This is a genomic window from Xanthobacter sp. BG11Y11_SDJG, from assembly GCF_057364445.1.
This window is the reverse complement of the sequence record NZ_JBNFNU010000004.1, coordinates 1-46,117: the sequence shown is the minus strand read 5'-3', so window position 1 is coordinate 46,117 and position 46,117 is coordinate 1. Positions and strand designations below refer to the sequence as shown.

General features: G+C 66.4%; 39 protein-coding genes and 5 pseudogenes. 17 read left to right on the top strand and 27 right to left on the bottom strand.

From position 1 onward, the window contains the following. Positions 1-59 precede the first annotated feature (59 nt). Positions 60-2,253, bottom strand: a pseudogene (locus AC2W7M_RS01580) (xanthine dehydrogenase family protein molybdopterin-binding subunit). Positions 2,254-2,263: 10 nt separating this feature from the next. Next, positions 2,264-2,725, bottom strand: a complete 462-nt coding sequence (locus AC2W7M_RS01575) for a (2Fe-2S)-binding protein (RefSeq protein WP_486129524.1) — start codon at positions 2,723-2,725, stop codon at positions 2,264-2,266. A gap of 375 nt (positions 2,726-3,100) precedes the next feature. Between AC2W7M_RS01575 and AC2W7M_RS01570 the strand changes: the two genes are divergently transcribed. The 5 genes from AC2W7M_RS01570 (at position 3,101) to AC2W7M_RS01550 (ending at position 6,388) form a co-directional block, all read left to right on the top strand. Beyond that, positions 3,101-3,898, top strand: a complete 798-nt coding sequence (locus AC2W7M_RS01570) for an ATP-binding protein (RefSeq protein ID WP_486129523.1) — start codon at positions 3,101-3,103, stop codon at positions 3,896-3,898. Next, a complete protein-coding gene (locus AC2W7M_RS01565; protein WP_486129522.1) occupies positions 3,883-4,128 on the top strand; it encodes a hypothetical protein in 246 nt (81 codons plus the stop codon). Before AC2W7M_RS01570 ends, AC2W7M_RS01565 begins: the two co-directional genes overlap by 16 nt. 2 nt (positions 4,129-4,130) lie before the next feature. Continuing rightward, positions 4,131-4,559 (top strand): terminase small subunit, encoded by a 429-nt coding sequence (locus AC2W7M_RS01560; protein ID WP_486129521.1) that lies wholly within the window; start codon positions 4,131-4,133, stop codon positions 4,557-4,559. A gap of 189 nt (positions 4,560-4,748) precedes the next feature. After that, positions 4,749-5,249, top strand: coding sequence for a DUF4365 domain-containing protein (locus AC2W7M_RS01555; protein ID WP_486129520.1), 501 nt, complete (start codon positions 4,749-4,751; stop codon positions 5,247-5,249). Continuing rightward, the gene (locus AC2W7M_RS01550; RefSeq protein WP_486129519.1) at positions 5,246-6,388 is read left to right on the top strand and encodes a hypothetical protein; all 1,143 of its coding nucleotides are present in this window, start codon (positions 5,246-5,248) and stop codon (positions 6,386-6,388) included. The genes AC2W7M_RS01555 and AC2W7M_RS01550 overlap by 4 nt, the downstream gene beginning before the upstream one ends. A gap of 69 nt (positions 6,389-6,457) precedes the next feature. On the opposite strand, the gene AC2W7M_RS01545 is transcribed toward AC2W7M_RS01550, so the two are convergent. The 5 genes from AC2W7M_RS01545 to AC2W7M_RS01525 all read right to left on the bottom strand — a co-directional run bounded on the left by AC2W7M_RS01545 (position 6,458) and on the right by AC2W7M_RS01525 (position 10,973). After that, a complete protein-coding gene (locus AC2W7M_RS01545; protein ID WP_486129518.1) occupies positions 6,458-7,204 on the bottom strand; it encodes a hypothetical protein in 747 nt (248 codons plus the stop codon). 145 nt (positions 7,205-7,349) lie between these two features. After that, complete coding sequence (locus AC2W7M_RS01540; protein WP_486129517.1) at positions 7,350-7,634, bottom strand: GNAT family N-acetyltransferase; 285 nt, start codon at positions 7,632-7,634, stop codon at positions 7,350-7,352. A 153-nt stretch (positions 7,635-7,787) separates the two neighbouring features. Continuing rightward, positions 7,788-8,678, bottom strand: a complete 891-nt coding sequence (locus AC2W7M_RS01535; protein ID WP_486129516.1) for a hypothetical protein — start codon at positions 8,676-8,678, stop codon at positions 7,788-7,790. Between the two features lie 329 nt (positions 8,679-9,007). Then, on the bottom strand, positions 9,008-9,643 hold the full coding sequence (locus AC2W7M_RS01530) for a DsbA family protein (RefSeq protein ID WP_486129515.1): 636 nt from the start codon (positions 9,641-9,643) through the stop codon (positions 9,008-9,010). Positions 9,644-9,692: 49 nt separating this feature from the next. After that, on the bottom strand, positions 9,693-10,973 hold the full coding sequence (locus AC2W7M_RS01525; protein ID WP_486129514.1) for a CaiB/BaiF CoA transferase family protein: 1,281 nt from the start codon (positions 10,971-10,973) through the stop codon (positions 9,693-9,695). 152 nt (positions 10,974-11,125) lie between these two features. Here AC2W7M_RS01525 and AC2W7M_RS01520 point away from each other — a divergent pair, with 152 nt between their 5' ends. After that, on the top strand, positions 11,126-12,046 hold the full coding sequence (locus AC2W7M_RS01520; RefSeq protein WP_486129513.1) for a LysR substrate-binding domain-containing protein: 921 nt from the start codon (positions 11,126-11,128) through the stop codon (positions 12,044-12,046). 4 nt (positions 12,047-12,050) lie between these two features. Here AC2W7M_RS01520 and AC2W7M_RS01515 read toward each other — a convergent pair whose 3' ends face one another. Then, positions 12,051-13,316: a CaiB/BaiF CoA transferase family protein gene (locus AC2W7M_RS01515; RefSeq protein ID WP_486129512.1), complete on the bottom strand. Its 1,266-nt coding sequence runs from the start codon at positions 13,314-13,316 to the stop codon at positions 12,051-12,053. Between the two features lie 222 nt (positions 13,317-13,538). On the opposite strand from AC2W7M_RS01515, the gene AC2W7M_RS01510 reads away from it, so the two are divergent. Together AC2W7M_RS01510 and AC2W7M_RS01505 are read left to right on the top strand one after the other, a co-directional pair. After that, the gene (locus AC2W7M_RS01510; RefSeq protein ID WP_486129511.1) at positions 13,539-14,282 is read left to right on the top strand and encodes a glutathione S-transferase N-terminal domain-containing protein; all 744 of its coding nucleotides are present in this window, start codon (positions 13,539-13,541) and stop codon (positions 14,280-14,282) included. 81 nt (positions 14,283-14,363) lie between these two features. Continuing rightward, positions 14,364-15,344 carry a tripartite tricarboxylate transporter substrate-binding protein gene (locus tag AC2W7M_RS01505; RefSeq protein WP_486129510.1) on the top strand — a complete coding sequence of 327 codons (981 nt, stop codon included), beginning with the start codon at positions 14,364-14,366 and terminating at the stop codon, positions 15,342-15,344. A 315-nt stretch (positions 15,345-15,659) separates the two neighbouring features. On the opposite strand, the gene AC2W7M_RS01500 is transcribed toward AC2W7M_RS01505, so the two are convergent. Then, entirely contained in the window at positions 15,660-15,809 is a 150-nt protein-coding gene (locus tag AC2W7M_RS01500; protein WP_486129509.1) for a helix-turn-helix domain-containing protein, read from the bottom strand. Between the two features lie 51 nt (positions 15,810-15,860). Between AC2W7M_RS01500 and AC2W7M_RS01495 the strand changes: the two are divergent. Beyond that, positions 15,861-16,397, top strand: a pseudogene (locus AC2W7M_RS01495) (efflux RND transporter permease subunit); the annotation flags it as partial. A gap of 302 nt (positions 16,398-16,699) precedes the next feature. Here the strand turns inward: AC2W7M_RS01495 and AC2W7M_RS01490 are convergent. From AC2W7M_RS01490 to AC2W7M_RS01470, 5 genes are all read right to left on the bottom strand, one after another. After that, positions 16,700-16,930, bottom strand: coding sequence for a response regulator (locus AC2W7M_RS01490; protein ID WP_486129508.1), 231 nt, complete (start codon positions 16,928-16,930; stop codon positions 16,700-16,702). Next, a complete protein-coding gene (locus AC2W7M_RS01485; protein ID WP_486129507.1) occupies positions 16,905-18,545 on the bottom strand; it encodes a sensor histidine kinase in 1,641 nt (546 codons plus the stop codon). Before AC2W7M_RS01485 ends, AC2W7M_RS01490 begins: the two co-directional genes overlap by 26 nt. A gap of 27 nt (positions 18,546-18,572) precedes the next feature. Continuing rightward, positions 18,573-19,391: a CheR family methyltransferase gene (locus AC2W7M_RS01480; RefSeq protein WP_486129506.1), complete on the bottom strand. Its 819-nt coding sequence runs from the start codon at positions 19,389-19,391 to the stop codon at positions 18,573-18,575. A gap of 62 nt (positions 19,392-19,453) precedes the next feature. After that, positions 19,454-21,805: a response regulator gene (locus tag AC2W7M_RS01475; protein WP_486129505.1), complete on the bottom strand. Its 2,352-nt coding sequence runs from the start codon at positions 21,803-21,805 to the stop codon at positions 19,454-19,456. Between the two features lie 80 nt (positions 21,806-21,885). Next, positions 21,886-22,617 (bottom strand): hypothetical protein, encoded by a 732-nt coding sequence (locus tag AC2W7M_RS01470; protein WP_486129504.1) that lies wholly within the window; start codon positions 22,615-22,617, stop codon positions 21,886-21,888. 302 nt (positions 22,618-22,919) lie between these two features. Between AC2W7M_RS01470 and AC2W7M_RS01465 the strand changes: the two genes are divergently transcribed. Continuing rightward, a complete protein-coding gene (locus AC2W7M_RS01465; protein WP_486129503.1) occupies positions 22,920-23,081 on the top strand; it encodes a hypothetical protein in 162 nt (53 codons plus the stop codon). Positions 23,082-23,486: 405 nt separating this feature from the next. Here AC2W7M_RS01465 and AC2W7M_RS01460 read toward each other — a convergent pair whose 3' ends face one another. The 5 genes from AC2W7M_RS01460 to AC2W7M_RS01440 all read right to left on the bottom strand — a co-directional run bounded on the left by AC2W7M_RS01460 (position 23,487) and on the right by AC2W7M_RS01440 (position 29,384). Next, on the bottom strand, positions 23,487-24,692 hold the full coding sequence (locus AC2W7M_RS01460) for an ABC transporter substrate-binding protein (protein ID WP_486129502.1): 1,206 nt from the start codon (positions 24,690-24,692) through the stop codon (positions 23,487-23,489). Between the two features lie 93 nt (positions 24,693-24,785). After that, complete coding sequence (locus AC2W7M_RS01455; protein ID WP_486129525.1) at positions 24,786-26,249, bottom strand: aldehyde dehydrogenase; 1,464 nt, start codon at positions 26,247-26,249, stop codon at positions 24,786-24,788. Positions 26,250-26,323: 74 nt separating this feature from the next. After that, positions 26,324-27,295, bottom strand: a complete 972-nt coding sequence (locus AC2W7M_RS01450) for a hydroxymethylglutaryl-CoA lyase (protein WP_486129501.1) — start codon at positions 27,293-27,295, stop codon at positions 26,324-26,326. 2 nt (positions 27,296-27,297) lie between these two features. Then, the gene (locus tag AC2W7M_RS01445; RefSeq protein WP_486129500.1) at positions 27,298-28,506 is read right to left on the bottom strand and encodes a CaiB/BaiF CoA transferase family protein; all 1,209 of its coding nucleotides are present in this window, start codon (positions 28,504-28,506) and stop codon (positions 27,298-27,300) included. A 173-nt stretch (positions 28,507-28,679) separates the two neighbouring features. Continuing rightward, positions 28,680-29,384: a helix-turn-helix domain-containing protein gene (locus AC2W7M_RS01440; protein WP_486129499.1), complete on the bottom strand. Its 705-nt coding sequence runs from the start codon at positions 29,382-29,384 to the stop codon at positions 28,680-28,682. A 339-nt stretch (positions 29,385-29,723) separates the two neighbouring features. On the opposite strand from AC2W7M_RS01440, the gene AC2W7M_RS01435 reads away from it, so the two are divergent. Further along, entirely contained in the window at positions 29,724-29,963 is a 240-nt protein-coding gene (locus AC2W7M_RS01435) for a hypothetical protein (RefSeq protein WP_486129498.1), read from the top strand. A gap of 75 nt (positions 29,964-30,038) precedes the next feature. On the opposite strand, the gene AC2W7M_RS01430 is transcribed toward AC2W7M_RS01435, so the two are convergent. From AC2W7M_RS01430 to AC2W7M_RS01400, 7 genes and pseudogenes are all read right to left on the bottom strand, one after another. Then, positions 30,039-30,437: a recombinase family protein gene (locus AC2W7M_RS01430; protein WP_486129497.1), complete on the bottom strand. Its 399-nt coding sequence runs from the start codon at positions 30,435-30,437 to the stop codon at positions 30,039-30,041. 408 nt (positions 30,438-30,845) lie between these two features. Continuing rightward, the gene (locus AC2W7M_RS01425) at positions 30,846-31,550 is read right to left on the bottom strand and encodes an ABC transporter ATP-binding protein (RefSeq protein WP_486129496.1); all 705 of its coding nucleotides are present in this window, start codon (positions 31,548-31,550) and stop codon (positions 30,846-30,848) included. Continuing rightward, positions 31,543-32,328, bottom strand: a complete 786-nt coding sequence (locus AC2W7M_RS01420) for an ABC transporter ATP-binding protein (protein WP_486129495.1) — start codon at positions 32,326-32,328, stop codon at positions 31,543-31,545. The genes AC2W7M_RS01425 and AC2W7M_RS01420 overlap by 8 nt, the downstream gene beginning before the upstream one ends. Next, positions 32,325-33,170: pseudogene (locus tag AC2W7M_RS01415) on the bottom strand (branched-chain amino acid ABC transporter permease); the annotation flags it as partial. The gene AC2W7M_RS01420 and the pseudogene AC2W7M_RS01415, both read right to left, overlap by 4 nt. Positions 33,171-33,277: 107 nt before the next feature. Beyond that, positions 33,278-34,151: pseudogene (locus AC2W7M_RS01410) on the bottom strand (branched-chain amino acid ABC transporter permease). A 63-nt stretch (positions 34,152-34,214) separates the two neighbouring features. Further along, positions 34,215-35,361 (bottom strand): annotated as a pseudogene (locus tag AC2W7M_RS01405) (ABC transporter substrate-binding protein). Positions 35,362-35,441: 80 nt separating this feature from the next. Then, a complete protein-coding gene (locus AC2W7M_RS01400; protein ID WP_486129494.1) occupies positions 35,442-37,028 on the bottom strand; it encodes an enoyl-CoA hydratase/isomerase family protein in 1,587 nt (528 codons plus the stop codon). Positions 37,029-37,217: 189 nt separating this feature from the next. Between AC2W7M_RS01400 and AC2W7M_RS01395 the strand changes: the two genes are divergently transcribed. From AC2W7M_RS01395 to AC2W7M_RS01370, 6 genes are all read left to right on the top strand, one after another. Further along, a complete protein-coding gene (locus tag AC2W7M_RS01395; protein ID WP_486129493.1) occupies positions 37,218-37,631 on the top strand; it encodes a thioesterase family protein in 414 nt (137 codons plus the stop codon). 3 nt (positions 37,632-37,634) lie between these two features. Further along, positions 37,635-39,776, top strand: coding sequence for a thiamine pyrophosphate-dependent enzyme (locus AC2W7M_RS01390; protein WP_486129492.1), 2,142 nt, complete (start codon positions 37,635-37,637; stop codon positions 39,774-39,776). After that, positions 39,773-41,329: an indolepyruvate oxidoreductase subunit beta family protein gene (locus AC2W7M_RS01385; protein WP_486129491.1), complete on the top strand. Its 1,557-nt coding sequence runs from the start codon at positions 39,773-39,775 to the stop codon at positions 41,327-41,329. The genes AC2W7M_RS01390 and AC2W7M_RS01385 overlap by 4 nt, the downstream gene beginning before the upstream one ends. Before the next feature lie 16 nt (positions 41,330-41,345). Continuing rightward, a complete protein-coding gene (locus tag AC2W7M_RS01380; RefSeq protein ID WP_486129490.1) occupies positions 41,346-43,004 on the top strand; it encodes an AMP-binding protein in 1,659 nt (552 codons plus the stop codon). Positions 43,005-43,040: 36 nt separating this feature from the next. Continuing rightward, positions 43,041-44,102, top strand: coding sequence for a winged helix-turn-helix transcriptional regulator (locus AC2W7M_RS01375; protein WP_486129489.1), 1,062 nt, complete (start codon positions 43,041-43,043; stop codon positions 44,100-44,102). Between the two features lie 93 nt (positions 44,103-44,195). Beyond that, positions 44,196-44,414, top strand: a complete 219-nt coding sequence (locus AC2W7M_RS01370; protein WP_486129488.1) for a hypothetical protein — start codon at positions 44,196-44,198, stop codon at positions 44,412-44,414. 453 nt (positions 44,415-44,867) lie between these two features. On the opposite strand, the gene AC2W7M_RS01365 is transcribed toward AC2W7M_RS01370, so the two are convergent. Next, positions 44,868-45,752: a hypothetical protein gene (locus tag AC2W7M_RS01365; RefSeq protein ID WP_486129487.1), complete on the bottom strand. Its 885-nt coding sequence runs from the start codon at positions 45,750-45,752 to the stop codon at positions 44,868-44,870. Positions 45,753-46,117 lie beyond the last annotated feature (365 nt).

Genomic DNA, 46,117 nt, shown 5'->3' with positions numbered 1-46,117 from the left:
GATCACCCCGAGGAGCGCGGCGGCCACCGCCCGCCGCACCCGCCTGCCTCTCCCACCGCTCATGCGAGGGAATGGTTCTTCAGCGGCAGTTCGCGGATGCGCTTGCCGGTGGCGGCGAAGATGGCGTTGAGCACCGCGGGCGCGGCGACCGCGATGGTCGGCTCGCCCACCCCGCCCCAGAACCCGCCGGACGGCAGGATGATGGTCTCCACCGCAGGCATGGCCGCCATGCGCATGACCTCGTAGGTGTCGAAATTCTCCTGCTCCATGCGCCCGTCCTTCACGGTGCATTCGCCATAGAGGCAGGCGGAGAGGCCATAGACGAAGGAGCCCTCCACCTGGCGCTCCACCTGGGCCGGATTGACCACGTGGCCGGGGTCGGTGGCGGCGACGATGCGGTGGATCGTCAGCGTCCCGTCGGCGGCCACCGAGACCTCGGCGGCGGCCGCCACATAGCTGCCGAAGCCCATGATATGGGCGAGTCCGCGGTGGATGCCCTCGGGCGGCCGGGTGTCCCAGCCGATGCGTTCGGCCACCGCCTCCAGAACCGCGCGATGCTTCGGGCGCTCGGCCATCAGCCGGCGGCGGAAGGCGAGCGGATCGACGCCCGCCGCATGTGCCAGCTCGTCCATGAAGCATTCCACGTAGATGGCGTTCTGATTGAGGTTCACGCCCCGCCAGAAGCCGGGCGGCACCGGCGGATTGCGCATGGCGTGGTCGATGAGGAGGTTCGGCACCGCGTAGCCGAGATGGCCCTCGGAATTCGTGGCCGTGAGCCCCTGGAACACCACCGGATCCATGCCGCCCTGCATGCCCTCCGGGCGGACCGCGGCGAGGATGGACTGGCCGGAGATGCGCATGTGGAGCGCCACGAGGTTCCCCTGCGCGTCCAGCCCCCCGGTCATGCGCGCCCGGGTGATCGGATGGTAGGCGCCGTGGAGCATGTCCTCCTCCCGGCTCCACAGGAGCTTCACGGGCACGCCGGGCATCTGCTTGGCGATCAGCACCGCTTGGCGGACATAGTCCTGAAAGTTGCCGCGCCGCCCGAAGCCGCCGCCGAGGTGCAGCTTGTGGACCTCGCACCGCTGCACCGGCAAGCCGGAGGCCTCCGCCGCAACGGCGAGGCTCGCCTCGCCGTTCTGGGTGGGCACCCACACCTCGCAGCGGTCCGCCGTGACCAGCGCCGTGGCGTTCATCGGCTCCATGGTGGCGTGGTTCTGGTAGGGCACCGCATAGTCGGCGGTGATGGTGCGGGCCGCGCGGGCCAACGCCGCCTTCGCGTCTCCCTGGCGGTTGCCCACGAACGCCTCCGGCGCGTCGAGGCCGGCCTTCAGCTGAGCGGCGATGTCGGCGCTGGAGAGCACGCGGTTCGGCCCCTCGTCCCAGGTGACGGGCAGGGCGTCGAGCGCGGTCTTGGCCTGCCACCAGGTTTCGGCCACCACCGCTACCGCGGTGTCGTCCACCCGCACCACCCGGCGCACGCCGGGCATGGAGCGGACCTTGGCCTCATCATAGGCTGCGAGCCGGCCGCCGAACACCGGGCAGGCTTTCACCGCCGCGTTCAGCATGCCCGGGAAGGCGAGGTCGGCGCCGTACACCTGCCGGCCGTTCAGCTTGTCCGCCGTGTCGAGGCGCGGCAGGGGCTGGCCGATGATGGTCCAGTTCTTCGGCTCCTTCAGCACGACAGCGGCCGGCGGCGGCATCCGCGCGGCGGCGTCCGCCACCTTGCCATAGGTGGTGGTACGGCCGGAGGGGGCGTGCGAGATGACCCCCTTCTCGGCACTGCATTCGCCGGCGGGCACGCCCCACGCCTGCGCGGCGGCGGCGATCAGCATGGTGCGCGCGGCGCGCCGCCCGCTCGCGCACATACTGGTGGGAATCGCGGATGCCGCGGCTGCCGCCGGTGGAATAAGAGCCCCAGACCCGGTTGCGGGCGAGGTTGGCGCCCGGGCCGGGATATTCCGTCGTCACCGTCGACCAGTCGCAGCCGAGTTCCTCGGCCACCAATTGCGCGAGCCCAGTCAGCGTGCCCTGGCCCATCTCCGAGCGGGCGATGCGGATCACCACCGTCTCGTCCGGGCGGATCACCACCCAGGCGTTCACTTCCGGTGCGACGGCCGGCGCGCTCTGCGCGAGCGCCGCGTCGAGCGGCAGGTGGAAGCCGAGGGAGAAACCGCCGACGGCGGCGGCGCTGCCGACCACGAAGGCGCGGCGGGAGAGGCGGGAGCGCGCGATTTTGGCATGTGCTGTCATGGTCGCCTCCTCAGCCGGCCTGGGTCTCGCCGGCAGCCTGCTTGATGGCCGCGCGCACGCGGTTGTAGGTGCCGCATCGACAGATGTTGGTGATCTCGGCACTGATGTCGGCGTCGGTAGGCGCGGGCGTCTGCTCCAGCAGCGCCGCCGCGGCCATGATCATGCCGCTCTGGCAATAGCCGCACTGGGGCACGTCGAGCGCGAGCCACGCTTTCTGCAGGGGGTGGCTGGAATCCGGCGACAACCCCTCGATGGTCACGATCTTCTGGCTCTCTTCCACCGCGCCGACCGGCAGCACGCAGGAGCGCGTGGCGACGCCGTCCACATGCACGGTGCAGGCGCCGCACTGGGCGATGCCGCAGCCGAACTTGGTGCCGGTCAGGCCCACCTGCTCCCGGATCACCCACAGAAGCGGCGTGTCGGGGTCCACCTCGACGGTGCGAATCTGGCCGTTGACGGTCAATCGCGCCATGTCTTTCTCCTGGCCGTGTGCGGGGAATGCCCGTCGCTGCGGACCCATGGATGCTAGGCGTAAAATGTCGCAGACCTTTGCCCGGGCGACCCGGGATTGTCGCAGAGTGTGCCAAGAGCGGGCCGCTGCGACGAACGACGACGATTGGCGCCGGCACGCCCTGCCGGTTCCCGGCGCGAGGCCCTCCGGGACTCCTTGGTCTCGGCCGCAATCACTTCTCGGAGCTTGTGCGCGAGAACGAAGGCCGTCTTTTACTGCACGTCCAGATAACGGGAGAGCTAAAGGGCGCTATGCCCTTGGCGCCGTTGACGAAGATCGCGATGGCAAGGAGTAGTCGCGGATCGACAGCTTGCGGCGGGCAAAAATGTTGCCGACTTGATCGAGACCGTGCGCGGCATGGGCTATCACCTCGGCACCCCGGAAGGGCCCGCACAGGAGCGCGCTGCTGCGCCATATGATCATAGACCTCGACCGGCAGATCGTGCGCACTGGCGACATCGACCTGACCATGCTGAGGAAGGCAGACCCGTCAGCAACCTTGACCCCGACGCCTTTGCGGTACTGGCGCGCAATCGCATTGAAAATGCGCTGAAGCACGGGGTACCAGACACGCCGGTCCATGTGCGCCTTGATGCGGGCAGACTCGATATTGCCAACCACGGTGCGGTCGTTCCCGCCGAACGGCTGGCCGTGTTGCTGCGGCCGTTCGAGCGCGGGTCGACGGGGGCGGACGGCTCAGAGCTCGGCCTTTTGCTGGGCCTTGCCTCGGCCATGGTCCCCGTGCTCGGCGGAACGGGCCTCATCTTGTGGCTGCGGCGGCAGTTCCTGCGGCAGTCCGCGCCGGCGCTGAAGCCCATCCTGTCGCCGGCCGAGATCATGACGTTGCACGCCATCGCCGAGGACCTGAAGCGGTCGAACCGCTCGATCGCCGCGGTGAAGCTGCCCGGCCGCTCCAACTCCGTTCAGGACGCCATGGGTGTCGGCAAGGCGGGCGATGCTCCGAGCTGGCTTGCGCGGATCCTGTCGCCCGGCGCACTGGCGAGCGCCGGCGCCGCGGCTGGCAGCGCGGGCGGATGGGTCGCTCTGCCGCCGGCGCCGGCCTGGGCGCTCATTTGGGCCGCGTCATCGACGCCATGCGGCAGGCGGGCCTGCAGAGCGTGGACGACATCGTGAAGGATGCCATGCTCAATCCCGAGCGCGCCCGCGCGTTGCTGGCGAAGGTGGGCGGCGAGCCGACGAAGGCCCAGGCCGTCAGCCTCGCTCGGGTTTACATGCGGGCCGCGCTCGGCCTCGGCGATGTGGATCAGCGGCAGGAGCCCGCCCCTGCGCCAGCCTCTGGCGGCTCTCGCGCGGCCCCGCAGACGGCGACGCGGGCCGAGCGTCTGTTTGGTACGGAGCCCTGACCATGGTGGCGCTGCGCAACGGTCGCAGGGAACGGTTCGCCCAGCACGTGGCCGAGGGGAAGGCCGCATCCGAGGCATACGGCGAAGCGGGCTTTCGAGCGAACCGGAAGAATGCGCACCGGCTGGCAAGCGATCCCGGCGTGCGGGCTCGCATTGCCGAACTGCAGGAGAGGGCCGCCATGCGCAGCGAAATCATCCTGGCCGAGGTCACGGAGAGCCTGCGCCGGATCGCGCAGAAGGGCGAAGGCCTCGGCGAGGCCTCCGGCCTGGCTGTCGCCCGCGCGGCGCTTATGGACGCGGCCAAGCTGAACGGCCTCGTGGTGGACAAGAGCGAGAGCGTGAACATCGTCCACACGATCAGCGATGAGCCGATGTCCGAAGCGGAATGGGTGGCGGCGTATGGGGCGGGGAAAGGTCGGTCCGCTGAATGACCGCTGCCGACACTTTGCGGCGGGCCTCGGCCTCACATTCGATGAGAGTGAGGCTGTGCGTTGGGCAGCCAGCCTGTGTTCCAAGCTCGTATTGCTGTTCCCCCACGAACTTGATACGCCCGCTAACGCGCCGTTGCGAAGGTGCGGAGACACGCTATAGGCAACGCTGGAAGAGGTGCCTGTTTCGCCATGACCGATGCACTTATGTCATTGAATGATCGCGAGGAGGCGCTTTCAAGAGCCTATGTCGCTGCCGTGGCCGCGGGTGCGGGTTATGTGACCGCAGAGCAGAATATAGATCGCGATGGTGTTGACGTGCAAATCAGAGCCGGCGGAGCGATGAGGCCATCACTTGACGTCCAACTTAAGGCAACAATTAACCTTGTTGATAGGACGGGCGACCACTTTCGCTACCCACTGAAGCGCGGAAACTATGATTTTTTACGAGAAATAACCATGGTTCCGCGTATTCTTGTTCTGCTCTCGCTGCCGTCTGACCGGTCGACTTGGTTAAACATTACGGCTGAAAATCTTATACTAAGGCGGTGCGCGTATTGGGTTAGTTTGGCGAAATTTCCAGAGACCGAAAATAGTGAAAGTGTTACCATTTCTATTCATAAGGACAATCGTTTCGATGTGGATGGCTTAATAGCCCTAATGGAACGAGCCAGAAGCGGAGGCGTCGCATGAAGGCACAGATCCTTGACGCTGAAGCGCTCCGCGCTGTCTCGCCCGCAGCGCTTGCAGCGTACGCCAGGGGCGAGGGGTGGGTGAAGACGGACACGTTTGGTGCGCACGCCGATGTGTATGCGGCAGCAGGAAAGCCTGAGATTATATTGCCGCGAACCGATCGGTTGGGCGACTATCCTTCGGCAGTTTCCCGCTTGATTGACATTTTTTCCAGCGTCACGGACCGTGATGAACTTGTAACCTACCGCGATCTGGTCATTGCCGATAGAGATGTCGTGCGTGTTAGGGCCTTTGGTAGCGAAGACGATGGATCAGTCCCTCTCGATGCGGGAGTTAAGATCGTGGCGCAGGCCCGCGACATGTTGCTCGCGGCAGCTTGCGCTGTACGGGCACCGCAGCCCCTCTATCGCGCGGGCGCAAATCGCGAAGCTATCGACTATCTGCGGCGCGTGAAGCTCGGGCAGACGGAACAGGGCAGTTTTGTAGTAACCCTGCTGGCCCCGGTACCTCCCTTGCTTCAGCTTGCTCTGAACCAGACTTGGGCCAATTTCCACGATGAACCGATGGAGCGCATGGTCACCCGCCGCCTCGTGGAGGCACTTGAGGCGGCGCGCACAGCCGCAGAGATGGCCTTATCTGGCGATGCGGAAGCCTTTGAGGCCGCCATTGGTTTGGGAGTGAGCGCGAACCTTTGCGAGGCTGTGGCTGGGCTTATCGAACAGTCGGACGGTCTCGATATCAGCGTGACATGGGCGCGGACAAGGCCAGCCCCGGAATCTCATCGAAAAGTCGCTTTTTCGCAAAATGATGCTGATATCTTAAAGGAAGCTGCTCGTAATTTCAGACTTAAGCAGCCCAAGGCCGATGTCACGCTTTATGGTACGGTGCATAAACTGAGACGTGATCAGGATGAAATTGAGGGTGTTGTAACTCTTAAGGCGATTGTTGAAGATAAAATGCAATCTGTTAGAGCGGTTCTGGATCAAGCAAACTACAGCACTGCTGTTCAGGCTCATGATGCTCAAAAACAGGTAATTGTAAGTGGGGATCTTGAGCGGGTTGGCCAGCGTTGGCAACTTACCAATGCCACTGTTAGAGAATTACTTTCGGCCGACGAATCTGACGAGCAGAGTGAATAATCTGACAACGCGGGATTTTCCAGGCACTCTTGCAGAAAAACTGACGACGCTCGGTGACATGGCTATCGGTCAGCTTCTGACTTCAAGCGACGAATAGAAGGTCGCAATCCACTGCCGCTTCAACTGGTCAAACGCGACCCTACTCGACAAGCCAGGTGCCCAGTCCCCAGGAAGAAAGGCGTTGATCTGCTCTCCAACCTGCACCGCTAGTCGCCCCATCTCCGAGGCGACAGCTTCGAGAGTTGCAGGCTCCATAAACGGGCCGATGACCGCATCCCCGTCTTTTTCTGGTCGCATCATCCAAGCCGATTTCATGGTCGGGTGGCCGGCCAGCTCGGAGAACATTTCGTAAATCTCTGCGCGGCGTTTGGTGACGAAGCCGTCGCGGGCATCCAGCGCCTTACGCACTTTCACGGGCGAGAAATCCTTCATGCGCGCCTTCTTGTCGGCGAGTCGCCAGCGCTCGATGATGGCTCGATCGCCAGCGAAAAGGTTGAGCAGGAACACCGTCTCAAGCACGTCGCGGAGGATTAGCGCACTATTCTGGTGATATCCGGACAGCGCAAGCTTGAGGCTTGCCCCAAACGCGTTGAAGGTCCGCATCGCTAGCACCTGAGCGACCTTCAGGTTTTCGTCGCCGGTGTTGAGTTGGCGGAAGGTGTCGGCCAGATCCATCGCCGCTTCGACTACGGCAACGTGCAATTGGAGCTGATCGCTCTGGGCAAGGATTTCAAGCGCCTTTACCCGAAGCTCCTCCTCGCCGCGATGCAGAAGCGCAAGGTTGTCCGGAATGGCGTTGTCATGGGTCACCACCATCTCATCGCCCCTTCCACGTTCTTGTTTGCCTCGGGCACTTTGCCGGCAGCTGCGAGGCGGATCCATTGGCGTGTCGTGAAGCCAGGCGCGCCACTAGGGACTGGCTCGGGGCGTATCGGGGGTTTGCTCGACATGCGCGATCCTCCTAGGCCAGCAGATCGTTCCATTCCGGATGGCGCCGGAAGCGCGCCGCCACGTACGAGCACAGAGGGGTGATCTTCCAACCCTCGGCCCGCGCCGCCGCCACGGCGGCATCCATGAGCCGCGCCGCGATGCCTTGGCCCTCGAAGGCGGGCGGGACGCCAGTGTGCGTGATGATCATGCGGCCGTCGGCGCCCCGGCGGTACGCCATCTCCGCCACGGCACCGCCCTCGAGATCGATGAAGTAGCGGCCCCCGCTTGGCCCTTCCTCGTGCCGCACGTCATGCATCACGTCCGCTTCTCCTTCTCCGCCATTTCGTGCGCATGATCCTCGCGGGCTGTCATCCGCGCAATGGCCTTAGCGAGGCGACCAGTCCGTGTGCGGCGCAGGTGTAGGCAGCCGAGGGCGACGCGCTGCGGGCAGGGGTAAAACGGCAACGGTTCACGCCAACGGATGCATCGGAGCCGGGGCGCCATCATCAAACCAGTCGACCGGGGCAGAAAAGCCAAAATAGTGCTGCTGCAGCGACCAGCTGCGGAACGCGGCTTCCTCGAGGGCGTGCAGATAGAGAGTGGTAAAGTTCTCGCAGCTCCCGAACGAAATGGCGACGAAGCGCCCCTTGCAGAGATGGGCTGTCAGCGCGTTCATCGCCTGGAAGAAGGGTGTCACATCTGGCCGCTTCCGGTCGTCCATTTCGAAGGATACAGTACGACCGTCGCTGAGTGTGACCACACCAACGAGCAGATCAGGCTTTGTGGTCTCCGTGACCGATTGCACCACGAAGTCGCCGCAGGCAAGGGCCTCCAACTCACGAACGTGCTCAGGTATATATTCGCCGGGATTGCATTCATTCACAGTCCAGATGTCGAGCGCATTCTTAAATATCGATCGAGAGTGTGTGTCGATAAGAACGTTTATTGACTGATCGTCAATCGTTGAAAATTGGGGCTGACTGCGAATTTTTTCTCGGAGTTCATGAAAGAATATATTTTCTGTAGAAAGCATCTCTAATATTTCAAGATCAACGGAGATTTCCGGGGGTGCCTCTGGCGTGCTTGCGAATATGCTCGCAAGATCATCGCCTTCGTGCCGCTCCGCGATGCTGCATATGGCCCGGAACACGATGAGGTCACGGTCCAGAGTGGGGTTGATCCGAAATCCCGCATTCTCCAGTCGCTTGAGCGAGGCGCTAACAAACTGCCAATTCTCTTCGTTTGCCAGAAAGTCGTGCGTATTATCTTTCCGTATGTTCAGTCTAGATGGGGTAGCAAACGGGGTGCGGCCGGAAATTTTCGCCCAGATCCAGGAGAACAATATATTTGCCATCGCCACGCCCCCGCTTGTCGTCGCTAGCGTAGCGCTGCTCGGGGCCGCGGGCGATCTATTTATTGCGGCGCGCAATGGTCTCGGCCGCCGCGATCACCCATGAACGCCGCCGGACACACGCAGCTGTCCACGACCCAGGGCTACGACCGGAGCATGGTGCAGAAGACGGCGAGAGTGGCGAAGTTGCGCGTCGCGAGCCGCAAGAACTCATCGCATGTCGACGCGGGCGCCGGCATCTAATTTTGGTATCTGGTACTGGCCGCCCAGAGCGTGTTTCTGAACATGCTGCCCTTCGGTCCCTTGCGGTAAATTGGCGGCGTGCACAACGCTTCATGTCAGATTGGTGCGGCCGCCTGCGAGCGGCGCAGCCGCGGCGGGCTGGGCGAGGTGAGCTCGTCGTCGATGAACTCCATCCGGTCCTTGCCCCAGAACATCTCGTCGCCGACGAAGAACATCGGCACCCCGAACGCGCCCCGGGCGATGCCGCCGTCGGTCTCGGCGATCAGCTCGTCGCGGACCTCCTCGCTCTCCACCAGCGCCGCGAACGCCGCCGTGTCGACGCCGAGCTCCGCGGCGATGGGCAGAAGCCCCGCGAGCTCGCCAACGGAGGCGTCGTTGCGCTCCCAATAGGCGGCGAAGATCTTCTCCATGAACGCCCATTCCCTGTCGAAGCGCCGCATGGCAAGGGCGCCGCGCAAGGCCGGGCTGGTCTTCATGGGGAACTTGGTCGGCATGGAGAAAGGCAGATCATACTTCCTAGCCCAGCGCATCAGGTCGGCCTTGCGAGCACGCAGCTTCGCCTTCGGCTCCTCCATCAGCACGTAATTCTCCTTGCGGAACACGTAGCCGAGGTTGAAGGGATGCGGCACCACCTTGGCGCCGTGCTTCGCGGCGATCGGCTTGATGAGATGAAGCGCGAAATAGCTGTTCGTGCTGCCCAGATCCCAATAGAAATCAATGACTTTACTCATGGGAACCCTCCCATTGTCAGCAGGTTCGAGGAACGGACGGCGCGTCGTACTAGATCACGCCGGCTTGTGACAGCCGCGCCAACTCCTCGGAAGACAGGCCGAGGATGTCGGTGAACACCTCGCCATTGTGGAAGCGCGGAATCGGCGCCTGCTCGGTGTAGCTGGTCTCGGCCTGCGAGAACTTCACAGGGAAGGCGGGCGCCACCGCTCCGCCCGCCTGCGGCGCGAGCGGATTGACGAGGGGCTCCAGCATCCGCCGGGCGATCATGTGCGGCCAGGAGGCCACATCCTCGATGCGGCGGATCGGCCCGCAGGGGATTTCCCGCGCATCGAGCGCAGCCACCGCATCGGCCGTGTCGCGGACCTCGGTCCAGGCGCGCACCAGGCCATCCACCTGATCGTTGTTGGCGATGCGCCAGCCCCGGCTCATGTGGTCCCTGCACTGCAGGAGATCGTCCCGGCCCATCACGCCGAGCAAGGCGCGCCAGTCCTCCTCCGTGCCGGCGCCGATCGCCACCATGCCGTCGCGCGTCGGATAGGTGTTGAACGGGGAGAACCGGGCGATGCGGTTGCCCTGCCGAAGCGGCAGGCCGAGCGTGCCGTAGCAGTCGAACGGCTCGTCGAACATCAGCGAGACCAGGCAGTCGGTCATCGACACGTCGATGAACTGGCCAGCGCCCGTGCGTTCGCGCTGATAGAGCGCGCCAAGCACGGAGGCGAAGGCGAAAGTGCCGGCTATGCCGTCGGAGAGCGGCGAGCCGGTCTTGCTCGGCGCGCCGTCCGGCTCGCCGGTGATGCTCATGAAGCCGCTCGCCGCCTGCACCATGAGGTCGAAAGCCTTCCGGTGACGCTCCGGGCCGGTGGAGCCGTAGCCGGTGATAGCGCAGTGGATGATGCGCGGATTGCGCGCCTTCATCGTCTCGTAGGTGATGCCGAGCCGTTCTGTGACGCCGACCCGGAAGTTCTCCACCACCACGTCCGCCTTCTCCACCAGCCGCAGGAACAGCTCGCGCCCCTCCTTCGACTTCAGATCGAGGCTCACTGACTTCTTGCCGCGCGCGCGCTTGAGATAGGCGATGCCCACGTCCTCCGGTGCGGCGCGCGTAAAGGACACGCCAGCCGCGCCGAGATAGGGCGGAGCATCGAAGGTGGGGTCGCCCTTGGCCGGGTCGTCGATGCGGATTACCTCGGCGCCGAGCGCGGCGAGGAACAGCGTCGTCTGCGGCCCCGACAGGAAGCGCGAGAGATCGAGCACCCTCACGCCCGAGAGAATGCGGGCCTGCGCCGCATGCGAGTCGATGTCGTCTTGGTCCGGCGATGGCTTCAGCATGGGGTGGCCGCGTTCGAAAGGGAGCCCCGAGCCTCTCGTCTGCGTGTCCTGGTGTCCAATATCGGGCGCGTCCCGTTTGATACGCGGGGCGACTTCAAAGGGTGGAGGAGCCGGCTACGAACCACAGCGCGGACCTGCTAGATATCTCCTGCATGAGCATCGAGCTTCGCCACCTCCGCTATTTCGTCGCCGTCGCGGAGGACCTGCATTTCGGGCGCGCCGCAGAGCGGCTTGGCATCTCGCAGCCGCCCTTGAGCCAGCAGATTCTCGCCCTTGAGCGCATCCTCGGCGCGCGCCTGCTGGAACGCACCAACCGGCGTGTTGCGCTCACCGATGCGGGCCGGCTGTTCCTCGCAGAGGCGAAGGAGGTTCTGGCGCGCGTGGACCAGGCCGCCGCCATGGCGGAGCGGGTGCACCGGGGCGAGGCCGGCGAACTGCGCGTCGGGTTCTTCGGGTCGGCGCCGTTCGTCACCGACTTCCAGCGCCTCATCTACACCTTCCGCAACGCCCATCCGGACGTGCACTTGGACCTGAAGGAACTGCCGACCTTTCAGCAGGTGGACGCGCTGCTGGAAGGCCGGCTCGATGTCGGCTTCGTGCGGCCGCTGGAGCCGGCGCCGCAGGCGCTGGCGCTCACCGAGCTCTGCCGGGAGCCGCTGATGGCGGTGATGCGCTCGGACCATCCCCTCGCCCGCAAGCGGGGCGCTCTGCCCATGTCGGCGCTGGCCGGGGAGCCGTTCGTGCTCTATGCGCGCGGCATCGGAACGGGGCTCTATCAGCAGGTGATCGACCTGTGCCGCAACGGCGGCTTCACCCCGCACGTGCGGCAGGAGGCGAGCGCAACGCCGACGATGATGGGCCTCGTCGCCGCAGGCCTCGGCGTGTCGATCCTGCCGGCATCGCTGGAGCGGCTGAAGTTCGACGGCGTGACGTTCCGCCCGCTGGCGGACGAGGGCGCGGTGACGGGCGTGTGCCTGGCGCGGCGCTATGACGACCGCTCTGCCCTTGTTCGCGCCATCTTCAACGCCGCTGAGCGTCTGAAGCGGAGCGGAGGCAAGGACGCGAAGGGCTGACCGGCTACCCCGCCTCCTGCGTGGCCTCTTCAAGGGTCGGATCGCGCACCAGGACCTGCTCGGCATAGAGCCGTGCGATCTCGGCACCGGAGAGGCCGAAAGCCTTCAGAACCTCCTCGTTGTGCTCGCCCAGCCGGCCGGCTTTCGGGCCGTCGTCCGCCGCCCAGGCGGAGAAGCGCATGGGCATGCCGGGCACGTCGAAGCTGCCGATCGCCGGGTCGTGGACGCGCCGAACCGTGCCGCGCTCCTTCAGGTGGGGCTGCGCCACCACCTCGCCGAGCGTGAGCACCGGGGCGGCCGGGACTCGCTCCTGCTCCAGGGTCGCGAGACAGTCCTCGCGAGTGCCGACATGCGCGAGCCAGTCTTCGAGGATGATCTTCAGGGCGTCGTTGTTCGCCTTGCGCAGGCTCGCGGAGGCGAAGCGCTCGTCCTTCAGCAGCTCCGGTCGGCCCATGGCGGCAACCAGCTGCGGCCACTGGTGGGCGAGCGACATCAGCGTGATGTACCGGCCGTCGCCGCAGCGGAAGATGCCTGTCGGGCCGCCGTCCGGATGCTGCGAGCCGGTGCGCTTCGGCTCGTAGGCGCCGCCGCGTAACGCGATGCGCGGTACGCTCGCCTCGTGCATATGGAAGTAGGTGTCGACCAGGGTCGCCTCCACATGCTGGCCCTCGCCGGTGCGCTCGCGGTGGAGCAGCGCCGCGACCACCGAGAGCGCCGCCGAGACCCCGGTCGAGACGTCGCCGATGGCCATCGTGATCATGGCCGGGCTGCCGTCCGGGTCGCCGACCAGTCCGGTGATCCCCGCATAGGCCTGGCCCATATAGTCATAGCCCGGCCTGTCGGCGAGCGGCCCGCTCTGGCCCGCGAGCGAGATCGAGCACATGACGATACGCGGATTGATGGCCTTCAGGTCCTCGTAGGACAGGCCCGCGCGCGCCATCACGCCTGGGGCGAAATTCTCCACCACCACATCGGCCTGGCCTATCATCGTGCGTAGGAGCGCGCGCCCTTGCGGGTGCTTGAAGTCGAGCGCGACGCAGCGCTTCGAGTGATTGTGCTGGAAGAAATAGGTGGAGTGCGGCGCCGCGCCCTTCGGCGCATGCTGCGCCTTCAGGCCCTGCACCCTGGCCCGGTCGCCGAACGGGGCGAGTTCCACCTTCACCACGTCCGCGCCCATCTCCGCCAGCAGCCGGGTGCAGGTCGGGCCGGCGACGAACTGCGTGATGTCGATCACCTTGTAGCCGGTAAGCATTGCGGGGCGCGGATCCATTCCTCGGCTCCTGATGGGCTGTCCCGGGACGAGCGGTTCCCCTGCTTATGAAAGCCGGCGGCTAGGCAGGTCCAATATTCGCGAGGTCTGCTTCAAGTCGCGCGAAGACATGTTGGCAGCCGGATGGCCGCTCCAAGTCGCGTCGCCTATCGAACCAAACCTCGAACGTCTTGGACGCAGTGGCATCCCCTTTCTAGCGTTTCATGGACGGGGGACATTGCCGTGCTCGATCTCTATTTCTGGACTACGCCCAACGGCTACAAGGTCACCATCCAGCTCGAGGAGCTGGGGTGGGCCTACAACGTCGTTCCGATCCACATTGGCAAGGGCGAGCAGTTCGCGCCGGCCTTCCTGAAGATCAGCCCGAACAACAAGATCCCCGCCCTGGTCGACCATGAGGGCCCAGGCGGCGCGCCCTACACGCTGTTCGAGTCGGGCGCGATCATGATGTATCTGGCGGAGAAGAGCGGCTTCCGCTTCATGCCGCAGGACCTGCGCGCGCGCTACGACGTCATCGAGTGGCTGATGTTCCAGATGGCGGGCGTCGGCCCGATGCTGGGGCAGGCGCACCACTTCCGGCGCTATGCGCCGGAAACCATCCCTTACGCAGTGGAGCGCTACACCTCGGAGGCGGCGCGCATCTACCGCGTGCTGGACCGCAGGCTCGGCGAGGTGGAGTACCTCGCTGGCGACTACTCGATCGCGGACATGGCGGTCTATCCCTGGCTGCGCGCCCACGACTGGCAGGGGCAGAAGCTCGAGGACTTCCCCAACATCCAGCGCTGGTATGCCGCAGTGCGTGCGCGCCCGGCAGTGCAGCGCGGCCTCGCGGTGCTCAAAGAGCGCCACGAGCGCAACAAGGCGAAGCCCGAGGGGGCGGCGTGGGACGCGCTTTTCGGCAAGACCCAGTTCTCGGATGACGCCTCTCGCGCCAACGAGCGGCAGGATCAAGCGACCACGCGCTGAACCAGACAAGGGGACGGCTTCTGCCGGCTGTCCCCGCAAAACAATGGCAGGTCAAGTCGGGCTCAGCCCGGGGAGGAAGAGATGAAGAGGTTTCTGCTCGGGGCGGTCGCCGCCGCGACCACCATGCTCCCGCTTGCCGCCGACGCCGGCGCGCAGACATTTCCCGACCGCGCCATAACCATGGTGGTGCCCTATGCCGCCGGCGGGCCGACCGACACCGTGGCACGACTGGTCGCCGACGCGATGAGCCGCAATCTCGGCGGCCGGATCGTGGTGGAGAACATCTCCGGCGCGGGTGGGACGCTGGGCGCCGGGCGCGTGGCGAAGGCCGACCCCAACGGCTACACGCTGCTGCTCAACCACATCGGCCAGGCGACCGCGCCGACGCTCTATCCGAATGCACCATACGATTCCCAGGCCGCCTTCGAGCCCATCGGCCTGATCGCGGACGTGCCCATGACCATGGTCTCGCGCCCCGACCTGCCACCGAAGACGCTCGCCGAGCTGATCGAGTACGCGCGCAAGAACAGGGACAAGATCACCTACGCCAATGCCGGACCCGGCACCGCGTCGCACCTGTGCGGCATGCTGTTCATGGACCTCACCGGCCTCGACGTGACCACCGTGCCTTACAAGGGAACCGGTCCGGCCATGATCGACCTCATCGGCGGCCAGGTGGACTTCATGTGCGACCAGACCACCAACACCACGAGCTACATCCGCGCCGACAAGGTCAAGGTCTATGCCACCACCACCGCCGCGCGCCTGCCCACGCTGCCGCAGGTGCCAAGCGCGGCGGAATCCGGGGTGCCGGACCTCAGGCTCACCATCTGGCACGGCCTCTATGCGCCCAAGGGTACGCCTGCCCCTGTGGTGGCGAAGCTCCAGCAATCGCTGCTCGCGGCCCTTGAGGACCCGCAGATCAAGGAGCGTTTTCAGGAACTGGGGGCTCTCGTGGTGCCGCCCGGCGAGGTGACGCCGGCAGCGCTGAAGGCGAAGCTCGCCGCCGAGACGACTCGCTGGCGCGCCGTGCTCGGATCTGGGCAAGCCTCACGCAACTGAACGCCTGAGCCGTGCTCTCGCTTATGCCTCGCTACGCGATTTCGAGTTCGTCGATTGACGGCAGGGCGCTTCGATTTGGCGGTTCCCCCGTCTCCCGACGTCCACTCGTCGCCTATTCCGGCCCGGTAGCCGGACGAACTCGCCATCGTGATGACGGGTCATTTCGCCTCCGACGAGAGGCAGGATGAGCTGCCGGGGATCGGGCACGGAACGCGGCACCGGCTCCCTCAGGACGGCCAGCGGCAGTTGAACTTCGAGTGCGCCCAGCAGCAGGGGCAGCGAGACAGGGCCCAGTCGCCGCCCGCTGTCTTTGTCCTATGCCTCGAGCTTTCCGGTGTAGCCATCCTGCAGACCAGCGCGCTCATCGACATCGAGCTGGGTGAAGCCGAGCGCCACGCGCCGCGCCTTTAGCGCAGCCATCAGGCTGGCATAGTCCCAGCAGACGGCGAGCGGCTCGACGGTCATTCCCTGCGAACTACCCGCTCGGCCATGGGCATAACGGCGCGGGGGCCGCTGCAGTCTGGGCAGCTGAGCACCACCTTCGCCTTTGCGCTGATCGTGATCTTCCTGTCGCTCGCCGCTTTGTTCAACAGCTTCCGCGATCCGGTCGTGATCCTCCTGTCGGTGCCCATGTCGCTCGCCGGCGCGCTCCTCTTCATCAGCCTCGGCGTCGGCGGAGCCAGCATCAATATCTATACCCAGGTGGGGCTTACCACGCTCATGGGGCTCATCAGCAAGCACGGCATTCTGATGCTGGAGGTGGCTAACGAGCTTCAGCTCGAAGGCAAATCCAAACGCGAGGCCATCATCGCGGCGGCGACGCTCCGCCTGCGGCCGATCCTGATGACCACGGCGGCCATGGTGCTCGGCGTCGTGCCGCTGATCTTCGCGTCCGGCGCCGGCGCCGCCTCGCGCTTCAATTTGGGCCTCGTCATCGCCACCGGCCTCGCCATCGGCACGCTGTCCTATGTTCTGATGGGTCAGACCCACCGCGCCGGCGCGGCGGAAGCGGCCGTTCCGGAATCAGCTCCGGCACAACAGGCCGGGATGTAAGGCCCCGGCCGGCGTGTCCGGGGCGCGTCCCGAGGCTCTACCCTGACGCTGGCGCCGATCGGGTCCGCTTGATGTCACGGGACATCCGGCCGGCCTCGGATCGCGAGGCCCGGTCAGATGCGCCCCTTCCCGCTCCGCGGCACGACACAGCCACGGCGCTCAGCCATAGGTCAGCTCGGCAATTCGCGTTAGATGGTGCGGACCGCAGGATCCTCCAGCCACGGCGCCCGGCGCCGACGAGGCGCCATCGGCACCACCGGCCCCGACCAGCGCTTAGCTGAGGAAGGCGGACGGCGCGCCGGTCAGGCGACCCCCCTGCTGCGCGGGAACAGGCGCGCGGCCGCATCCAGCAGATCGTGGTGCAGGAACGGCTTCTGAAGCACCGCCACGGAGCGGAACGCACTCGGCAGGTTGGCGCGGTCATAGCCGCTGACGAACAGGAACGGCACCTTGCGCCGCGCCAGCGCCTCGGCGACTTCGCCCACCGGCTCGCCGCGCAGATTGCCATCAAGGAAGGCCCCGTCCAGGGGCACGCTCTCGATGATTTCGAGCGCCTGGGCGCAGGTGCCCGCATGGCCGACGATCTGCGCGCCGGCATCCTCCAGCACGCTCGCCAGCTCCAGCGCGACGAGGGGCTCGTCCTCGATCACCACGAAGCGGCACCCGGCGAGCCGGCGGTCGGCCCGCCCGGGTCGCCGGGACCTCAGGCGGCTCATCGACCCGCGGGGGCTGGAGCGCGGCGGGCGACGGCTCGCGAGGAAGCGGCAGCCGGATGTGCCAGGAGATGCCGGACGGGCCGATGCTCAGCCGCGCATCGCCCCCTTCCGCCCGCGCGCCCTGCTCCACCAAGGTGGTGCCGAAGCCGCGGCGCGAGAAGGCCTTGGGCGGCGGCGCCCCGCTCTCCACCCAGTCGAAAACGAGCCGCTCGTCCTCCGCGCGCCAGGCGATGTCGACCCGCCCGGCCTCGCACGAGAAGGCGCCATACTTGGTGGCGTTGGTGCCAAGCTCGTGCACGATCATGGCGAGATGCAGCGCGAGCTGGGGCGGCAGCATTACGGCGGGACCGCACGCGGACATCCGCTCGGGATCGAACGCGCCGAGGCGCAGCTGGTCGTCGATCAGTTCGGAGACGCTCGCACCGTGCCAGCCGGACGAGCTGAGCAAAGAATGGGCGCGCGAGAGCGCCTGGATGCGGCTCGAGAAGGTGCGGGCGAACTCCGCCCCGTCGGCGGAATGGCGCAGGGTCTGGGTGGCGATGGCCTGCACCGTGGCGAGCGTGTTCTTCACCCGATGGTTCAGCTCGCCGATCAGCAGGCGCTGGGTCTCTTCCGCGTGGCGGCGCTCGGTGATGTCGAGGATCTGCGCGTTCAGCGAGGTCAGCCGGCCCCAGCGGTCCAGCAGCACCGACAGGCACCATTCGCATTCCGCCCGCGCGCCGTCGGCGCGCCGTGCGGCGGCGAGATGGACCTTGCGGGGACTGCGGCTGGCCGCGAGTTCGGCCGCCATGCCGGCGATGGTGGCGGCATCGGCCTCGCAGATCCAGCCCGTCTCGGCGGGCGTCCGGCCGAGCATGTCGCGCGCCCGGAACCCGAACATGCGCTCGGCGCCCTTCGACCATACGGTGACGCGCAGGTCGGCGTCGAACTCCACCACCGCCAGCGGAGCGTTATCCCGATGGGCCTGGAGCCGCTCGAGCGCGGCGGACAGGAGATCGGCCGACCGCGCCAGCTCGTCGCGCTGGCGTGCCAGATCCTGGCGCTGGCGCGCGAGCTCGAAGAACACGTTGGCCTTGGTGCGGAGCATCAGAGGGTCGACGGGCTTCAGGAGATAGTCGACGGCGCCGGTCTCGTAGCCGCGGAAGCGGCGATGCTCGTCGGTGGCGACGGCGGTGAGGAAGATGATGGGGATGGCGCTGGTCCGCTCGGTGCTGCGCAGGATCTCCGCCAGCTCGAAGCCGTCCATTTCCGGCATCTGCACGTCGAGCAGCAGCAGCGCAAATTCATGCTGAAGCAGCAGTTCCAGCGCTTCGGCGCCGCTGGAGGCCATGATCAGCTCGAGCCCCTCCCGGCGCAGAAGGGCCTCGAGCGCGATCCGGTTGGTTTCCAGATCGTCGACGATCAGGAACTTGATCGGCTCAGGCGAGGACATGAGCCACCTCCCGCGCCGCGTCGGCGGTCATCCGGTGACGGTAGATGCGCTCCGAGGGGGCGAATCGACGAATGCCTGGGACCAGCGGGAAAAGCGCAGCGTCTCGCGCGGCCCAAGGCCGAGGAAGCCGCCGTGCACCAGGGCGTCGCGGAACAGGCCGAGGGCCCGATCCTGGAGCGGCCGGTCGAAATAGATCAGCACGTTGCGGCAGGAGACGAAGTGAATCTCCGAGAACACCTCGTCGTTGGCAAGATTGTGCGAGGTGAACACCACCCGATCCCTGAGGCTCTTGTCGAACACCATGCGGCCGTAGCCGGCGGTGTAGTAGTCCGAGAGCGAGGACTTCCCGCCCGAGGCGCGGTGGCTCTGCGTGAACTGCACCACCCGCTCCAGGTCATAGACCCCGGCCTCGGCTCTGTGAAGCGCCACGGGATTGATGTCGGTGGCATAGATGACGGCCTTGCCTTCGAGCCCCTCCTCCCGCAGCAGAATGGCCAGGGAATAGACCTCCTCGCCGCTGGCGCAGCCGGCGATCCAGATCTTCACGGAGGGATAGGTGCGCAGATGCGGCACCACGGTCTCGCGGATGGCGCGGAAATAGGACGGGTCGCGGAACAGCTCGCTGACCTGCACGGTGAGGATGTCCAGAAGCCGGGGCAGAAGCTCCGGCTCGTGGAGGATGCGGCCCTGGAGCTCCGTCAGCGTGGCGCAGCCGAACTCCTGCCGCGCGCGCTCGAGACGCCGGGCCATGGACGAGGCGGAATAGCCCCGGAAGTCGTAGTGATGGCGGCGGAAGATCGCCTCCAGCACCAGATGCTGCTCGATGTCGGCGGTGGTCTGCGTCACCTCCGGTTCCTCGTCTGTGTCGGGGACAAGGGCATCGCTCCGCGCCACTGCGTCCGCTCGGTTCATTTCGGCATCCACACGCGCACGAGGGACAAGAGCTTGTCCACGTCGAACGGCTTGGCAAGATAGTCGTTGGCGCCGGCCGCCAGGCACTGCTCCTGGTCGCTCACCATCGCCTTGGCGGTGAGCATGATGACGGGCGTGTTGCGCCAGCGCTGGCGGGTGCGGATCTCCCGGGTGGCGGCGAGGCCGTCCAGCTCCGGCATCATCACGTCCATCAGGATGATGTCGCACGCCGCCACCTCGCCGCGCTCCATCCGCTCGAGCGCGGCGAGCGCCTCGCGGCCATTGCGGGTGATGTCCAGGTGGGCGCCGTGGGGCTCGAAGATGGAGGTGAGCGCATAAACGTTGCGCACGTCGTCCTCGGCGATCAGGATGCGCCGGCCCTCCAGCGTCGAGTCCCGGTTGAGCGAGAGCGCCAGCATGCGCTGCTTCTCCCGCGGCAACTCGGCCACCACCTGGTGCAGGAACAGCGTCACCTCATCCAGGAGGCGCTCCGGCGACTTCGCCCCCTTGATGATGACGGATTTGGAATAGCGGCGCAGCCGCAGCTCCTCCTCCTGCGAGAGATCGCGTCCGGTGTAGACGATGACCGGCGGAAACGAATACGCGTCGTCATTGGCGAGAAGCTCGAGCACGTCGAAGCCGGACGCGTCGGGCAGGCTGAGGTCCAGCACCACGCAGTCGAAGGTCTGGGCGCCGAGCCGCTCCAGCGCGGCGGCCGCGGTGCCGACGCCCTCCACCTCCACGTCGCGCGTGGCGAGAAGCGCCTTCATGCTCTCCAGTTGCCGGTCGTTATCCTCCACCACCAGCACGCGGCGCAGCCGCTGCGACAGGCGCTTCTCCATCCCTTCGAGCGCGCCGACCAGTTCGTCGCGGCGCACCGGCTTCAGCATGTAGCCGATAGCCCCCAGAGAAAGGGCGGTGTTGGTGTAGTCGCTGACCGAGACCACGTGCACCGGGATATGCCGGGTCTTGGGATCGTGCTTCAGCCGGTCGAGCACCGAAAGGCCGGTGTGGTCGGGCAGGCCGATGTCGAGAATGACCGCATCGGGCAGATAGGTGCGCGCCAGCTCGACGCCCTCGTCCGCACTGTGGGCGACCAGGCACTGGAAGCGCACTTCATGGATGAGGTCGCACAGGATGCGCGCGAAGGCCTCATCGTCTTCCACCACCAGGATGGTGCGGCGTTCCGCGTCGAGGCCGTCGCGATCGTCCCACAGGCCGCGCGGACGGGGCGCGGGCGGCTCGGCTTTGGGATCCGCAGCAGGCGACGCAGCCGGCGCCGCCTCGACGACAACGGCGCCGGACCGCGGCTCCACCCGATCAGCGTCGTACCGCTCGGGAATGATCAGCGTGAAGGTGCTGCCCTCGCCCGGAGCGCTGTCCAGCTCCACCGACCCGCCCAGCAGCCGCGCCAGTTCGCGCGCGATGGACAGGCCGAGGCCGGTGCCGCCGTACTTGCGGTCGATGGTGCCGTCCGCCTGCCGGAACGCCTCGAAGATGAGCCCGTGCTGCTCGGGGGCGATGCCGATGCCGGTGTCGCGCACCGAGAAGGCCACAAGGCCGTGCGGCCGCCGCACCAGGCTGAGCACCACCTCCCCGGCATCGGTGAACTTGATGGCGTTGGACAGGAAGTTGCGCAGGATTTGCTCGAGGCGGACACTGTCGGTCTCGATCTCGCCGGGGGCGTCGGCGGCCGTCTGGGTGCGGAAGACGAGCCCCTTCTGCTGCGTCTGGGCCTGGAAGGAGGACGCCAGCTTGTGCATCAGCGACGGCACGCGCACCGGCGCCGCATGGACCTCCACGTGCCCCGCCTCGATCTTCGAGATGTCGAGGATGTCGTTGATGAGGGTCAGCAGGTCGTTGCCGGAACTCTCGATGGTCTGGGCATATTTGATCTGCTCGGCGGACAGGTTGCCGTCGCGATTGTCCGCCAGGAGGCGGGACAGGATCAGCAGCGAATTCAGCGGCGTGCGCAATTCGTGGGACATGTTGGCCACGAATTCCGACTTGTAGTGGTTCGCCTGGGCGAGGTCGCGGGCGTGCGCCTGCAGATCCTTCTGCGCCCGCGTGAGGTCGTCCCGCTGCACCTCGAGCTGGCGGGCCTGCTCCTCGAGCTGGGCATTGGTCTGCTCAAGCTCGGCCTGCTGTCGCTCCAGGCGCTCCTGCGATTCCGTCAGCGAGCGGCTCTGCTCCTCCAGTTCCTCGTTGGCGCTGCGCAGCGCGTCGCTCTGCGCCTGCAGCTCTTCCGACTGGCGCTGTGTCTCCTCCACGAGATCCTGCAGCCGGTGGCGATAGCGGGCCGAACGGATGGCGATGGCCACCGAATGCGCGAGCCGCTCCAGGAGCATGAGCTCGTCTGGCCCAACCTGTCGGGCAAAGCCGAACTCCAGCACCGCCTTCAGCAGCCCGTCGGCTTCGGCGGGGACGATCAGCAGACTGGCCGGCGCGCGCGCCCGAGGCTGGAACCATAGGAAATATACCCCTCCGGCACCTGGCGGACGAGGAAAGAGCGCCGGTCACGCGCCGCCTGGCCGATCAGGCCCTCCCCCAATTTGAGGCTGCTCGGCGCCGCCTCCGGATCGGGCAAGGCGTAGGTCGCGCCCCGGGTGAGCGCATCCGCCTGCACCAGATAGAGCGCGGCCACCTGGGCGTTGAGATACTCGGCCAGGAAGGTCGTGACGCGCTCGCTCAGCTGGTCGAGCGTCACCTCGCCGGACATGCGTGCGGCAAGGCCGGCCTGCGCCGACTGGAACCATTCCTGGCGTTCCAGCGTCACCTTGCTGGATATGAAGTAGTAGCCGGTCGCGGCGATGATCCAGGCGGTGCCGAGGCCAAGCAAGCGGTTGGTGAGCGCCAGCAGGGGATCGACCCCTCGCGGGGGCGCGTAGACCAGACCGCCGGAGATGAGCAGCGTGACGAGAGCGGCGATGGCGAGCGGCAGATGCCGGCTGCGCCCCAGATAGGCCAGGGCCACCGGTAGCACGTAGATTACCCACACGGCCGCGCCGATCGGCTTCAGGATATCGGCGACCAGCGTGCATAACGTGAGGGCGACGAGCAGGGCGGAAAGGATGAGGTCGGACTTACTGGATCGCACGCCAGCCATTGAAATGCCTTCCGCACCAAAATCGAACGACGCAACGCCCTCGGCCTTCCGCATGATCGCCCCCGATGAAATGAAGGGCAACGCGCTCCCCATGACGCAGGGCACGCCGCTCCCTGGCGCGCCCGGCCGACCGAAGACCGATTGAGATCAATGAGGCATAGACCGATCCGAAGGCCGAAACGCCGCGCACGGCGTCTGGTTCCAGGCGGGAGGAATTTTTTTCGCGCAGATTTGCATCGGTGCGGCCGGGACGGGGCGACAGCGCGGCAACATCCTGGGCCCCCCACTTTGGGGCCGGCTTCAGTTGCTCCGCCGCGTGCGCGATCTGGAAGCAGGCGTTTTCGGCCGCCTGAGGGATGAGACGGGAGCGCCTGAAGCCCAAGCGCGCCATCGCTTCCAAGGCGCAGCTTCCGGCAGTTCCGTTCGAGCATCGGCCCGAGCGGCGCGCCCCCAGGATGGTTCCGACGGCGCTGCCGGGCCACATGGCGTTCCCGGTGGAGGATGGCGCCGTCCGGTGATCGGGCCGGGCAGGAATGGCCTCCCAAGAGGGCGATCACTGCCCCTGCCGGGCCTCACCGAGGAACGCCAATGTCCGTTCCCGGCTGCGGGACCGGCCCCATATGGGGCGAGCGCGAGCCCACGGAAATCCTGGAGTTCGACAGCGACCCACAGCCAGCGACCGTTGCCAGCATAACGGCAATCATCGCCACTTTCCCGATCTTGCGCATCCCGGTCCCCTGAGTTTGGTCATGCAACCACAGCGTAGCAGCCCTTGCGGAATACGCTACCAGAAGAGCATGACACGCTGCGTGGCACGTTGCTCCTGATTAAGGCTCACGCATTTGGAGGACGGTATCCGACCAGATTGCCTTGCAAGCTGGTCGGCACCTGCTCTGACCCGCGCTGCGGGCGCCGGCTTGGTCCTATTGCCCGATCAGATGGCGGCATCCGCTTTCGGCAGCCGGGATGAACAGTCCATCGCTGGGCAGCGTGGCGAGGAGCTTGTACATGTCTGCCGGGCCCTTGGATTCGGCCGGCGATTTCACCTCGAACACATGCATGTCGGACACCACGCGCCCATTCGCCTGGATCTTCGGGTTCTGGATGATGTTCCCGGTGATGGGCATGGCGCGCATCTTGGTGGCGATGACCGTCGGATCGTCGGTCTTCGCGTCTGCCACAGCCTTCAGATAGTGCGTGGTGGCCACATAGGCGAGCGCATGGCCCATGGTCGGCACCTTGCCGCCATTGCGCTCCATGAAGCGCTTCGACCAGGCGCGGGTCTCGGGATTGAGGTCCCAGTAGAAGTTGGCGGCGAGGCGCAGGCCCTGGGCCGCATCGAGCCCGAGCGCGGTCACATTGTTCTCGAACACCAGCATGGTGGCGAGCTTCGCCTTGACGCCGAACTCCCTGGACTGCTTCACGGTGTTGACGAGGTCGGGACCGGCATTTGCGACGCCGATCACGTTCGCACCCGAGGACTCCGCCGCCAGCAGAGGCGACGACAGATCGACCGCGTTCAGCGGATGCTTCACCTCGCCCAGCACCTGCCCGCCGGCGGCCTTCACAGCCTTGCCCGCATCGTTCGCGAGCGTCTGGCCGAAGACGTAATCGGCGACGATGAAGAACCAGCGATTGCCGCCGGTTTCCACCACGCCCCGCGCCACCGAGCGGGCCAGCTCGGCGGTTGAGGGGGCCCACTGGGTCCCATAGGGCGAGCACTGGTCACCGGAAAAATTGGGCGCGTAGCCGCCGCTGACCAGTGTCGTGATGCCGCGCTCGCGCGCGATCGCCTGCACCGCGAGACCCACCGAGCTCGACCCGCCCGGCAGGAGAACCTTCACGCCGCGCGTGTCGATGAACTGGCGCGCCTGGGTGGAGCCGATGTCGGGCTTGCCCTGGTGGTCGGCTTGGATGACCTCGATCTTGCGCCCCAGCACGGAGCCGCCGAAATCCTCGACCGCCATGGTGGTGGCGAGCACGGTGCCCGGCCCGCCGTTTCCGGAATAGGTGCCGGACATGTCGTCGATGACGCCGATGCGGAAGGGCTCGTCCGCGGCGCTCGCCGCCCCCATGATGGCCAGTGAAAGCGCGGCAACCCACGCTGACTTCACGCGAAATCTGCTCATTTTTGTTCCTCCCTTTCGTCTTGATTTTGACCGCAGGGCCTTTGCCGGTCCGGCGGGCGTCTGGTGGCGCTCACGTCATGCGCGCAGGTCCGGTCAGCCGAGGGTGAACGGGTTGCGCACCGCCGGCGTCGGATTGATGAAAACGCTCTTGGGCTCCAGATACTCCATGATCGCGGCGGCGCCGTTCTCCCGCCCGATGCCGGAAGCCTTGACGCCGCCGAACGGCGCGAGATAGCTCACCACGCGGTAGGCATTGACCCACACTGTTCCCGCATGCAGCCGCTTGGGCATGTGAAGTGCGCGCGCCATGTCGCGGGTCCAGATCGCCGCCGCCAGGCCGTACCGGCTGTCATTGGCGAGGCGGATGGCCTCCTCGTCGGTCTCGAACCGGATGACCGACAGGACCGGCCCGAAGACCTCCTCCTGGGCGATGCGCATGTCGTTCGTCACGTCGACGAAGACGGTGGGCTCGACGAAATAGCCACTCTCGCATCCCGCCCGCAGGGATCGCGTCCCGCCCAGCACGCAGCGCGCGCCTTCGGCCTTCGCCACGTCGATATAGTGCAGCACTTTCCTGAGCTGCGGCTCGGTCGCCACCGGCCCCATCTCGGTGGCCGGGTCGCGCGGGTCGCCGATCTTCACCTGCTTCATGCGGGCGAGGATCCGCTCCACCACGGCGTCGTGCACGGAGGCGTGCACGAGCAGGCGCGAGCCGGCCATGCAGGTCTGTCCCGCCGCGGCGAAGATGCCGGAAATGACGCCGTTCGCCGCGGCATCGATGTCGGCATCTGCGAAGATGATGTTCGCCGACTTGCCACCAAGCTCCAGCGATACGCGCTTGAAGTCGCGCCCGGCGGCCTCCGCGATCTTCGCGCCGCCGGCATCGGAACCGGTGAAGGCGATCCGTCGCACCAGCGGGTGGTCGACGATGGCCTTGCCGGCCTCCTCGCCGAAGCCGGTGACGACGTTGAGCACGCCCTTCGGAACGCCGGCCTGTTCGAACAACCGTGCGAGCCCCAGCATGGAGGCGGAAGCGAACTCGGACGGCTTGACGACGATGGTGTTGCCGGCGGCCAGCGCCGGGGCGATCTTCCACACGGTCAGCAGCAGGGGCGAATTCCACGGGGTGATCGCGCCCACCACGCCAACCGGCTCGTGGACCACGTAGTGGAACAGTCCAGGCTTGTCGATCGGCGTGACCGATCCCTCGATCTTGTCGGCGAGGCCGCCATAATACTGGAACCAGCGCGGCAGGTAGCGCATCTGCCCCAGCATCTCCAGCATCAGTTTGCCGTTGTCCCGCACCTCCAGCTCGGCGAGATGCTCGGCATTCGCGGCGATGAGGTCGGCGAGGCGATACAGCAGCAGCCCGCGGTCGGATGCGCTCATTGCCGGCCACGGGCCGCTGGTGAAAGCGGCATGGGCGGCCTCGACCGCGGCGGCCACATCCTCTGCACCGGCGCGCGGCAGCAGCGCCCACGGGCGGTCCGTACAGGGGTCGCGGGTCTCGAACCAGCGGCCGGACGCCGCCGCGCGCCAGGTGCCGTCGATATACATTTCAAGCCGGCGAAGCTCCGCGCCGCCGGCTGCCTCTTCCTCGTGCGTCGGGCGGGGGATGGTGCTGGCCTCGTTCATGGGGTCACTCCGTCTTGGCACGCAGATGTGGGCCCGCGGCCCTCTTGCGTGCGGTGTTTTTCCGGATTGGCATGGGCGATGGGCCGCCCGGCCCGCAGCGCCGCCCGCACCTGCACAGCGGTGGCCGCCAGGCGCGTGGCATCGACCCCGTGGCGAAAGCCCTCGGCGTCGAGCATCGCCACGAGGCGCTCGGTGTCGAGGTTGCCGGCGGCACCGGGGGAATAGGGGCACCCGCCGAGGCCGGCGACGGCGCTGTCCACGGTTCTCACCCCCAGATCGAGGCACGCACGGGTGTTGTCGAGCGCGCGGCCGCCTGTGTCGTGGAAATGGACCGCGACGGATGGTGCGGAGATGGCCGCAATGGCGGCCTGCGCCATCGCCGCGGCGCGCTCGGGCGTGCCGCGGCCGGTGGTGTCGCAGACCGACACCTCGTAGCAGCCAAGCTCCATGAGCCGATAGGCGAGGTCGGCCGTCACCCGTGGTGCGACCCAGCCCTCGTAGGGGCAATGCAGGGCGCAGGAGACGTAGCCGCGCACCCTGACCCCTTCTGCGACCGCGGCCCGCGCCACCGCTGCGAAGCGCGCGAACGTCTCCTCCCGCCCGCCATTGAGATTGGCCCGCGCGAAGCCCTCCGTGGCGGCGGCGAACAGGGCGATGCAGCCGGCACCGGCCGCGCGGGCCAGCGCGAAGCCCTTCAGGTTCGGCACCAGCACCGGAAGGCTCACCCCCTTAAGGTCGCGGGTCGCCTGCAGAACCTCGGCCGTCCCGTCCATCTGCGGGACCCACCTGGGCGACACGAAGCTGCCCGCCTCGATGGTGGCAAGCCCCGCCTGGGCAAGATCGGCGATCAGCGCCGCTCGCTGCGCGGCAGACAGGACGACCGGCTCGTTCTGGAGGCCGTCGCGCGGGCCGACCTCCACGATTCGAACGAAGGCCGGCGTCTCCGTGATGTGTCCGGCGGTCGCCATGGTCAGATCACGCCTTCGGCCGCGAGGCGGTCGAGGCTGGCGGCATCAAGGCCGAGGGTGCCGGCCAGGATGTCGCGCGTGTGGGCGCCCACCTCGGGGCCGGCCCAGCGGATCGTGCCGGGTGTTCCGTCGAGCTTGGGCACGGGCCCCTGCATGGTCACCGAGCCAAAGGAAACGTCCGGCACCTCGACGATGGCGCCCCGGGCGCGGAAATGCGGATCCGACACCACCGCGGCGGCGTCGTTGACCGGGCCGGCGGGAATGCCGTGCCGGTCCATCAGGGCGATGATTTCATCCCGTGGACGGCCCTTCGTCCATGCGCCGATGATGGTGTCGAGCTCGGCCTGCCGGTCGCCGCGGGCTTCGTGGGTGGCAAAGGCGGGATCGTCGGCAAGGCCCGGCCGCCCCATGGCCTCGCAGAGCTGGCGGAACAGGCCATCGGCATTGGCGGCGATCACCACCTCGCCGCCCTCGGCGGTGGGGTATACGTTGGAGGGCGCGATCTTGGGCAGGATCGGCCCGGAGCGGGTCCGCACGGCACCGGTCGCCGCCTGTTCCGACAGGATGCTCTCCATCACGCCGAGGACCGCCTCGGCGATGGAGACGTCGATGGTCTGGCCGGCGCCGGCGCGCTGCCCGCGAGCGACGACCGCCGTCAGCACGCCGATGGCGGCATAAAGGCCGGCGAGGGAATCGCCGATCGAGATGCCGACGCGGGTGGACGGTCGGTCCGGATATCCGGTGAGGGTGCGCAGCCCCGCCATCGCCTCGGCCACGGCCCCGAAGCCGGCCTTCTCGCTGTAGGGGCCGGTCTGGCCGAAGCCCGACACCCGGGCGACGATGAGGCTCGGATTGTCGCGCCGCAGGTCCTCGGGCGCGAGCCCCCACCCCTCCAGCGTGCCGGGGCGAAAATTCTCGATCAGCACGTCGGCCTCGGCGACCAGCCGACGCAGGATGTCGCGGCCGTCGGGCTTGCGCAGGTCGAGGCTGAGGCTGCGCTTGTTGCGTCCGATCACCGGCCACCACAGGGACTTGCCGTTGGACGTGCGCGCCGCTCCCCAGGTGCGCATGGCGTCACCGCGTCCAGGGGGCTCGACCTTGATCACGTCCATACCGAGGTCGGCCAGGATCTGGCCGCAGAACGGGCCGGCGATGAAGGCCCCGACCTCGATCGCCCTCAAATGCGACAAGGCACCCGCAGGCGCTGACATGGAGGCCTCCCACCCATCGACAAGGTCGATCAGCCGTGAGGACGTCTCGCGCGTTCTTCAGGCTGCCGGGAGCCCTTCTAACATGACAAATTCTGCGATGGAAGAAAAAATCTTCTATGATAGAATTTCATGCGTGGGCCGGACATGTCCAAGCGGTGCTCCGGCGCGTCCGTTCAAATCAGCGGCTTGCGGATTATGACAACATAATATTGGCAGACGATATCCCCTGCATTGCGCAGGATATAGGGTCTATTCAATTCGAAATGGAACGTGTCCCCCGTCTGGATCAAATAGGTCTCGTCGCCGATTTCCACCATCAGCTCGCCGGAATGGACGATAATGTACTTTTCGGTCGGCGCGGTATAGGCCGGCAGGATGCCGGATGATTGTCCAGGGGGGATCACATGCAGGAGGATTTCCACCCCGGTCTCGTCGTGTGCAGGCGACAGGACGCTGCGCTCGAAACCCGTGTCGGGGTCGACATAGGTGATGCGCTCGCCGCGCCGTGCGATGCGCACCTTGGCCCCGTCCGGCTGTGACCCGAGGAGGGAGGAGAGACTGACATCGAGCCCGGTCGCGATGCCCACCGCGATGGACAAAGAGGGGGACTTTTCCGCGCGCTCCACCTTCGACAGCATGGCGCGGCTCACGCCGGAGCGGGAAGACAGGTCCTCCAGGGTCAGGCCGAGTTCCTGGCGCAGCCGGCGTATCCTGGGGCCGAGATCGGCCATGACCGGCGCGACGCTCGGGGACTTGCCGCGGGCATCGAGGGCAACACGCGCAGCGGACGGGAGGGGGGCCTTCGTCGCTTGAGCTAAACTGTTCTGCGTCCTGGTCTTTCGCATCTGCCACTCGATCACGGAGCCGAACCACGCCATCGGGATTGCACCATCGGCAGGTCGATACGGTGTAGCGCGAGAGCAATCTCCATTGCTAGCCCATCCCCTTGTTCGCGCTCCCGAACCGGCGCCGCGAGATCATGAGGCTTGAGCGCGATCTTCGCTCTGGGGGACCCGCATCGCGAGGTTCGCCAGCGCCATGTCCGTCAGCGCCATGTAGGCACGCTCCCTTTGTAGGCATCGAGACGCGTGCAAACTTGGCTACATGCCTCGCCATCCTGAACGCTGGAGGGGCCAACGGCTGAGCGCAAGCCTCTCCACCGCCCGGCCTGCGACGGCGCGGCGGCCCTCTCCGCCGGCGCCACCGCTTCGGCGGTGATGTTCCCGGCGCAGTGTGCGCCACGCCCCGGTCTGGATTCCCTTGACGGCTCAATCTGCGCGCTCGCGAACATGGCGGCCCTTGTGCGGGACGACAAAGAAGACGCCATGGCGGGACCGGGCGACACCGTCATGGTGTCGGAGGCCACGCATTGGGGCCTTCTTCAGGTTCTCGACCGCGTGCGCGACCTTAAGGACGAGTTGTACAGCCTCCTCGAAGCAAGGAATGGAGCCGCCTGATGCCCAAGCGCGCCCTCGCTCCCAAGCCGCAGCTTCCGGCCGTCCCGTTGGAGCATCAGCCCAAGCTGGGCGCCCTCATGATGTTCCCGACGCTCCCGCCGGACCACATGACGTTCCTGGTGGAAGATGACAACTCGGCGAGCCGCCCAGGACCGTCAGCATCAGCCGGCCATGGGGCGTCGTGGTGTCTGCCCAAGCGTCGGAGAGGGATCGAAAGGCCGCGCCCTTCTCCCCCACCTCCGCCAGCACGTTCGGCAGATCCCGCGTCGACCGTGCCAGGCGATCGAGCCGGACCACCACAAGTACGTCGACGTCAGACAGGCTTGCAACGCAGCGGCGCAGCTCGCGGCGATCGGTCTTGGCACCACTCGCCGTCTCGGCGAAGATCTTTTGGCAGCCTGTGGATTTGAGGTATTCGATCTGTCTTTCGAGCGCCTGTCCATCAGTTGATACGCGTGCATAGCCAACGATCATTTGCACATTATGAGACTAATAAATGAGATAATCAAGTCATTGAAAACAATGCGCCTCAAAATGTCTCAAATATTTTGATTTTTGAGACAGACATGATGGCAAAGTGAGCTTTTGTGGTAAACCGATTGCCCTGAATGGTCAGTTTTCTGATGGCATCAAGCTCTACTTCTGTTGGTCATGCGGAGGGAGGGCGGGCTGATGAGGGGCCAGCCGACCATAGGCACGAGGCGCTGCTATACCAGTTCAACCTGAAATCGCACGTTAAGCTAAGTTCGTGATCCGGATGTCGCTCATCGGCTCGTGCGCAGGCGTCTGCGCCAAGCGTAGCTCGGTTCGCGCTGGGCAACCTCGCCGACTCTGTTCTTCGTGTGCTGACCGGCTGAAACGGCCTGTGCGACACTCGGCGGGCTACATACCGAGATAAGAGGAGGCTACTTCGGGATTGGTCAGAAGATCACTCGCGCGCCCGGCGATCTCGATGCTTCCGGTTTCCAGCACATAGCCGCGATCGGCGATGGAGAGAGCTGCCGAAACGTTCTGCTCGACCAGCAGGATGGTGAGCCCGCTCCGCTTCAGCTCAACGATGGTCGCCATCACCTGATCGATGAGCAGGGGCGCAAGGCCCATGCTGGGCTCGTCCAGAAGGAGCAGGCGCGGGCTGCCCATCAGCGCCCGGCCGATGGCGAGCATCTGCTGCTGCCCGCCCGAAAGCCCGCCGGCAACCGAAGCGCGCCGCTCCGCCAGCACCGGGAACAGGGCGAAGACCCGCTCCAGGTCCCGAGCGATGGCGGCGCCATCGGACCGCCGCCAGGCGCCCAGCCGCAGGTTGTCCTCAACCGAGAGCGCGGTGAAGATCTGCCGGCCCTCCGGAACCTGCGCGATGCCCCGTTCCACCCGCCGGTGCGGAGGCACGAGATCGAGCCGCTCGCCCTCGAAGCGGATCGCGCCGCCGGTGAGCGGGCATATGCCGGAAATGGCGCGCAGCAGCGTGGTCTTGCCGGCTCCGTTGGCACCGAGCAGTGTCACGATTTCGCCCTGCTCGACCGTCAGGCAGACCGAGTGGAGCACTTCGACGCGGCCATAGGCGCAGCAGACGCGATCGATCTCAAGCAACGTGGGCCTCCCGCGTTCCGTGCTGGCCGAGATAGGCCGCCTGAACCCGGCTGTCGCCGCGCACCACCGATGGCGGCCCGAGGCACAGCGCCCGGCCCTGCTCCAGCACCAGGATGCGGTCGGAGATGCGCATCACGAGCTTCATGTCATGTTCGACCAGAACGACGGTGATGCCGGCGCCGGCGATCTTGCGGATGATCTCCGAGATCTGGGCGGTCTCGGTGCCGTTGCAGCCGGCTGCCGGCTCGTCGAGCAGCAGCAGTTCCGGCTCGCTCGCGAGGGCGCGGGCGATCTCCAGGCGCTTGAGCGCGCCGTAGGACAGGCCGCCGGCGGACCGCTCGGCAAGGTCGGCCAAGCCGACGAAATCGAGCTTCTCCCTGGCCTCCGCCGCGCTCCGCGCGTTCTCCCGGCCCACGCTGCGAAGGCCCAGTATGTGCGACAGGGCGCCGGTGCGCTCGTGCCGGTGGCGGCCGGCCATCACGTTCTCCAGGGCGCTCATGCCGAAGAACACCTGGAGGTTTTGGAACGTCCGGCACAGGCCGCGGCGCGCGAGCCTCTCCGGAGGGCGCCCGGTGACGTCCTCGTCCTTGAGCATCACCCGGCCCTGCGACGGCAGATAGAGCCCGGATATGATGTTGAAGAAGGTGGTCTTGCCGGCGCCGTTGGGGCCGATGATGGACAGGATCTCACCGCTCTCCACCGCCAGCGAGACGCCGCTCACGGCCTTGATGCCTCCGAACGAGATGGAGATGTCCTCAGCTCGCAGCAGGATGCTCATGCGGTGCGCTCCCGGAAGCGCGCGGTCAGCGCCGGCACGAGGCCCTGGCGCAGCGCGATCATGCAGCCCATCATCACGAGGCCGAGGATCATATGCTCGTAGTCGTGGAACACGGTGAGCGCCTGGGGCAGGATGACCAGGATGGCGGCCCCCGCCACCGGGCCGAGCACCGCTCCCGTGCCCCCCAGCACCACCATGGTGATCAGCTCGATGGAGCGCAGGAAGCCGGAGGTGGCATCGGGCGTGATGTGCCCGTTGACGAAAGCGAGCAGCGAGCCCGCCACGGCGGCATAGGCCGCCGAGAGCACGAAGACGAACAGTTTCTGCCGCGCCACGTCGATGCCCACCACCCGCGCGGCGACCTCGCTGTCGCGGATCGCGCGCAGTGCGCGGCCGGTCGGGCTGAAGGTCAGATTGATGGCGACGACCATGCCGACGACCAGTGCCACGCCGCAGACATAGTACCAAGTCTGCACGCCGCGCACCGGCGCATCGAACAGGACCAGGCGCGGCACGCCCATGCCGTCAGGTCCGCCCGTCCACTGCGCCTCATTGGTGAGCACCATCGAGATCAGCAGGCCGCAGCCGAGCGTCGCCACGGCCAGATAATAGCCCTTCAGCTTCAGGATCGGCCGGCCCATCAGATAGGCCAGAAGGCACGAGAGCGCGACGCCGGCAAGGGCGGATGGGATGGCCGGCACACCAAGATGCGTCGGTCCGATCGCGACCGCATAGGCACCGACGCCCATGAAGCCGGCATGGCCGAGGCTGACCTGCCCGGCAAGCCCCAGCAAAAGGTTGAGGCCCATGGCGGCGAGCGCGAACACGAACACCATGCTTGCCACCCTCAGATAGTAGGTGGACGGCAATACATAAGGCAGCGCCAGCATCGCCGCGAGCATCAGGAATGCCGGCAGGTAGCGGGAGCGCAGCATGCGGTTCAGCATCGTCATACCCTCTCGAGCGCGGCGCCGCCGAGCAGCCCCGGGGCGCAGCAGCAGCACGGCCAGCAGGATCACGAAAGCGATGGCGTCCTTGTATTGCGAGGAGATCAGGCCGGCGCCGAACGATTCCGCAAGGCCCAGCAGCAGTCCGCCCAGCACCGCGCCCGGCGGGTTGCCGATGCCGCCAAGCATGACGGCGGCGAAGCCCTTGAGTGCGAGGATGGTACCCGCATCGTAGCTGGTCAGGGTGATCGGCGTGACGAGGATGCCCACCACCGCCCCGAGCAGGGAGGAAATGAGGAACGTTGCGGCCACGATCACCGGCACGTTGATGCCAACCAGCGTCGCGGCCATGGGATTGTTGGACGCCGCCAGGATGGCCCGGCCGAACAGCGTGCGGGTCATGAACAGCCAGAGGCCCACGAGCACCACCAGCATGCCGGCGAGCACCACGAGGCTCTGCGGCAGCACCGCCGCCCCCCCGATCACGATCGGCTCTGCGCCGAACCACGGCGGCAGCGAATGGAAGCGTTTGTCGAACACGATCTGCGCCAGGCCGCGCAGGAAGATCGACGCGCCGATGGTGATGATGATGAGCGCGATCGGGTCGGCCCCCCGCGCCGGAGCGATGGCGAAGCGATGCAGCGCCAAGCCTGCCACCATGGAGATGAGCACCGCGAGGATCATCGCCACGGGCAGCGGCAGTCCCGCCGCGGCGAGGAACACCGTCGACATCGCGCCCAGCATGACGAACTCGCCCTGGGCCAGATTGACCACGTGCGAGGCATTGTAGATCAGCGTGAACCCGAGGGCGACCGATGCGTAAACCGCGCCGACCGTCAGGCCCGAAAAGGTGAACTGAAGTAGTTCGGTGGTCATGGCACCCGTCCGCATCGGGAAGAGAAGGCTCCGGAGCGAACCGCTCCGGAGCCGGCGCGCGCGTCAGGGGACCGCGACCCAGTCGCCCTTGCGGATCTCCACCATCCGGAAGCCCGACAGATCGAGGCCCATATGGTCCTGCGGCGACATGTTGTAGATGCCGTCGACGCCCACGAAGCCCTTGGTCTTCTCGATCTCGTCGCGGATCGCCGCAGGCTTGCTGCTCGGCGCGCGCTTCATGGCCTCGGCGACCATCATGAAGCCGTCATAGGCGAAGCCGCCGAAGCCCGAGACCGGCTGCCCGGTCTTCTTCTCGTAGGCCCTGGTATAGTCGAGAACGACCGGCCGCTGGGGATCGTCCGCGGCGAGCTTGTCGCCGAGCAGCAGGGCGGCGGCCGGCAGGCGCACGCCTTCCGCGCCCTCGCGGCGAGCGCGATGAACTCCTTGGAGGCGACGCCATGGCTCACATAGAGCGGCAGGGCGATGGCGAGCTGCTTGTAGTTGCGCACGCCGATGGCGGGACCCTGGCCGATGCCGGGAATGATGATGGCCTGGACGCCGGCCTTGTTCTTGATGTTGGTGAGCTGGGGCGTCATGTCCGCATCGCGCGGGCCGTAGGTTTCCTCGTGCACCACCTCGATGCCGAACTTCGGCGCGGTGGCCACGCACTGGTCGCGCATGGACTTGCCGAAGCCGTCGGTCCCGGACAGCAACGCCACCTTGGAGAGCTTGCGCGCGTTGAGATCGGTGAAGATCTTCTCGCAGGCCATGAGGTCGGTGTGCGGGGTCTTGAAGACCCACTTGCGCACGGCTTGATCACCTGGATCGCCCCCGCGAAGGACATGAAGGGGATCTCGGCATCCTCGAACACCGGCGCCATCGCCATGGTGGTGCCGGTGGTCGACCCGCCGATCACCACCGCGACCTTGTCCTCTTCCGCGAGGCGCGTGGCGAAGGTGCGGGCGGCATTGGCGTCGCCGCCGTCGTCATAGAGCACGAGCTTCAGCTTGTTGCCCTTGATGCCGCCCTTGGCGTTGATATCTTCGACCAGCATCTCCAGCGTGCGCTTTTGTGGATCGCCGAGCAACGAGGCCGGCCCCGTGGACGACACCACCGAGCCGATGCGGATTTCCTCCGCGCGAGCGCCCGACCAGCCGCCCGCAACGAGCGTGGCCGCGATGGCGACGCTTCCAAGAATTCGTGCAACCATGGCGTTCCTCTCCTGTTTTGACGCGCCGGACCGGGGGACCCGACGCGGCCCGGTTGATCCGGACCGTTTCGCTGCCGCCTTCAGGCGGCGCGCTTATCAGCGTTCCAGAAGCGCTCGAGATTGGAGATCAGCGCCGGCGAGAAATGGCAGTGCGCCTGCTCGCGGGCGTAGACGGCCATGTAGGCGCGGAAATGGTCCAGCGGCTCATGGGCGATGCGGAAGGCGCGCCGGTTGCTCGCGGCGCTCACCACGCCCGAATTGGTCAGCCGGTCCAGCACGTTGGCCAGCGCCTCCTCGAGCGCCTCGGGCGCGACGATCTCGTCGCAGATCATGCGCCCTTCGGGGCTGTCGCAATCGAGCCGGCGCTCGTACATCACCGCCTGGCGGGCCGTGCGATCGCCGACGAACCGCGGCAGGCGCATGTTGGCGACGCCGGGGATGATGCCCTCCTTGCGGGCCGGCAGCGTCATGTAGGCGTCGCTCGCGGCGAGGACATAGTCGCAGGCGAGCAGATACTGGCAGCCGCCGCCGATGGCGAACTTTTCCACCGCGGCCACCCAGGCCTTCTCCCGCGTTTCGCCAAACACTTCCTCCGGGCTGCCGTCGCCCGCAAGTCCTCTGAACATCTTGTTGATGAATCCGAGGTCGCGCACCAAGTACCAGAGGTAGGAAATCTTGCCCTGATAGAGCTGCGTCAGGTTGATGCCGGTGCAGAACACGCCCTGGCCGTCATACTTGCCGCCAGTGATCGGCGCACCGCGCAGCACGCAGATGTCGCTATCGGGATCGAGCAGCGCGAGATCGACGGCGATCTCCACATTGTCGACCGTGCTGTCGTCCTCCGCATTCAGATAGCGCGGGTTCTTCATGGAGACGATCGCCGCCCGGCCGTGCCGCTCGATCACTGCGGTGCCGAAATCGATCCGCCCGTCTTTGCGCAGGCGATCGAGCGCCTCCAGCGATTCGGCGCGCGGGCGCAGCATCGCGTGGCAGAGGTGCATGCCGGACGCCGGCTCGCCGAGAAACTGGTTGAACAGCAGGCCCTGGTCGAACTCGTGGCCGTCCTTGTCCTTCTGCGTGCGCGCCGCCTCGGCCTGGACCTGGGCCTCGGTCGGCACCAGGCCGGGCACCAGCACGGCGGCGCCATAGGCGAGTTCCTCCACCCGCACGAACCGCGAGCGGCCGCCCGTGAGGCGCTCATACAGTTCGGCGCCGTGGCGGGTCAGGAAGCCGGAGCGGGCGGCGCGCGATGCGGCGAGGATCCGATCGGCGAGCACCTGGTCGCCCGCGGCGCGCCGGCCTTTCGCCGGCAGTGCGGCCAGCAGATCGAGCCCTTCCTGCCACCAGGCCGCATGGGTCGCGACATCCTGCTCGAACACTCCGCCCACGGCGGGCGCCCCGCCGAACCACGCCGGTTCCTGCGACGCTGCCCAACCGGCAGATCGACCCTGCTCCATGATCCGCTCCCCAATTACTGTTTTGCGTACAGCGCCCACGGCGCGCCTTCGTGCCTGAGAAGGCTTGAACCCCGGCGACAAGCGAAGCCTACATAAGTAGTTCATGAAAACAAGTGCATGAATGCGCTGCGGTGCAGCATTTGCACGGTTTTGGCCGGAATTTTGCGGTGGATCAATGCGGAGAACGGAGATTTCCAGATGCGCACCCACGGCATCGAAATCCCTTTAATAGCTTGTTTTAAAACAATTTTTTCATAAAATTGTCTCTCACGGACCTCGTGAATGTCGCGTGTCAATAAATTTTTACCCGAGCCCACGCCTGTCTCCGGCACCTCCTACTTGCTTTTATGAACCATTGTGGTCATGGTGGGTGAGAGGAAACGCTCCGGAGAAGGCGGAATGATTGCGGCAGGCGCTCGCGCCCGGCGCCGCGTCGTCGTGGACGATGCGCGCGCCATCACCTTCATGGGCCCCGCCCTGCGGGTCTACGGCACCCCGAACATGCTCTACGACGTGGAAATGGCCTGCCGGGACCTGCTTCTGGAGGTCATCGCGCCGGGACAGGACAGCGTGGGCGTGGAGGTCAATCTGGCCCATCGCGGCGCGGCCGTTCTCGGTGCGGAGGTGGAGATCGACGTCGCCATCTCTTCCGCCGAAGACCGCCGCGTCAGTTTCGAAGCAACGGTGCGGGCGGGAGGCGAGGTGATCGGCACGGCGCAGCATTTGCGCAGCGTGGTGGAGGTGGCACGGCTCGAGGCGCGGGTCCGCGCCCTGCAGGCGGGTCTCGCCACAGCCCAGTCCAGCGGGAGATGATCCATGCCTGAACGCTCATTCCACGAAGAGGTCGCCCAGCTGAAGCTCGGCGAAGGCGAGTATTTCGAGGGCGAAGGCATCCTCGCGGTCACCAAGGCGCTGCTGCAATCGGGCGTGTCCTATGTCGGCGGCTATCAGGGCGCGCCCATCTCGGCGCTTGTGGACGTGTTGAGCGACGCCGGCGACCTCCTGGACGAGTTGGGCGTCCATCTCGACACCTGCGCCAACGAGGCCGGCGCGGCGGCGATGCTGAGCGCCTCCGTCAACTATCCCGTACGGGGCGCCGTCACTTTCAAGTCCGTCGTCGGCACCAACGTAGCCTCCGATGCGCTCTCCAACCTGTGCTCGGCGGGAGTGACGGGCGGCGCCCTGATCATCGTCGGCGAGGACTACGGCGAGGGATCCTCCATCATCCAGGAGCGCTCGCACGCTTTCGCGATGAAATCGCAGTTCTGGCTGCTCGACCCGCGCCCCGAACTCGGCAACATCGTCGATCTGGTCGAGCGCGGCTTCGAGCTGTCCGAGGCCAGCAACACCCCCGTGATGATGGAGCTGCGCATCCGCGCCTGCCACATGACCGGCCGCTTCCGCGCGCGGGACAACGTGCGCCCGCGCCTGTCCACGCGGACCGTGATCGAGACCCCGGTCTTCCACAAGGACCGCATCTCCCTGCCGCCCGCAACCTATGTCCAGGAGCGCCACAAGATTGACGTGCGCTGGCCTGCGGCGGTCGCCTACATCGCCGAGCACAAGATCAACGAGCGCGTCGGCGGCGACATCGAGGAGGTCGGCTTCATCCTCCAGGGCGGCATGTACAACCATGTGATCGCCGCCCTCCGGGCGCTCGGCCTGGCCGATTCCACCGGCGCCTCGCGCATTCCCCTGCTTGTGCTCAACTGCGTCTACCCGCTGGTGCCGCAGGAGATTTCGGATTTCGCCGCGGGCAAGAAGGCGGTTCTGGTGATCGAAGAGGGGCAGCCCAACTTCATCGAGCAGCAGATCAAGGCGCTGCTCGCCGACGCCGAGGCCACCACCCGGGTGCACGGCAAGAATGTCCTACCCGAGGCGGGCGAATACGTCGCGGCCGTTCTCATGGACGGCATCGCCAAGTTCCTGTCGCGCGCCCGCGCCACCGGCGTCGATGCCCATGAGGCCGCACAGAAGGTCCGCCGCATCGAGGAGAGCCGGCGCAAGGCGCTCGACATCCTAGGGGCACCGGTTCCCGCCCGTCCGCCGGGCTTCTGCACCGGCTGCCCCGAACGGCCGGTGTTCAGCGCCATTAAGCTGGTTCAGGAGCAGGTGGGGCAGGTCCACGTCAGCGCCGACATCGGCTGCCACAGCTTCGCGACGCTGGAGCCGTTCAAGGTGGGCAACACCATCCTGGGATATGGATTGGGCCTCGCCTCGTCGAGCGGGCTGTCGTCCATGATGCGCAATCCCGTCGTCTCCATCATGGGCGACGGCGGCTTCTGGCATCAGGGGCTGACCACCGGCATCGCCAACCACGTCTTCAACCGGGACGAGGGCGTGCTGGTGATCCTGAAGAACGGCTATGCCTCCGCCACCGGCCATCAGCACATCCCCTCCACCGGCACCAATTCGCGCGACGAGGCGAGCGGCATGGCCATCGAGGCGGCGCTGAAGGGCGTCGGCGTGAAATGGGTGCGCACCGTGGGCAGCTATCGCGTCGGCGCCGTGGTGACCGCGCTGAAGGATGCCATCCTCGCCCGCGGCAAGGGCCTGCGCGTCATCATCGCCGAAGGCGAATGCATGCTCGCCCGCCAGCGGCGGGAAAAGCCGGTCATCGCCGCCAGGGCCAAGGCCGGCGAGCGGGTGGTGCGCACGCGCTACGGCGTGGATGAGGCGACCTGCACCGGCGACCATTCCTGCATTCGCTTGTCCGGCTGCCCGACGCTCACGGTCAAGCAGTCGTCCGATCCGCTGCGGACCGCTCCGGTGGCCCACGTCACCAACGGCTGCGTCGGCTGCGGCAATTGCGGAGAGGTGGCGCACGCGGCCGTGCTCTGCCCCTCCTTCTACAAGGCGGAGATCATCCAGAACCCGACCCGGACGGACCGCTTTCTGGCGGCCGTGCGCGGCGCCGTGATCGGTTTCTTCCTCTCGCGCCAGGGATCGCCTGCATGAATGCCCGCATCACCGGCGACATCCCGCGCAACCGCGCCATCCTCGTGGCCGCCCTCGGCGGCGAGGGCGGCGGCGTGCTGGCCGACTGGATCGCTACCGCCATCCGCCGCGCCGGCCTGTTGTGCCAGACCACGTCGATTCCGGGCGTCGCCCAGCGCACCGGCGCCACCACCTACTATCTCGAATATTGCGAGATCCCGATCGACGAGCTCGGGGATCGGCGGGTGGTGTTCGCCCTCACCCCGGTCCCCGGCGACGTGGACGTGATGGTGGCTTCGGAGCTGGTGGAGGCCGCCCGCGCGGTGCAGAACGGCTATGTCACCGCCGACCGCACCACGCTCATCGCCTCCAGCCACCGGGTCTATGCCACGTCCGAGAAGATCGCCATGGAGGACGGGCGCTTCGACGCGGCGCGGGCGCTGAAGGCGGCCCACGACCTGTCGCACCGTGCGGTGATCTTCGACATGGAGCGGGCGGCGGAAGAGGCCGGCACCGTCATCAATGCGGTGCTGCTGGGCGCACTGGCGGGATCGGGCGCGCTCCCCATCGATCCGGCCCATTTCGAGGCCGCGATCGAGGCCGGCGGAAAGGGCGTCGCCGCCAGCAAGCGCGGCTACATGCTCGTCTCTGCGCGCCGGCGGCGGGGCGAGGCGGTGGGCTCGGGCAGCCGCCCCGGCCCGGAGCCCTTGAGGCCCGGCACAGGCAGCGCGCCGCTCGCCGACTTCCCGGTGGAGACGCGCTTCGTGGTGGGGCACGGCCATGCGCGGGCGTGCGATTATCAGGATGCCGCCTATGGCGAGGCGTATCTGGAGCGCGTCCGGGCGTTGCTGGCTCTCGATCGCGCGCTCAACGGAGCGACCCGAGGCTGGCGCCTCACCATCGAGGGAGCGCGCAACCTCGCCTTGCGCATGACGTATGAGGACGTAATCCGCGTCGCCGACCTGAAGACCCGGGCTGAGCGCTTCTCCGCCGTGCGTGCGGAGACGCGGGCCCAGCCGGACCAGTTGCTCCACGTGACGGAGTTCCTGAAGCCGGGCCTCGAGGAGGTCTGCGCGGTGCTGCCGCCACGCCTCGGTGACCGGCTGCTGGGCTGGGCGCGCCGACGCGGCATCGAGCACCGGCTGCATGTGGGGCTCCACGTGCGCAGCGATACGGTGTCCGGCTTCCTCCTGATGCGGCTGCTGGCGAGGATGCGGCGGCTGCGGCGCGGCTCGTGGCGCTTCTCCCAGGAGAGCGCCCTCACGGCGCGCTGGTACGAGGCGGTGCTGGCGGCCGCCCGGATCGACTACGATTTCGGCCTCGCGGTCGCCGATGCGGCGACACTGGTGAAGGGCTACAGCGGCACCTATCGTCGGGGCCTGCGCAATTTCGACCTGCTGTTCGAAGCGGTGGTGACGCCCGCGATCGCATCGGGACGATCCGCGGCGCACGAGGTGGCGCAAGCGCGCCGGGCGGCGGTCGCGGACCCGGAGGGCGATGCGCTCGATACGGTCATTGCAGGTTACCACGTGGAACGCGACACGGCGCATCTGGCGCGCGCCGTCTCGGCTTGAATCGGGGAGGAGAGACGTGGTCGCGCTTTCTCAGGTCCAGGGGGAAACCGATCCCCCGCTGCTGGAGATGACCATCGGCGCCGCGCTGCGCCAGACGGCGGAGCGGTTTGCGGACAGACCGGCCATCTGCAGCGTCTTCCAGGGTTATAAGAGCCTGACCTATGCGGCGCTCGATGCCCTGAGCGACCAGGTGGCCGGCGCCCTTATCGCTCACGGAATCCAGGCGGGAGACAGGGTCGCCATCTGGAGCGCCAACCGCTGGGAATGGCTGGCGGCGCACCACGGGGCGGTGCGTGCCGGCGCGATCCTGGTGCCGGTCAACCCCGCATTCCGGGCGGAGGAGGCGCGGTATATTCTCGCCGATTCCGGGGCCAGCCTGCTGTTCTGCCCGCCATCCTTCCGCGGCTATTCCTACCTTTCGGCGATAGACGCCATCGCCCGCGGTCTTCCGGACCTGCGCACGGTGGTGGTCTTCGGCGAGGAGCCTGCCCCGGCCGCCATGACCCGGTGGCATGACTTTCTGGCCGCCGCCGCGGCGATACCGCAGGACGACATACGCGCCCGCGAGGCGCAGGTGCCGTTCGATGCGCCGTGCCACCTGCAATACACCTCGGGCACCACGGGCCGCCCCAAGGGCGCGCTGCTCACCCATCATGGCATCCTGAACAACGGCCGCTGCGTGGGGCTGCGCCAACGGCTCGCACCGCACGACAGCATCTGCATGCCGGTGCCGTTCTTCCACTGCTTCGGCATCGTGCTGGGGGCGCTCGCGGCGGTGACGCACGGCTGCGAGATCGTGCTGCCGGGCGAGAGCTTCGACCCCCTTGAGACCCTCAAGGCCGTGGAGACGCGGCGTTGCACCTCACTCTACGGCGTGCCGATGATGTTCATCGCCATGCTGGGCAATCCCGACCTCGCCGCGCTCGACCTGTCGTCGCTTCGGACCGGCGCGATCGGCGCGGCACCCTGCCCGCTGCCGACCATGAACGCCATCATCTCCACGCTCAACATGCGGGAGATCACCGTGGTCTACGGCATGACGGAGACCTCCCCGATCTCGTTCCAGTCGCGCGCCAATGACAGCGTTGACGTGCGTGTCTCGACGGTCGGTGCCGTCCAGCCGCACCTGGAGGCGAAGGTGGTGGACCCGACGTCCGGCGCCACCGTCCCGCTGGGCGAGCGCGGCGAACTCTGCGTCCGGGGCTATTCCGTGATGCGCGGCTACTGGAACCGCCCCGACGCCACCGCCCAGGCGATCGACGCCGACGGCTGGATGCATTCCGGTGACCTCGCCGTGATGCGGGCGGACGGATACACCCAGATCGTCGGCCGGCTGAAGGACACCATCATCCGCGGCGGCGAAAACATCTATCCCCGCGAGGTGGAGGAATATCTCCTCACTTTGCCCGAGGTGAGCGACGCCTATGTCTTCGGCGTGCCTTCGGAGGTCTATGGGGAGGAGGTCTGCGCCTGGGTGCGTCTGAAGCCGGGCTCCGGCGCCGTCGCCCCACAGATCCAGGACCAGTGCAAAGGCCGCATCGCCACCTACAAGATCCCGCGCGTGGTGCGCATTGTCACGGAGTTTCCAGCGACCGCCAGCGGCAAGGTGCAGAAATTCCGGATGCGGGAGATGGAGCTGGAGCAGCGGGCTTTGGAGGAACGGCGGCCGGCATGATAGGTCTGGCCGAATGAAGATGGAGCCCCACGTCCGTTGAGCACCAAGCCAAACGCACGCCACGAGCGCACGCCTGTCGCGGGACGGATGCTCAAGGGCCCTGATGCGCCGGCTTCGCTCCGCGCCGCGGCGGCGGCTTCCCGCCCGGACAAGTTCGCCCCGCCTGGCCGCGAGCGGGATTCGGAAATCTCCGACACACTGCAGATTCTCGTCGATCCCTGGCGCTTCCTGATCATTCGCGAGGCGTTCTTCGGGGCCGAGCGGTTCAACGAGTTCGCCGCCCGGCTGGGCATGCCGCGCGCGACGCTCACCAAGGCGCTGACCAGCCTCGTCAGCGGCGGGCTGCTGGAGAGCGTCTCGCTTGGCTCCGGCGGATCCTGGAAGCGGTACGTGCTCACGGACAGCGGGAGAGACCTGTTCCCCGCCTTGCTCGGGCTCATGTGGTACGGCGACAAGTGGCTGTGGGACGGCATTCCGCCGCTCGCGCTCTTCCACGAGCCGTCGCGCACTTGGTTCTCTCCGCTTCTGGTCTGGGAGCACGATCGCTCGCCCCTCAACCCGCGCAGCGTGAAGTTCGAGATCGATCCGGGCTACTGGCGCGCGCGGGACGAGCCCCTCGCCCGCACCTATCGCATGGATCGGGCCCGGCAGGCCCGAGGGCTAAGGCCCTGTTCCATGGAGCGGACCCTTGCCCTCGTGGGGGACCGCTGGACATTCATGATCTTCCAGGAATTCTTCCACGGGAACAGCCGCTTCGACGAATTCTCCCACAATCTCGGCATCGCCTCGAACGTGCTGGCCTCGCGGCTGGAAAATCTCGTGTCGCACGGCTTCCTCGAAAAGCAGGGCGACGGCGGCGCCTACCGCCTGACACCCAAGGGGCGTGATACCTACTGCCCGATGGTGCTGCTGAAGACCTGGGGCGACCGCTGGCTTCGGCAAGGGCGGGGCACGACCTCGCGCTTCGTCTCCGTGAGCACCGGCGAGACGACACGGGCCATTGTTATCGTGCCGGCCACTGGTGAGCCGGTCGCCCCCGCAGACGTGCGGCTGGTTCCGCTATATTTGCCGGAAGTCCTGGGCGAATCGCACCGATAACAAAAACATACCTCGACAGATGGGCTCTTTATTTATTCAGGTGCTCGACCGCGTGCGCGACCTCAAGGAGGCGCTGTACAGCCTCCTCGAAGCATGACGTTCCTGGTGGAGGGTGACGCCTTCCATCCGCACCTGCGCCGCGGCGAGTTCGCCGTGGTGGACCTCTCCGACCGCCAGCCGGCGCAGGGCGAGCTGTTCCTGACCTTCTACGCCAGCCGGCACACCGACTGCGGCCTGATCTTCGCCATCTGCCAGATGCGCAGCCGACCCTATTACTTCCGCCCGGGCCACGGGTGCGCGCGCCTTCGCTAGCCTATGAGGAGGGCTATGAACTGGCGCCCTGCTGGTCGGCCTGTCACTGGATCCCGCCCACGTATCCCGATGACTATGCCGCGGCGCTCCGCTCGGGCCAGGTCGGCACCAGCGAGGGCCCCTACACCACCGAGCACGCGGCCGAGAAGCTGGTGGGGCGCATCGTGGGGGTGTGGGTCCCCGCCAAAGAGAGATAGAGCTCGAGTCCCTTTCGGTAGGCGTTTCGTGCGGCCAGAGAGACTCTATAGGGACACCGGCAAGCCAGCCCGCAGAGAGCGGATCAGGCGAACAATCGATATTTGGCGACCCGCCTCTAATTCGCGGAGGATGGACTTGGCCTTGTCCTCATCGAGCCGCCCCTCTCTAAGGGCTGCAAACACGCTCGGGACAGCAAGGCGTCCCTCTCTTGCGGCCTCTAGCATCGCCGCAGCGTCGTCCTGCTTAACCAGAGCTTCAGACATCGCTCACCTCCGGTTGGACGCCCGTAGTGTGCCCCATGAGGAGCACATTGATCAACTCCAGGTAGCCGCCCACTCTGACCTGGATAGCGGTTTCGCTCCCCAGAAACTCGTAGCATTTGCCCGCGTCAATCGTCACAACGCCTTTTCGCACTTCGCCCAAGCCATTCAGGCGAACAGGTGGCAGAGGGAGAAGGAGAATGCTGACATAGGGCGGAGAAGTGGGCGTCGACAGGCTTTTGTAGCTCAACATCCGCAGAGCGTGCTTCCTGCATTCCGATGGGAAGTCATGAACCACCTTGTTCTCTGCGCCGTACCTGGACACCCAATAGGCGATTGTCTCTTCCTGAGGGACTGATTTCCCTGTTGGCCGATGAGAGGCCGAACGGGCCCTGATTCGAGCTGTGCCGTCAGATTCGAACGTCAAAAGCGTAGCGCAGAAATATCTATCGTCATTATTGTTCGTACATAATTTAACAATTGACGATATGCAGGTTAGTGCATGATGCAAAAGATGTTCTGTATCCTGATTTGATCTTGGATTGGCTCGGATTAATCCCGCGATATGACCAATTGCATGCGTAAGAGATACGGACATGTCGGATAGATGTTGCATCTTATGTCGGTGATTTGCCCCCTTGGTTTTGATCTTTTCGAGCACGAATTTTGCTATTTGCAGGGCCAAAAGGAGCAATGCCTGCCACCATGCCGACACTGGGATGCCCGGCTCAGCGTCTTTGGCCGGGAAAATTGCTGCAAAGGCAACGGGTGTAAGAGAAATTCCCGCTAAAACAGCGACTTGGGCCATAAGCAACAATATGCTGCCGACCGTCAGTTCTGCTGAAAACATGCCGGGTAAAGAGCGCCGCGCAAATCGCATGAGGTGATGGCCTATCCGAGCAAAGAAGCCAGGCTCTGCAAGAACCCAGTCCCTCTAGGAAATCTCCGGCATGAGCGCCCCCACGCAGTGCCACGACTCACCGTGCGCATTACAACTCAAAACTGCATGCTTGGCTATAGAGTAGTGCCAGCCCACGCAGAGTGGCAGCGTGCTTTCGCCGTCCCGCTAAATCCCGCCTGATCCCGGCAAATCCCGGTTATGTCCACCACGGCCCACAGCGATCTAACTCACCCGCTAGGGCAGATGCTGGGGCTGACAATCTTGACGTCAGAAATTTTCACGTAAAATCAATCATTATATCTATACATTTGGTGTCCGGAGGATCGAACCCTGACCTGCCGTTA

Bases quoted from the DNA above. Each gene is read 5' to 3' on its own strand.
- AC2W7M_RS01555 (WP_486129520.1), top strand. From the start codon at position 4,749: ATGACCGATGCACTTATGTCATTGAATGATCGCGAGGAGGCGCTTTCA.
- AC2W7M_RS01390 (WP_486129492.1), top strand. From the start codon at position 37,635: ATGCCTGAACGCTCATTCCACGAAGAGGTCGCCCAGCTGAAGCTCGGC.
- AC2W7M_RS01365 (WP_486129487.1), bottom strand. From the start codon at position 45,752: ATGCGATTTGCGCGGCGCTCTTTACCCGGCATGTTTTCAGCAGAACTG.
- AC2W7M_RS01575 (WP_486129524.1), bottom strand. From the start codon at position 2,725: ATGGCGCGATTGACCGTCAACGGCCAGATTCGCACCGTCGAGGTGGAC.
- AC2W7M_RS01530 (WP_486129515.1), bottom strand. From the start codon at position 9,643: ATGAGTAAAGTCATTGATTTCTATTGGGATCTGGGCAGCACGAACAGC.
- AC2W7M_RS01430 (WP_486129497.1), bottom strand. From the start codon at position 30,437: ATGATCGTTGGCTATGCACGCGTATCAACTGATGGACAGGCGCTCGAA.
- AC2W7M_RS01545 (WP_486129518.1), bottom strand. From the start codon at position 7,204: ATGGTGGTGACCCATGACAACGCCATTCCGGACAACCTTGCGCTTCTG.
- AC2W7M_RS01385 (WP_486129491.1), top strand. From the start codon at position 39,773: ATGAATGCCCGCATCACCGGCGACATCCCGCGCAACCGCGCCATCCTC.
- AC2W7M_RS01550 (WP_486129519.1), top strand. From the start codon at position 5,246: ATGAAGGCACAGATCCTTGACGCTGAAGCGCTCCGCGCTGTCTCGCCC.
- AC2W7M_RS01370 (WP_486129488.1), top strand. From the start codon at position 44,196: ATGACGTTCCTGGTGGAGGGTGACGCCTTCCATCCGCACCTGCGCCGC.
- AC2W7M_RS01450 (WP_486129501.1), bottom strand. From the start codon at position 27,295: ATGGCGACCGCCGGACACATCACGGAGACGCCGGCCTTCGTTCGAATC.
- AC2W7M_RS01500 (WP_486129509.1), bottom strand. From the start codon at position 15,809: ATGACCGTCGAGCCGCTCGCCGTCTGCTGGGACTATGCCAGCCTGATG.
- AC2W7M_RS01520 (WP_486129513.1), top strand. From the start codon at position 11,126: ATGAGCATCGAGCTTCGCCACCTCCGCTATTTCGTCGCCGTCGCGGAG.
- AC2W7M_RS01440 (WP_486129499.1), bottom strand. From the start codon at position 29,384: ATGGCGTGGTTCGGCTCCGTGATCGAGTGGCAGATGCGAAAGACCAGG.
- AC2W7M_RS01470 (WP_486129504.1), bottom strand. From the start codon at position 22,617: ATGCGGAAGGCCGAGGGCGTTGCGTCGTTCGATTTTGGTGCGGAAGGC.
- AC2W7M_RS01435 (WP_486129498.1), top strand. From the start codon at position 29,724: ATGTTCCCGGCGCAGTGTGCGCCACGCCCCGGTCTGGATTCCCTTGAC.
- AC2W7M_RS01560 (WP_486129521.1), top strand. From the start codon at position 4,131: ATGGTGGCGCTGCGCAACGGTCGCAGGGAACGGTTCGCCCAGCACGTG.
- AC2W7M_RS01395 (WP_486129493.1), top strand. From the start codon at position 37,218: ATGATTGCGGCAGGCGCTCGCGCCCGGCGCCGCGTCGTCGTGGACGAT.
- AC2W7M_RS01445 (WP_486129500.1), bottom strand. From the start codon at position 28,506: ATGTCAGCGCCTGCGGGTGCCTTGTCGCATTTGAGGGCGATCGAGGTC.
- AC2W7M_RS01465 (WP_486129503.1), top strand. From the start codon at position 22,920: ATGAGACGGGAGCGCCTGAAGCCCAAGCGCGCCATCGCTTCCAAGGCG.
- AC2W7M_RS01525 (WP_486129514.1), bottom strand. From the start codon at position 10,973: ATGCTGAAGCCATCGCCGGACCAAGACGACATCGACTCGCATGCGGCG.
- AC2W7M_RS01485 (WP_486129507.1), bottom strand. From the start codon at position 18,545: ATGTCCTCGCCTGAGCCGATCAAGTTCCTGATCGTCGACGATCTGGAA.
- AC2W7M_RS01540 (WP_486129517.1), bottom strand. From the start codon at position 7,634: ATGCATGACGTGCGGCACGAGGAAGGGCCAAGCGGGGGCCGCTACTTC.
- AC2W7M_RS01460 (WP_486129502.1), bottom strand. From the start codon at position 24,692: ATGAGCAGATTTCGCGTGAAGTCAGCGTGGGTTGCCGCGCTTTCACTG.
- AC2W7M_RS01475 (WP_486129505.1), bottom strand. From the start codon at position 21,805: ATGCTCCTGGAGCGGCTCGCGCATTCGGTGGCCATCGCCATCCGTTCG.
- AC2W7M_RS01455 (WP_486129525.1), bottom strand. From the start codon at position 26,249: ATGTATATCGACGGCACCTGGCGCGCGGCGGCGTCCGGCCGCTGGTTC.
- AC2W7M_RS01420 (WP_486129495.1), bottom strand. From the start codon at position 32,328: ATGAGCATCCTGCTGCGAGCTGAGGACATCTCCATCTCGTTCGGAGGC.
- AC2W7M_RS01515 (WP_486129512.1), bottom strand. From the start codon at position 13,316: ATGGATCCGCGCCCCGCAATGCTTACCGGCTACAAGGTGATCGACATC.
- AC2W7M_RS01505 (WP_486129510.1), top strand. From the start codon at position 14,364: ATGAAGAGGTTTCTGCTCGGGGCGGTCGCCGCCGCGACCACCATGCTC.